Source organism: Oceanicoccus sp., assembly GCF_029238675.1.
In the GTDB taxonomy this organism is placed as follows: domain Bacteria; phylum Pseudomonadota; class Gammaproteobacteria; order Pseudomonadales; family Dasaniaceae; genus Oceanicoccus.
This window is the reverse complement of the sequence record NZ_JAQWFR010000005.1, coordinates 1-57,671: the sequence shown is the minus strand read 5'-3', so window position 1 is coordinate 57,671 and position 57,671 is coordinate 1. Positions and strand designations below refer to the sequence as shown.

At 48.7% G+C, this 57,671-nt stretch carries 54 protein-coding genes and 1 tRNA gene (1 of these 55 running past the window's edge); 39 read left to right on the top strand and 16 right to left on the bottom strand.

Annotated features, from left to right (window positions below):
- A protein-coding gene (locus P8H32_RS02260; protein ID WP_297291822.1) for a hypothetical protein crosses the window boundary here: on the bottom strand, positions 1-292 show its 5' portion. It extends 32 nt beyond the left edge of the window; only the first 292 of its 324 coding nucleotides appear in the window; the start codon lies at positions 290-292; its stop codon lies beyond the left edge, outside the window.
- A gap of 168 nt (positions 293-460) precedes the next feature.
- On the opposite strand from P8H32_RS02260, the gene P8H32_RS02255 reads away from it, so the two are divergent.
- The 9 genes from P8H32_RS02255 to P8H32_RS02215 all read left to right on the top strand — a co-directional run bounded on the left by P8H32_RS02255 (position 461) and on the right by P8H32_RS02215 (position 7,476).
- Positions 461-1,081: an FKBP-type peptidyl-prolyl cis-trans isomerase gene (locus tag P8H32_RS02255; RefSeq protein ID WP_297291821.1), complete on the top strand. Its 621-nt coding sequence runs from the start codon at positions 461-463 to the stop codon at positions 1,079-1,081.
- 138 nt (positions 1,082-1,219) lie between these two features.
- Complete coding sequence (gene rdgC, locus P8H32_RS02250) at positions 1,220-2,143, top strand: recombination-associated protein RdgC (RefSeq protein ID WP_301088367.1); 924 nt, start codon at positions 1,220-1,222, stop codon at positions 2,141-2,143.
- 26 nt (positions 2,144-2,169) lie between these two features.
- Positions 2,170-2,472, top strand: a complete 303-nt coding sequence (locus P8H32_RS02245; RefSeq protein ID WP_297291819.1) for a Dabb family protein — start codon at positions 2,170-2,172, stop codon at positions 2,470-2,472.
- A 20-nt stretch (positions 2,473-2,492) separates the two neighbouring features.
- A complete protein-coding gene (locus P8H32_RS02240) occupies positions 2,493-3,323 on the top strand; it encodes a S1-like domain-containing RNA-binding protein (protein ID WP_301088366.1) in 831 nt (276 codons plus the stop codon).
- A 12-nt stretch (positions 3,324-3,335) separates the two neighbouring features.
- Positions 3,336-4,055: a tRNA (guanosine(18)-2'-O)-methyltransferase TrmH gene (gene trmH, locus P8H32_RS02235; RefSeq protein WP_297291817.1), complete on the top strand. Its 720-nt coding sequence runs from the start codon at positions 3,336-3,338 to the stop codon at positions 4,053-4,055.
- A 1-nt stretch (position 4,056) separates the two neighbouring features.
- Positions 4,057-4,239 (top strand): hypothetical protein, encoded by a 183-nt coding sequence (locus P8H32_RS02230; RefSeq protein ID WP_297291816.1) that lies wholly within the window; start codon positions 4,057-4,059, stop codon positions 4,237-4,239.
- Positions 4,240-4,355: 116 nt separating this feature from the next.
- Positions 4,356-4,973: an adenylyl-sulfate kinase gene (gene cysC / locus P8H32_RS02225; RefSeq protein WP_297291815.1), complete on the top strand. Its 618-nt coding sequence runs from the start codon at positions 4,356-4,358 to the stop codon at positions 4,971-4,973.
- 35 nt (positions 4,974-5,008) lie between these two features.
- Entirely contained in the window at positions 5,009-6,199 is a 1,191-nt protein-coding gene (gene sat, locus P8H32_RS02220; protein ID WP_297291814.1) for a sulfate adenylyltransferase, read from the top strand.
- A 95-nt stretch (positions 6,200-6,294) separates the two neighbouring features.
- Entirely contained in the window at positions 6,295-7,476 is a 1,182-nt protein-coding gene (locus tag P8H32_RS02215; protein WP_301088365.1) for an acetyl-CoA C-acyltransferase, read from the top strand.
- A gap of 9 nt (positions 7,477-7,485) precedes the next feature.
- Here the strand turns inward: P8H32_RS02215 and P8H32_RS02210 are convergent, their stop codons facing one another.
- Genes P8H32_RS02210 through purM form a run of 3 tightly spaced genes read right to left on the bottom strand, consistent with a single transcriptional unit; the run spans position 7,486 to position 9,925 of the window.
- Positions 7,486-8,265 carry a DUF3108 domain-containing protein gene (locus tag P8H32_RS02210; protein ID WP_297291812.1) on the bottom strand — a complete coding sequence of 260 codons (780 nt, stop codon included), beginning with the start codon at positions 8,263-8,265 and terminating at the stop codon, positions 7,486-7,488.
- Complete coding sequence (gene purN, locus P8H32_RS02205) at positions 8,210-8,869, bottom strand: phosphoribosylglycinamide formyltransferase (protein WP_297291811.1); 660 nt, start codon at positions 8,867-8,869, stop codon at positions 8,210-8,212. Before purN ends, P8H32_RS02210 begins: the two co-directional genes overlap by 56 nt.
- A gap of 3 nt (positions 8,870-8,872) precedes the next feature.
- Positions 8,873-9,925 carry a phosphoribosylformylglycinamidine cyclo-ligase gene (gene purM, locus P8H32_RS02200; protein WP_297291810.1) on the bottom strand — a complete coding sequence of 351 codons (1,053 nt, stop codon included), beginning with the start codon at positions 9,923-9,925 and terminating at the stop codon, positions 8,873-8,875.
- A gap of 238 nt (positions 9,926-10,163) precedes the next feature.
- Here purM and P8H32_RS02195 point away from each other — a divergent pair, with 238 nt between their 5' ends.
- Genes P8H32_RS02195 through hda form a run of 3 tightly spaced genes read left to right on the top strand, consistent with a single transcriptional unit; the run spans position 10,164 to position 13,090 of the window.
- Entirely contained in the window at positions 10,164-11,234 is a 1,071-nt protein-coding gene (locus P8H32_RS02195; RefSeq protein ID WP_301088364.1) for a DUF2066 domain-containing protein, read from the top strand.
- Positions 11,235-11,285: 51 nt separating this feature from the next.
- Positions 11,286-12,350 carry an AI-2E family transporter gene (locus tag P8H32_RS02190; RefSeq protein ID WP_297291808.1) on the top strand — a complete coding sequence of 355 codons (1,065 nt, stop codon included), beginning with the start codon at positions 11,286-11,288 and terminating at the stop codon, positions 12,348-12,350.
- A gap of 35 nt (positions 12,351-12,385) precedes the next feature.
- On the top strand, positions 12,386-13,090 hold the full coding sequence (gene hda / locus P8H32_RS02185) for a DnaA regulatory inactivator Hda (protein WP_297291807.1): 705 nt from the start codon (positions 12,386-12,388) through the stop codon (positions 13,088-13,090).
- A gap of 43 nt (positions 13,091-13,133) precedes the next feature.
- On the opposite strand, the gene dapD is transcribed toward hda, so the two are convergent.
- From dapD to map, 6 genes are all read right to left on the bottom strand, one after another.
- Positions 13,134-14,171, bottom strand: a complete 1,038-nt coding sequence (dapD, locus tag P8H32_RS02180) for a 2,3,4,5-tetrahydropyridine-2,6-dicarboxylate N-succinyltransferase (RefSeq protein ID WP_301088363.1) — start codon at positions 14,169-14,171, stop codon at positions 13,134-13,136.
- A 31-nt stretch (positions 14,172-14,202) separates the two neighbouring features.
- Complete coding sequence (locus tag P8H32_RS02175) at positions 14,203-14,628, bottom strand: ArsC family reductase (RefSeq protein WP_366057663.1); 426 nt, start codon at positions 14,626-14,628, stop codon at positions 14,203-14,205.
- 42 nt (positions 14,629-14,670) lie between these two features.
- Positions 14,671-15,324, bottom strand: a complete 654-nt coding sequence (nth, locus tag P8H32_RS02170; RefSeq protein ID WP_297291823.1) for an endonuclease III — start codon at positions 15,322-15,324, stop codon at positions 14,671-14,673.
- Positions 15,325-15,453: 129 nt separating this feature from the next.
- Positions 15,454-16,704 (bottom strand): succinyldiaminopimelate transaminase, encoded by a 1,251-nt coding sequence (gene dapC, locus P8H32_RS02165; RefSeq protein ID WP_297292992.1) that lies wholly within the window; start codon positions 16,702-16,704, stop codon positions 15,454-15,456.
- 26 nt (positions 16,705-16,730) lie between these two features.
- Positions 16,731-19,421, bottom strand: coding sequence for a [protein-PII] uridylyltransferase (locus P8H32_RS02160; RefSeq protein ID WP_297292993.1), 2,691 nt, complete (start codon positions 19,419-19,421; stop codon positions 16,731-16,733).
- Between the two features lie 34 nt (positions 19,422-19,455).
- Positions 19,456-20,238, bottom strand: a complete 783-nt coding sequence (gene map / locus P8H32_RS02155) for a type I methionyl aminopeptidase (RefSeq protein ID WP_297292994.1) — start codon at positions 20,236-20,238, stop codon at positions 19,456-19,458.
- A 570-nt stretch (positions 20,239-20,808) separates the two neighbouring features.
- Between map and rpsB the strand changes: the two genes are divergently transcribed.
- From rpsB to tilS, 18 genes are all read left to right on the top strand, one after another.
- Entirely contained in the window at positions 20,809-21,573 is a 765-nt protein-coding gene (rpsB, locus tag P8H32_RS02150; protein ID WP_297292995.1) for a 30S ribosomal protein S2, read from the top strand.
- A 112-nt stretch (positions 21,574-21,685) separates the two neighbouring features.
- Positions 21,686-22,549: a translation elongation factor Ts gene (gene tsf, locus P8H32_RS02145; protein WP_297292996.1), complete on the top strand. Its 864-nt coding sequence runs from the start codon at positions 21,686-21,688 to the stop codon at positions 22,547-22,549.
- Between the two features lie 91 nt (positions 22,550-22,640).
- A complete protein-coding gene (pyrH, locus tag P8H32_RS02140; RefSeq protein ID WP_297292997.1) occupies positions 22,641-23,369 on the top strand; it encodes a UMP kinase in 729 nt (242 codons plus the stop codon).
- A 57-nt stretch (positions 23,370-23,426) separates the two neighbouring features.
- A complete protein-coding gene (gene frr, locus P8H32_RS02135; protein WP_297292998.1) occupies positions 23,427-23,984 on the top strand; it encodes a ribosome recycling factor in 558 nt (185 codons plus the stop codon).
- Positions 23,985-24,048: 64 nt separating this feature from the next.
- On the top strand, positions 24,049-24,810 hold the full coding sequence (gene uppS, locus P8H32_RS02130) for a polyprenyl diphosphate synthase (RefSeq protein WP_297292999.1): 762 nt from the start codon (positions 24,049-24,051) through the stop codon (positions 24,808-24,810).
- A gap of 2 nt (positions 24,811-24,812) precedes the next feature.
- On the top strand, positions 24,813-25,646 hold the full coding sequence (locus tag P8H32_RS02125) for a phosphatidate cytidylyltransferase (protein WP_301088362.1): 834 nt from the start codon (positions 24,813-24,815) through the stop codon (positions 25,644-25,646).
- Between the two features lie 6 nt (positions 25,647-25,652).
- Entirely contained in the window at positions 25,653-26,858 is a 1,206-nt protein-coding gene (gene ispC / locus P8H32_RS02120) for a 1-deoxy-D-xylulose-5-phosphate reductoisomerase (RefSeq protein WP_297293001.1), read from the top strand.
- A gap of 40 nt (positions 26,859-26,898) precedes the next feature.
- Entirely contained in the window at positions 26,899-28,254 is a 1,356-nt protein-coding gene (gene rseP, locus P8H32_RS02115) for an RIP metalloprotease RseP (RefSeq protein WP_301088361.1), read from the top strand.
- A gap of 258 nt (positions 28,255-28,512) precedes the next feature.
- Complete coding sequence (bamA, locus tag P8H32_RS02110) at positions 28,513-31,182, top strand: outer membrane protein assembly factor BamA (RefSeq protein ID WP_301088360.1); 2,670 nt, start codon at positions 28,513-28,515, stop codon at positions 31,180-31,182.
- An 81-nt stretch (positions 31,183-31,263) separates the two neighbouring features.
- Positions 31,264-31,776 carry an OmpH family outer membrane protein gene (locus P8H32_RS02105; protein WP_301088359.1) on the top strand — a complete coding sequence of 171 codons (513 nt, stop codon included), beginning with the start codon at positions 31,264-31,266 and terminating at the stop codon, positions 31,774-31,776.
- Positions 31,777-31,804: 28 nt separating this feature from the next.
- Positions 31,805-32,839: a UDP-3-O-(3-hydroxymyristoyl)glucosamine N-acyltransferase gene (gene lpxD / locus P8H32_RS02100; RefSeq protein ID WP_301088358.1), complete on the top strand. Its 1,035-nt coding sequence runs from the start codon at positions 31,805-31,807 to the stop codon at positions 32,837-32,839.
- Positions 32,840-32,864: 25 nt separating this feature from the next.
- Positions 32,865-33,302 (top strand): 3-hydroxyacyl-ACP dehydratase FabZ, encoded by a 438-nt coding sequence (fabZ, locus tag P8H32_RS02095; protein WP_297293030.1) that lies wholly within the window; start codon positions 32,865-32,867, stop codon positions 33,300-33,302.
- Between the two features lie 40 nt (positions 33,303-33,342).
- Entirely contained in the window at positions 33,343-34,119 is a 777-nt protein-coding gene (gene lpxA / locus P8H32_RS02090; protein ID WP_297293029.1) for an acyl-ACP--UDP-N-acetylglucosamine O-acyltransferase, read from the top strand.
- A gap of 13 nt (positions 34,120-34,132) precedes the next feature.
- Positions 34,133-35,296, top strand: coding sequence for a lipid-A-disaccharide synthase (lpxB, locus tag P8H32_RS02085; RefSeq protein WP_301088357.1), 1,164 nt, complete (start codon positions 34,133-34,135; stop codon positions 35,294-35,296).
- A 97-nt stretch (positions 35,297-35,393) separates the two neighbouring features.
- Positions 35,394-35,999: a ribonuclease HII gene (rnhB, locus tag P8H32_RS02080; RefSeq protein ID WP_301088356.1), complete on the top strand. Its 606-nt coding sequence runs from the start codon at positions 35,394-35,396 to the stop codon at positions 35,997-35,999.
- A 63-nt stretch (positions 36,000-36,062) separates the two neighbouring features.
- On the top strand, positions 36,063-39,674 hold the full coding sequence (dnaE, locus tag P8H32_RS02075) for a DNA polymerase III subunit alpha (RefSeq protein WP_301088355.1): 3,612 nt from the start codon (positions 36,063-36,065) through the stop codon (positions 39,672-39,674).
- Positions 39,675-39,794: 120 nt separating this feature from the next.
- Positions 39,795-40,745: an acetyl-CoA carboxylase carboxyltransferase subunit alpha gene (locus tag P8H32_RS02070; RefSeq protein WP_301088354.1), complete on the top strand. Its 951-nt coding sequence runs from the start codon at positions 39,795-39,797 to the stop codon at positions 40,743-40,745.
- Between the two features lie 66 nt (positions 40,746-40,811).
- A complete protein-coding gene (gene tilS / locus P8H32_RS02065; RefSeq protein ID WP_301088353.1) occupies positions 40,812-42,128 on the top strand; it encodes a tRNA lysidine(34) synthetase TilS in 1,317 nt (438 codons plus the stop codon).
- On the opposite strand, the gene P8H32_RS02060 is transcribed toward tilS, so the two are convergent.
- Positions 42,125-43,498, bottom strand: coding sequence for a fibronectin type III domain-containing protein (locus P8H32_RS02060; protein WP_301088352.1), 1,374 nt, complete (start codon positions 43,496-43,498; stop codon positions 42,125-42,127). The genes tilS and P8H32_RS02060 overlap by 4 nt on opposite strands.
- A gap of 310 nt (positions 43,499-43,808) precedes the next feature.
- Between P8H32_RS02060 and gltX the strand changes: the two genes are divergently transcribed.
- The 3 genes from gltX to P8H32_RS02045 all read left to right on the top strand — a co-directional run bounded on the left by gltX (position 43,809) and on the right by P8H32_RS02045 (position 47,287).
- Entirely contained in the window at positions 43,809-45,296 is a 1,488-nt protein-coding gene (gene gltX, locus P8H32_RS02055; RefSeq protein WP_297290998.1) for a glutamate--tRNA ligase, read from the top strand.
- 209 nt (positions 45,297-45,505) lie between these two features.
- Positions 45,506-47,125, top strand: a complete 1,620-nt coding sequence (locus tag P8H32_RS02050) for a hypothetical protein (RefSeq protein ID WP_301088351.1) — start codon at positions 45,506-45,508, stop codon at positions 47,123-47,125.
- 86 nt (positions 47,126-47,211) lie between these two features.
- Positions 47,212-47,287 (top strand) — tRNA-Ala (locus P8H32_RS02045).
- Between the two features lie 45 nt (positions 47,288-47,332).
- Here P8H32_RS02045 and P8H32_RS02040 read toward each other — a convergent pair.
- From P8H32_RS02040 to P8H32_RS02025, 4 genes are all read right to left on the bottom strand, one after another.
- Positions 47,333-48,523, bottom strand: a complete 1,191-nt coding sequence (locus tag P8H32_RS02040) for a tyrosine-type recombinase/integrase (protein WP_301088350.1) — start codon at positions 48,521-48,523, stop codon at positions 47,333-47,335.
- A 371-nt stretch (positions 48,524-48,894) separates the two neighbouring features.
- Positions 48,895-49,329 (bottom strand): hypothetical protein, encoded by a 435-nt coding sequence (locus P8H32_RS02035; RefSeq protein WP_301088349.1) that lies wholly within the window; start codon positions 49,327-49,329, stop codon positions 48,895-48,897.
- Positions 49,330-49,333: 4 nt separating this feature from the next.
- Positions 49,334-49,651 (bottom strand): type II toxin-antitoxin system HigB family toxin, encoded by a 318-nt coding sequence (locus P8H32_RS02030; protein ID WP_301088348.1) that lies wholly within the window; start codon positions 49,649-49,651, stop codon positions 49,334-49,336.
- 107 nt (positions 49,652-49,758) lie between these two features.
- Complete coding sequence (locus P8H32_RS02025; RefSeq protein ID WP_301088347.1) at positions 49,759-50,256, bottom strand: hypothetical protein; 498 nt, start codon at positions 50,254-50,256, stop codon at positions 49,759-49,761.
- A 166-nt stretch (positions 50,257-50,422) separates the two neighbouring features.
- Here P8H32_RS02025 and P8H32_RS02020 point away from each other — a divergent pair, with 166 nt between their 5' ends.
- The 3 genes from P8H32_RS02020 (at position 50,423) to P8H32_RS02010 (ending at position 53,932) form a co-directional block, all read left to right on the top strand.
- Complete coding sequence (locus tag P8H32_RS02020; RefSeq protein ID WP_301088346.1) at positions 50,423-50,668, top strand: DNA-binding transcriptional regulator; 246 nt, start codon at positions 50,423-50,425, stop codon at positions 50,666-50,668.
- A 1,111-nt stretch (positions 50,669-51,779) separates the two neighbouring features.
- On the top strand, positions 51,780-52,256 hold the full coding sequence (locus tag P8H32_RS02015; protein WP_301088345.1) for a hypothetical protein: 477 nt from the start codon (positions 51,780-51,782) through the stop codon (positions 52,254-52,256).
- A 275-nt stretch (positions 52,257-52,531) separates the two neighbouring features.
- A complete protein-coding gene (locus P8H32_RS02010; RefSeq protein WP_301088344.1) occupies positions 52,532-53,932 on the top strand; it encodes an L-serine ammonia-lyase in 1,401 nt (466 codons plus the stop codon).
- Positions 53,933-54,313: 381 nt separating this feature from the next.
- Here P8H32_RS02010 and P8H32_RS02005 read toward each other — a convergent pair whose 3' ends face one another.
- Positions 54,314-55,201: a LysR family transcriptional regulator gene (locus tag P8H32_RS02005; RefSeq protein ID WP_301088343.1), complete on the bottom strand. Its 888-nt coding sequence runs from the start codon at positions 55,199-55,201 to the stop codon at positions 54,314-54,316.
- A gap of 155 nt (positions 55,202-55,356) precedes the next feature.
- Between P8H32_RS02005 and P8H32_RS02000 the strand changes: the two genes are divergently transcribed.
- From P8H32_RS02000 to P8H32_RS01990, 3 genes are all read left to right on the top strand, one after another.
- Positions 55,357-56,244 carry a 3-keto-5-aminohexanoate cleavage protein gene (locus P8H32_RS02000; RefSeq protein ID WP_301088342.1) on the top strand — a complete coding sequence of 296 codons (888 nt, stop codon included), beginning with the start codon at positions 55,357-55,359 and terminating at the stop codon, positions 56,242-56,244.
- Positions 56,245-56,270: 26 nt separating this feature from the next.
- Positions 56,271-57,404: a Gfo/Idh/MocA family oxidoreductase gene (locus tag P8H32_RS01995; RefSeq protein ID WP_301088341.1), complete on the top strand. Its 1,134-nt coding sequence runs from the start codon at positions 56,271-56,273 to the stop codon at positions 57,402-57,404.
- Positions 57,397-57,671 (top strand): gamma carbonic anhydrase family protein (locus P8H32_RS01990; RefSeq protein WP_367279137.1); only part of this gene is annotated, 275 nt, incomplete at its 3' end. The genes P8H32_RS01995 and P8H32_RS01990, both read left to right, overlap by 8 nt.

Below are 57,671 nucleotides of genomic sequence, written 5' to 3'. Positions count from 1 at the left end.
CACCAAAATCATCATAAATAATTTTCTTTCGCGGCCGGCGAATACTGGGCTTGGGTTTTTCCAGCTTCTTATTGCGCCGTGCATCAATGGCAGCAATCACCTCAGGTACATAAGTGCGGCCTTGTTTGGGTTGTTGAAAAGCAGTGCCGTCGGGCTTTAATGGCCCGTTGGGATTTTCCCTGCCACTAATTCCCCGTTCAATTTCCGCCACCTCGCCGCCTTTTTTAAGGAAGTCGGCAATTTGTTTTTCCATATCATTACGAATATCGGCTTTAGAGATAATTTTTTTCACGGAGAGGGTCTTTTAAAGGGCATTAGGTCATCATAGCAGACAATGGCCGCTATGCCTCGCCCAGAGTTGATGGCGGCCGATTATGCTGGCTGGTCCACAATTCGGGTTTATCGCCACAGGCTTTATGCTAGAATGCGCGCCTTTTTAATATCCGGTGAAGTGAAACTTATGTCTGAGAAATATACAACAGTAGAACAACGCGTCAGCTACGGTGTGGGCCGCCAAATGGGCGACCAGCTAGCGGGCAACCCTTTTGATGGTATTGAGATGGATGCCGTGGTTGAAGGTGTTAGAGACGCTCTTAACGGTGTGCCCAGTGCTGTTGAGACTGAGTTACTCAGTGCAGCCTATGAAGAAATCAATGCGCGCATGCAAGCTAAGGAGGCTGAACAATCAAAAGAAATGTCCGCCGAAGGGGAAGCCTTTTTAGCCGACAACGCCAAGCGCGATGAAGTGACTGTTACTGAAAGCGGTATGCAGTATGAAGTACTGGTAGCAGGCGATGGCGAAAAGCCGGTTGCAACTTCTACTGTTCGTACTCATTACCACGGTACTTTAGTCGACGGCACTGTTTTTGACAGCTCTGTTGATCGCGGTGAGCCAGCGGAATTCCCTGTTAATGGTGTGATTGCCGGTTGGACTGAAGCCCTGCAAATGATGGGTGTGGGTTCTAAATGGCGTTTATATCTGCCTTATCAGTTGGCTTATGGTGAGCGTGGTGCCGGTGGTGCTATTGGGCCTTATGCGACATTAGTCTTTGACGTCGAATTGATTGATATCGTTAGCTAGACGCCAGCCCCCGTCATTCCCGCGAAGGCGGGAATCCAGCCTGCATGCTTATGCTGTTATTTCCGCGTACGCGGAAATCTACAGCGCTGGGTTCCCGCCTTCGCGGGAATGACGGGTCTTTGTAGGAATTAAATAAAGATGTGGTTTAAAAATTTACAAGTCTACCGCTTCACCAAACCCTTCGAGCTAACTCCCGAAGAGCTAGGTGAACAACTTGAACAATATGCCTTCAAGCCCTGCGGTAGCCAGGACTTATCCCAATATGGTTGGGTGCCCCCTCTAGGGCATCACGGTACTGAATTTGTTCATGCCGCCGGTGGCTATATTATGCTCTGTGCAAAAAAGCAGGACAAAGTACTACCTGCCTCCGTAGTGAATGAGCAAGTGGCTGAAAAAGCCCTGGCCATACAAACTCAGGAAGGCCGTTCAGTAGGTCGTAAAGAACGGATGAACCTCAAAGAAGAAATTACCTTTGAGTTATTGCCAAAAGCCTTTGCCCGCTCTTCATTACAGTTTGCTTATATCGCCCCCAAAGAAGGACTGTTAGTCGTTAACAGCGCCTCCAGCAAAAAGGCCGAAGAACTGATTAGCACCCTGCGGGAAAGTATTGGCAGTGTGCCTGTGATTCCAGTAACGGCGAATAATATTCCCCAGCACGCCATGACCTCCTGGTTGAAAACCGGCCATGCACCGAAAAATTTCGAGTTTGGTCATGAGTGTGAATTAAAAGATCCTACCGATGAAGGCGGTGTGATTCGTTGCAAACACCAGGATCTGACTTCCACCGAAATTAACAATCATATTAAGGCTGGTATGTACGTTAGCAAACTCGGTTTAAGCTTTAGTGGTGGTATTGAGTTTGTAGTGGATGATGCCCTGGCCATAAAGCGTCTGACCTTCGATGATATTATCCAGGAAAAAGCTAACCAGGTAGATGCCCATGATGCGGCGGAACAGTTTGATGTCGACTTCTCCATTATGACACTGGAACTGGCCGCCTTAATCTCAGCGGTGATTGAAATCTTTGGTGGTGAAAACCAGGATGCGGTAAAAGCGGCTTAGCGCTAGAAAGCAACAGAGGACTTATAGTGATAAAACATATACTGCTATTTAAGATTGAAGAGGGCGTAGAGGGTCGCAGCAAAGCCGAAAGCATTGCCCAGGCTAAAGCCCTGATTGAAGGTATGAATGGTAAAATTCCTGGCTTGATCAAAGTAGAAGTGGGGGTGGATTTTTCCGAAAGCCCCGACTCCGCCGATATGGCGCTATACTCAGAGTTTGAATCACGGGAGGCCCTGGAAGTCTATGCCGGCCACCCCGAGCATAAAGCCGTACTGCCTTTTATTAAAAGCATTATCAGCGAACGTCGCTTAATCGATTACGAAGTGTAATCACACACAGGTCAAAACCCATGGTTGCCATCGGACAATTTAATCAACTCGAAATCGTAAAAGATAGCGATGTTGGCGTGTTTCTGGATGGCGGTGATTTTGGGCAAATCCTGTTACCCCAGCGCTTTCTTAAAGACCAGGCCCAGCTGGGTGATAATCTAACGGTTTTTATCTATCTTGATTCGGATGATAGATTAATCGCCACCACCGATACTCCCCATGCCTGCGAAGGTGACTTTGCCTGGCTTAAAGTGGTTGAGATCAACAAAGTAGGGGCCTTTCTCGACTGGGGCTTGCCCAAAGATTTACTACTGCCTTTTGCACAACAGAAATTTCCTCCGGTAGAGGGGAAACGCGTACTGGTTAAAGTCTATCTGGATAACAGCAACCGTTTAGCGGCCTCATCCCGTATTGATAAATACCTGAAGGAAGAAACTACCGGCTATACCGTGGGTCAGGAGGTTGACCTGATGGTTGCCGATAAAACCGAGCTGGGTTTTAAAGCCATTGTTGATAGCGCCTATTGGGGTATGCTCTATAGCAACGAAGTTTTCCAGCCGCTTAACAAAGGCGACCGAATTTCTGGCTATGTAAAACGAGTGCGTGATGATAACCGGCTGGATATTACCCTGACCCAACCGGGCTATGAAAAAATCTCTGGTGTGGCTGGGCAAATTCTTGAAGTACTTAAAGAGCACGACGGCTACTTAATGATTACCGACAAAAGCTCGCCGGAAACTATTCGCTCAGTGTTTAAAATCAGTAAAAAAGTGTATAAAAAAGCGATTGGAGCGCTGTATAAACAACGCCGCATAGCTATCGAGGAGAAAGGCATTCGCCTGTTGGGCTAGTGCTACTGCCCCATGACCCCAGAACGTTTTAACCGCCTATGCGCCACCCTGGATAAACGCCAGCCGGACTTAACCGTATTAACCGATTACGTTCATAAAGGCCGCAACCTCTCAGCCATAGTCCGCACCGCCGACGCCGTGGGAGTAGGGGATGTACACTGCGTGATTGGTGATAAAGACTACCACTCATTTCGCGGTACCGCGCTGGGCAGCCATCGCTATGTCAAAGTCCACCGCTACCGTGAACTGCAAACCCCGGTTGGCGAACTCAAGGCCCGGGGCTTTCAAATTGTGGCGGCGCATTTATCCAGGCAGGCAGTGGATTACCACGAAGTGGACTTTACCAAACCAACGGCCCTGCTGATGGGGGCAGAAAAAGACGGCATCAGTGATGAGGCTAGCGCATTAGCGGATATTCACGTCACTGTCCCCATGGTGGGGATGGTGGAATCCTTTAATGTCTCCGTAGCTGCAGGCATTATCCTTAGCGAAGCTCGCCACCAGCGTCAGTTGGCTGGGCTGTATGACCAGCAACGTATCGACACGGCCGAATACGACCGCTTATTCTTTGAATGGGCCCACCCCAAAATCCGCGACTTTTGCCGTACCCACCGCTTTGAGTACCCGGCCCTAAGGGAAGACGGCGAAATTATTGATGCCTCAGGCTGGTATGCGGATAAGCGGGAAATACTGGCAAAACGGCGACAGCAGAAACTGGAGGGGGACATGTAACATGGGTAATTTATTATTGGTTCTGGGGGTTTTATTTGCCGCCCTGTTTATTGTCGTCAAACTCACAGAGCGCCATGCCAAGCCGGTGGACGAGCAGCAACAGGCAAAAATGTCCCGTATTGCGATGGTCTCCATCATGCTATTACTGGTACTGGGATTGATTCGTTACTACACAGGGGCATGACAGGAGCATATTCACAGCCATTGCTTTGGCTATAAACGGACAAATCATGTACACTCCGCGCTCCCAAAAATCTAACAAGCTGATTAATAAACCCGTAAACCAGGGCCGAGAATAGCATGACTGAACAAAAAGCGACCAATGTCCACTGGCACGAGGGTGACGTCACCCGCGAAGACCGTAACAAAATCCTTAACCAAAAAGGCGCTACCCTCTGGTTTACCGGCCTTTCCGGCAGCGGTAAAAGCACCGTAGCCGTAGCCCTTGAGCAGGCCCTGACCGCCAAAGGCAAACTGACCTACCGACTTGATGGCGACAATATCCGCCTGGGTATCAACAAAAACCTGGGCTTTAGCGCTGAAGATCGCACTGAAAATATTCGCCGCATCGGTGAAATTTCCAAACTGTTTGTGGATGTGGGTGTGATTACCCTGTCCAGCTTTGTCAGCCCCTACCGCGCTGACCGCGACTTAGTCCGAGAACTCCACGAAGCTGCTGGTATGCAGTTTATCGAAGTCTTTGTGGACGTCCCATTAGATGTGGCCGAAAGCCGTGACCCCAAGGGCTTGTATAAGAAAGCCCGCGCCGGTGAGATTCCAAACTTTACCGGTATCTCTGACCCCTACGAAGAGCCTCTAAACGCAGAAGTGGTGCTCAACAGTCATGAAATGTCTTTGGAAGAGGAAGTGAGCGTACTGCTTGCTCTGCTGGAAGAACGCGGCCTCTTATCCGCCTAATTTAAAAGCGAAAGTAAAAGCAAAAGGAAAGATCAATGATTAAACCCCATGGTGCAGACGAGCTAAAACCATTATTCGTCTACGATACTGAACAACACCACGCCCTGAATGCCGAAGCAGCAACCCTGCCTTCACTGCTGGTCAGTTCTGCCGCCGCCGCCAATGCTGTAATGCTGGGCGCTGGCTACTTCACTCCGTTAACCGGTTATATGAACCTGGCCGATTCTTTGGCCGTGGCAGAAAATCTGCACACCACCGACGGTTTATTCTGGCCTGTGCCCATTGTTAACCTTAATAACGATATCAGCTCTATTGGTGATGCCAAGCGGATTGCGCTGCGTGACCCTAATGTTGAAGGCAACCCTGTGTTGGCCATTATGGATATCGATGCGATTGAAACGGTTAGCGATGAGCAAATTGATTTTATGGCTGAGAATATTTTCGGCACCCTGGACCCTGAGCACCCAGGTGTAGCTGCCTTTAAAGGGCAGGGCAATAACCTGCTATCTGGCGCTATCCAGGTACTAAACTTCAGCTACTTCCAAACCGATTTCCCGGATACCTTCCGCACCGCGGTAGAAATTCGCAACGAAATGACCGAGCGCGGTTGGAAAAAAGCTGTAGCCTTCCAAACCCGTAACCCCATGCACCGCGCCCACGAAGAACTCTGCCGCATGGCGCAGGAAGACTTGGGCAGCGACGGTATCCTGATTCATATGCTGTTGGGTAAATTGAAGCCGGGTGATATTCCAGCTGATGTGCGCGATAACTGTATCCGTAAAATGGTAGAGGTTTACTTCCCGGCCAATACGGTGATGATCACCGGTTACGGCTTTGATATGTTGTACGCCGGCCCACGTGAAGCGGTACTGCACGCCGTATTCCGCCAGAACTGTGGTTGTACCCACTTTATTGTCGGCCGTGACCACGCCGGTGTTGGCGACTACTACGGCGGCTTTGATGCGCAAACCATCTTTGATGAAAAAGTCCCTGAAGGTGCTCTGGAGATTGAAATCTACCGCGCTGACCATACGGCTTACTCCAAGAAACTGGACAAAGTTATTATGATGAAAGACGCTCCTGATCACGGCAAGGATGATTTTATCCTGCTGTCAGGTACCAAGGTCCGTGAAATGCTGGGCAACGGTATTGCACCACCGCCTGAGTTTTCTCGACCTGAGTGCGCTCAAATCCTAATGGATTACTATCAGGGTTTAGATAGTTAAACCCAAGCCCTGATTTATAAAAAGCCGCTACTTAGCGGCTTTTTTTATGTCTATAGTCAGTAGGTTTTTACCCGCGACTATTATCAGGTATATCTATGAACGAAGCTGTTATTGTTTCCACCGCCCGCACTCCCATTGCTAAAGCCTATAGGGGAGCCTTTAATAATATCAATGGCCCAAGCCTGGGTGCGATTCCCGTTAAAGCTGCCCTTGAGCGTGCAGGTATTGAGTTCGCCGAAGTGGATGACTGTGTATTCGGTTGTGCGCTGCAGCAGGGCACAACCGGTATGAATGTCGCTCGGCAAATAGCACTGCGGGCAGGTTTGCCCGTCACTGTGCCAGCCATGTCTATTGAGCGTCAGTGCTCCTCCGGTTTAATGGCTATTGCCACCGCCGCCAAACAGATTATTCTTGATGGTCAGTCCATTGCGGTGGCGGGGGGTATAGAAAGTATTTCACTAGTGCAGAATGAGCATATGAATAACTTTCGTGCTGAAGACCCGGACCTATTGGAGATAGCCCCCGATATTTACAGGCCGATGCTGGAAACCGCAGAAGTGGTAGCCAGGCGTTATAACATTAGCCGTGAAGCACAGGATGAATATGCACTGTTAAGCCAGCAGCGTACGGCGGCTGCACAAGCCGCAGGGGCTTTTGATCAAGAGATTGTTTCGGTTAATGCGATAAAATCTGTTATTGATCAAGAAACTAAAGAGCTTAGCTACGAGGAAGTATTGCTAAGCAAAGATGAAGGCAACCGCCCGCAAACCCAGTTGGACAATCTGGCCAGCCTGAATGCTGTGATTGACGGTGGTTCGATAACGGCAGGTAATGCTTCGCAGTTATCGGACGGTGCCTCGGCTTGTGTGCTGATGAGTAGCCAATTAGCTGAACAAAGGGGTTTGCAGCCGTTAGGGGTTTATCGAGGTATGGCCGTCGCCGGTTGTGAGCCGGATGAAATGGGTATTGGTCCGATATGGGCTATACCCAAATTGCTAAAGCACCACGGTTTAAGCATTGATGATATCGGTCTGTGGGAATTAAACGAAGCCTTTGCTGTGCAGGTGCTTTATTGTCGTGATCACCTGGGTATTCCTATTGAGCGACTCAATGTCAATGGCGGTGCGATTTCGATTGGCCACCCTTATGGAATGAGTGGTGCTCGCATGGTGGGGCATGCATTGATTGAAGGCCGCCGCCGCGGGGTAAAGTATGTGGTGATTACTATGTGTGTTGGTGGTGGTATGGGCGCGGCGGGTTTGTTTGAGGTATGTTAACGATAGTGTTTATTCGGTTTTGATGCCCTCTATACTTTTTATCATCTGCCCATCCAGCTCGGCAGTTTTTAAATCAATTTGATATTCTTCTTTACCCTCTTTAATCCTGACGATGCGCAGTAAAAAATAATCCCAGTCTTTGGCTAGCCATATTAGGATGTATTTATTTTTGTTGGGGCGGCGCTGTTCTAACTTAACCGCAGTAAAGGTACCCAGTGGTGTAGTAATAGTTTCTTCACCCAGTTTTTTGACCTGGTAGGTTTTGAGTTTGCTGCGATCAATCAGGTGATAGGTTTTTTGCTTGAAGTGTGCATCGTTTAATAAATCCAAACGCAGTTGCGACTGAAAGCTTAAATGATCAAAGGTGTTTTCTATCAATGGCAGGGCTTCTTTGCCATGTAGCTGATCAAGCACGGTTTGGTTTTCTGTATCAAATACCAGTTCGCTATTTCGTTGACTGATTAGCCCGTTGCTGGAGTGGTAGCTAAGAGGTATTAGTTGATTGCCTTTTATGACAAAGGTCGCTTTTTTTTCAATACTGGTTAATAGCATAGAGGCATAGCTGCGCAGCTGCCATTGCTGGTTGTCGGTTTTGTTGAGGGTTTGCTCCACTTCCGCCGCCACGCCTTTTACTTTACTGCTGTAGATGGCTTTGTAGGGCTTTATAGAATGGGTGGGGTTCGCATTGGCCAGGGCAGGGGGTCCCAGTAGCAATGCAGCTAGCAGGATACGTCTAATCGTTATATTGATAGCCGCCAGCGGAGAGTGGGGTGTTATCCAGTATGGCATTATTAGACTCCAGTGTTAGTCTACCTTCAGCAAACCACTGCGCTGCCTGCGGGTAGATAATATGTTCTTTAGTGAGTACACGTTTAGCCAGTGTCTCAGCGGTGTCACCGGTTTCTATATTAACGGCCGCCTGAATAATGGCAGGGCCTCCGTCCAGCTCTTCAGTCACAAAGTGTACGGTGGCTCCGGTTTGCGGGTCACCGGCGTCAATAGCGCGCTGGTGGGTGTGCAGGCCTGGGTACTTGGGCAACAATGAAGGATGAATGTTCAATAAGCGGCCGTGATAATTTTGCACAAAGCCCGGTGTAAGTATGCGCATAAAGCCGGCGAGGATAACCAGGTCGGGGGAGTAGCTGTCGATGCGCTCCATTAGTTTGGCATCAAAGGCTTCGCGGCTTTCAAACTCGGTGTGGTCAATAGCTTCAGTGGCTATACCAGCATTGGCTGCACGCTCAAGGCCATAGGCCTTGGGACGGTTGCTAAATACCGCAGCGATATCAGCAGACAGGCTGCCGTTGTTGATGCCATCAATAAACGATTGCAGGTTGGAGCCGCTGCCAGAAACCAGGATAACCAGTTTGCAAGGGGAGGTAGAGGCACTCATCAATTATAGCCCTTGCAATTCTACCTGTTCTTCGCCTTCTGCCGCAGCGGCAATCTGGCCAATCACCCAAGGGGTTTCGCCCTGTTCTTTTAATACCGCCAGTGCTTGCTCGGCTTCACTGCCAGGTACCGCTAACACCATTCCTACGCCGCAGTTAAAGGTGCGGTACATTTCAACGGCATCAACATTGCCTTGCTCTTGCAGCCAGTTAAATACTTCGGGCATTTGCCAGCTGTTTAGATCGATCACCGCTTTGGCATTGTCAGGCAATACGCGGGGGATGTTTTCCAGTAAACCACCGCCGGTAATATGGGAGAGTGCGTTAACAGAGCAGCTTTTCATTAATGCCAGGATCGCCTTAACGTAAATCTGGGTGGGGGCCATTAAAGCTTCTGCCAGGGTTTTATCACCAGCGCTTTGGCTAAGGTCAGCACCGCTGACTTCGATAATTTTACGGATTAAGGAATAGCCATTGGAGTGAGGGCCGGATGAGGCCAGGCCAATCAGTGTGTCGCCGGTGCTGACTTTGCTGCCATCAATAATCTCGGACTTTTCTGCTACGCCGACACAGAAGCCTGCCAGGTCGTAGTCTTCGCCTTCGTACATACCGGGCATTTCAGCGGTTTCGCCGCCAACCAATGAACAGCCGGATAATTCACAACCCTTGCCAATTCCTTCAACCACGGCCGCGGCAGTATCAACATTCAGTTTACCGGTGGCGTAGTAGTCGAGGAAAAACAGCGGTTCTGCACCGGCTACAATCAGGTCATTAACACACATGGCCACCAGGTCGATACCGATGGTGTTATGGATACCCAGATCCATGGCCAGTCGCAATTTAGTACCTACACCGTCGGTGCCGGAGACCAGTACTGGCTGCTTATAGCCTTCAGGGATTTCACACAGGGCGCCAAAGCCTCCCAGACCGGCCATCACCTCGGGGCGACGGGTGCGCCTGGCGACGTGTTTGATACGGTCAACCAGGGCGTTACCAGCATCGATATCTACGCCGGCATCTTTATAGCTCAGGGATTGTTTGGGAGTTTGTTCGCTCATGGATTGGCTGGGCTCTTGTTTTGGTCTTAAGGGTTCAGTGTTAGAGGGTCTGTTTACAGGCGCGCTATTTTAGCTTGAATGCCGCTGGAGTACGACTATAAATTCGGTTCTTTGCCGTAATCGTGATCAAAGCTGTACTGACTGATTGAGATTGCTACAATGCGCTCCATAAATCACCGGTTTGGGATAAGCTATTTTGTTTTTTCGACATTTGATCATTTGCAAGCTTGCTATAGCATTGAGCCTGTTTTTTCCGCTGCTGACTGCTGCTGAGCAGGTAGATGGCCTCTATGATATCGCGGTACCGGTAGCGTCCCAGTCCAGCCAGGAACTGCGACGGGCCACCCGTGAGGGCTTGAGTACGGTGTTTGTCCGTGTTTCCGGCGATGCCGGGTTGGCGCAGCAGTCGGCCATCAAAGCAGCCCTTAAAAAAGCCACTCAATATACCAGGCAGTTCCGCTATGAAACCCGCCCCGGGTTAGTTTGGCAGGCTGATAAGACCGAGGATAAGCCTGACCAGCCCACTGAACAGCTGTACGCGGTAATTGAATTTGAACCCAAGCTGGTAGATGCCACCCTGCGCGCAGCCGGTTTACCCCTATGGTCCAGTAATCGCCCCACGGTATTACTATGGCTGGTGGTAGCCGAGGGCAATAAACGCCGCTTTGCCAATGCCGAGACCGATGCCGATATTATTCAGGCCATCACTATCAATGCGCAGCGCCGGGGTTTGGCGATTAAATTACCGACACTGGATCTGGAAGATATGGTGGCGGTTTCCACCAGCCAACTCTGGCAATTGAATCACCCAAAGGCCAATGCCGCCGCTGAACGCTATCAGGCGGATACAGTATTGTTTGGCCGTGTTAGCTTGCTAACCAATGGCGAGTGGCTGGGGAGTTGGCAGTATAACTATGCGGAGCAGCGACAGAGTTTTGATGCCGAAGCCATGGCAGCTAACGATTATATAGCGGTAGCTATTGATCAGGTGGCGCAGTTGTTGGCTCAGCAATACGCTATCGCGCCAGTTAATATCGCCGACAATGGCGTACTACTAAGGCTCAGCGGTATTGATGATTTTATTAATTATGCCCGGGCGATTAACTATCTGGAATCGGTTGCGGCGGTTCGCCATGCTAATGTATTAAGTGTCGAGGGGGATGAGATTATTGTTCGCCTGGTAGCCGATGGCTTGCTGACACAGTTAGAGCAATCTTTTGCCCTGGATAAAAAAATTCAGCCCCAGATATCGGGTAGCTATCAGGGTGATTATGATATTGTGCTGGACTATTTTTGGCCTTCCTCTTAAGTCTTGACCTTAAATCTTGCACCTTAAATTTTTCAATAAGGGAATAAATTGATGACAGATATACAACGGGTATGGGCGCTGCTGGCACTGGCTTTGGCAGTGCTGTTTGTTGGGTTGTTAGAGCCGATATTGATGCCCTTTCTGGTGGGTACTTTGCTGGCCTATCTTGGCGACCCCTTAGCAGATCGGTTAGAGGCGCGTGGACTTGGGCGTACCCTGGCGGTGTCGTTGGTGTTTGTGGGGCTAAGCTCGGTATTGATTGTGCTGGTGCTGCTAACGATTCCACTATTGGGTCGGCAGCTGGATTTATTGGCAACCAAAATACCCCAGTGGCTGCATGCTATTCAGGATGTGCTTATTCCCTGGCTACAGCAAACCCTGAATTTACCCAAAGACAGTTTGCCCATTACCCAGTTTAAAACCGTGCTGACTGAAAACTGGATGTCCGCGGGAGGCTTGCTTGGGACGCTATGGTCAAAGGTGGCCGGTTCAAGCCTGGCGATGATGACATGGCTAGCCAACCTGGTATTGATTCCGGTAGTGACTTTTTATTTGCTGCGGGACTGGGATATTGTGATGGCCCATCTGCGGGATTTATTACCTCGCTCTGTTGAGCCTACAGTGGTGCAACTGGCCACCGAGTGTGATGAGATCCTGGGCGCTTTTATCCGTGGCCAGCTATTGGTGATGTTGGCATTGGGGATTATTTACAGTATTGGCTTAAAGTTTGTGGGTTTGGATTTGGCCTTTATTTTAGGCTTAATCGCGGGCCTTGCCAGCATAGTGCCCTATATGGGTTTTATTGTTGGCATCACTGTTGCCGGCATTGCGGCCTGGTTTCAGTTTTATGAATTGCCGATGTTACTGGCGGTGGGTGTGGTATTTGCCATTGGGCAAATATTAGAAGGTATGGTGCTTACTCCGTTATTGGTGGGCGATAGAATTGGTTTGCATCCGGTAGCGGTTATTTTTGCGATTATGGCCGGCGGCCAGCTTGCCGGTTTTACCGGTGTGTTATTGGCTTTACCTGTTGCTGCGGTGGTGATGGTGTTGTTGCGCCATGCCCATACCAGCTATAAAGACAGCAAGCTTTATACAGCAGACAACGCCCCCTAAAGAAAATGCCCTGACAGGAATTAGATGTACGGTTTATGAGTTTTACTTTTGAGCAATTACCGCTGGCTGTCCAGCTGCGCGATGATACGACCTTTGATAATTTCTATGGGGGTGATAATGCTTTGCTGGTTGAGACGCTACGCGTTCAGTTAGCGGGGCAGGGCGAGCGTTATATTTATCTCTATGGTGCCAGGGGCGCAGGTGCCAGTCATTTATTGCAGGCGGCTTGCCATCAGGCGGATGAAGCGGGTTTGGCGTCAGTCTATTTGCCCCTACAGGAATTGCGGGATTACCCACCGGAAGAATTGTTTGAAGGTCTGGAGCAGTTATCACTGGTCTGCCTGGATGATATCGATGCGGTGATGGGGGACAGTGCCTGGGAGCAAGCCTTATTTCATTTGTTTAATCGTTTACAGGAGCAACAGGTCGCTTTGGTGATTAGTGCCAATGCTGCCGTGCGGGAGCTAAATACAGCCCTGGCAGATTTGGCGTCGCGCTTGAGTTGGGGGGCTGTTTTTCAGTTAAAACCACTGACTGATGAGCAGCGAATTGCGGCTATTCAGTTACGTGCCGAAGGACGGGGTCTTGAATTGAATGATGAGGTGATGCAGTTTATCTATCACCGTTGCCAGCGCGACATGGAGGCCCTGTTAGACGTACTGGATATTCTGGACCATGCTTCTTTAAAAGAGCAGCGTCGCTTAACAGTGCCTTTTGTTAAAGCGACTATGGGCTGGTAGAAGAAAAGCACAGAGGCCTTGCTTAGAGGCCTGGCTTAAAGGTTTAGTTATTGGCGTGTAGTTCCTGGTTTAATTCAACCGCCGTTTTATTGGTTAAACATTCGACTGCACCCGTTGCAGAGTTTCTACGGAATAATAAATCTGATTTTCCCGCCAGGTCTCTCGCCTTAGCCGTTTCAACCACATTGTTCTGGTCATCCAGCATGGTGACTTTGGTACCCGCAGTAATATAAAGGCCAGACTCAACAGTACAGCGGTCACCTAATGGAATACCAATACCCGCGTTGGCACCTAACAGGCATTCTTTGCCGACAGAAATGACAATGTTGCCGCCTCCAGATAGTGTACCCATGGTAGAGCTACCGCCACCAAGGTCAGAACCTGAACCTACAAATACGCCAGCAGAAATACGACCTTCGATCATGCCCGGGCCATCAGTACCCGCATTAAAGTTAACAAACCCTTCATGCATAATGGTGGTGCCTTCACCAATATAAGCACCCAGTCTTACTCTGGCGGTGTGGGCAATGCGCACACCAGCGGGTACTACATAGTTGGTCATTTTAGGAAATTTATCGACACAGTCGACGCTGAGTAATTCGCCGTTCAGGCGTGCCTGTAATTGTGCTTCAGGCAATTCATCCAGATCAATGGCGCCTTTGTTTGTCCAGGCTACATTGGGCAGTGCACCGAATAAACCGTTCAGGTTAATACCGTGTGGTTTGACTAAGCGGTGTGAAAGCAGTTGCAGCTTTAAGTAACCTTCTGGCACGGATGCAGGATTGTCATCAGTGGCCAGGATGGTGGCTACCAAAGGTCGGCTGCTGGTTTTCAAGGCATTAACGATAGCTGCCTGGTCTGCTTCGCCGGCAGCGGTTAAAGCTGCTTCCAGTGTGCCCAGTTGACCTTTGTCGAGACTGATGGCCTGGTTGCCGCCCTGATAATTAACGCTGGCGCCAACGGCTTCGGCCAATGCAGCGCTGGGGTTGAGTAGTGGTTGGGCATAATAGACTTCTAGCCATTCGCCTTTGGCGTTTTGGGTGCCTACGCCCAGTCCAATACTAAAAAGTTGTTCGCTCATGTTTCACCTATAACGATTAAATGATTAAAAATTAGAAAATATCCTGGTAAGTGCTGGCGTTGAAGCCCACAGAAAATTCGCCGTCCCTGTCCAGCAGGGGGCGTTTAACCAGTGTTGGGTTTTCCATAATAGCTGCAATGGCTGAGCTTTCGTTCATGCTATTGCGCTGTTCTTCGCTCAGCTGTTTCCAGCTGGTGCTGCGTTTATTGACCACGGTGTCCCAGCCCAATTGTTCAATCCACGCTTTTACCTGCCGCTGGGTGATGGGGGTTTCACGAAAGTCATGGAATTGATAGTCCGCACCTTGTTGGTCCAGCCATTTGCGGGCTTTCTTCACAGTGTCGCAGTTTTTAATGCCGTAGAGGGTGGTCACGGGTTGGGCCCTGTTTTTCGGTTGCTGAAGGCGGGCAAGAATAGCAAGATTTTTACCGTAGGAGAAGCTGGTACGGTTAGTCATACAAGTGCATACACCTATTAGATAGAAGCGGATAATTGCAACTTAAGGCTTTTTGGTTTTCTTGGGGTTTTTTCGGTTGGGGTAGCATTGAGTGCAGATTTCACAGACGGTGCCATCGCAGCCTCGGGCGCTGCAGTATTCCCGGCCATAATAAATAATTTGCAGATGCAAAGCGTTCCACTTTTTCTCTGGGAATAAACGTTTTAGATCCTTCTCTGTTTGGGTAACATTTTTGCCGCTGGTCAGGCCCCAACGTTGTGCCAGACGGTGGATATGGGTATCCACCGGAAAGGCCGGCACGCCAAAGGCCTGCGACATCACTACGCTGGCTGTCTTGTGGCCGACCCCCGGTAATTCTTCTAAAGCGTCCATATCGGCGGGTACTTCGCCGTCATAGTGTTCCACCAGCATTTCAGACAGCACTTTAATAGCTTTGGATTTTTTCGGCGAGAGGCCGCAGGGGCGGATAATGGCTTTGATGTCGTCGACTTTTTTCTTAGCCATATCAAAGGGATTGTCCGCCAGTTTAAACAGGGCGGGGGTGACTTGGTTTACCCGTTCATCGGTGCATTGGGCGGAGAGCAGTACAGCGACCAGCAGGGTATAGGGATCTTTGTGGTCGAGGGGGATAGGTTGAGTTGGGTAAAGGGATTGCAATTTGTTTTGAATATATTCAACCCGTTCTTTCTTCAGCATATTATTCCAGAGCCTGTCCTTTATATTGCGAATATTACCGTCATTCCCGCGAAGGCGGGAATCCAGACTGCATGCTTATGCTGTTACTTCCGCCCCCGACTAAAGCATTCGAGGGCAGGCTGCAGAAATCTACAGCGCTGGATTCCCGCCTTCGCGGGAATGACGGTTGTTTGTGGGAATGACGGTGTTTAGGAATTCCCGGATGCGCTTTGCTGCGGTGATGCACTCTTCCAGCGGCGCAACCAATGCCATTCTGATACGATTTTCCCCGGGGTTTAAGCCGTCAACAGTTCTGCCTATATAGCGGCCTGGTAAGACAGTAATATTCTGCTGGGCGAATAGTTGTTGGGCGAAGTCTACATCACTGATAGGCGTTTTGGCCCAAAGATAAAAACCGGCATCCGGTTTGGACACTTCTAACTTATCACCGAGAATATCCAGCACGGCATCAAACTTGGCGCGGTATTTGTCGCGATTGCTTTTGACATGGTCTTCGTCAGACCAGGCTGCAATACTGGCCAGCTGGTGTTGAATCGGCATGGCGCAACCGTGGTAGGTGCGGTAGAGCAAAAAAGGTTTTAGCAGGTCGGCATCACCGGCAATAAAACCAGAGCGTAGTCCGGGTAAGTTCGAGCGTTTTGACAAGCTGTGGAATACCACACAGCGACGGTAGTCATCCCTGCCTATTTCACGGCATGCCTGCAATAAACCGGTAGGTGGTTGTTGTTCATCAAAATACAGTTCTGAATAGCATTCATCACTGGCGATAATAAAATCGTATTGATCGGCCAGTGCGATCAGTTTGTGCAAGGTTTTGCTATCAAATACCGCGCCGGTAGGGTTGCCCGGTGAGCAGAGAAATAATAATTGGCAGCGCTGCCAGATATCTTCGCTGACCGCGTCAAAGTCGGGAATAAAATGGTTGTCTTCCAGACAGGGTAGAAAGTGTGGCTCTGCTCCCGCTAAAAAGGCAGCGCCTTCATAAATTTGGTAAAACGGGTTGGGGGTGATAATCAGTGGCTTGTCACCGGTAGTTTTATTAATCGCGGCCTGGGCAAATGAAAAGATGGCCTCGCGGGTACCATTGACCGGAATAACATGGCGCTGGGGGTCGATACTGTTAGCGGTTAGCTTAAAGCGATGAGTTAGCCATTGGCCAATACGGGCGCTTAATTCCGGTAGACCTTTGGTAGAGGGGTAGTTGGCCAGTTTGTCCATATTGTCATTCAGGCTTTGTTTAACAAAGGCCGGTGGTTCGTGTTTGGGTTCGCCGATAGATAGCGCAATATGGGGCAGGTTTTCTGGCGGGCTTACCGCTGCTTTTAAAGCATTCAGTTTTTCAAACGGGTAAGGCTGTAATTGATTTAAATCAGGGTTCATTGGCTGTCGTTTTCGTTAATAATTATTTAAGCGGCGGCTTTTTTATCCAGCTCTTTGCAAATAGCTATCTGGATAGCTTCGCGCAAGTCAGGGTCTTCAATAGGCTGTTGGTTTTGATCGGTAATATAAAATACATCTTCGACCCGTTCGCCCAGGGTGGCAATTTTAGCGTTTTGTAACTGGATATTGTAATCGAAAAATATTTTACCAATACGCGCCAATAAGCCGGGACGGTCCGGTGTCATCACTTCCAATATGCTATAGGTACCCGAGGGGTCCGTGGTTAATGTGGTTTGCGTTGGCACTGAAAATAAACGCATTTGCCGTGGCGTGCGGCGTTGCATAAAGTCGATATAGTCGGTGGTTTGTTTTATATGTTCGATCAGAAAGTCTTTGATTTTCTCGGTTCTTTCCGGGTTATCGCCAATCGGTTGGCCGTTATTATCCAGCACATAAAAGGTATCCAGAGTGACGCCGGTGCCTGAATTATAGATGCGGGCATCCTGGATGTTTAAATCCAGTTGCTCAAGGCCTGAGGCCACCAGGGCAAAGAGAGTATCTTTATGACGGGCGTGAATAAAAATTTGTGTCGCCCCTTCAAAGTCCAGGTCACTGGTTTCCTTCAGTAGTACACAGGGAGTATCCGCATCACTGTGTTGGCTAATAGCTTGGGTATGCCAAACTATATCGTCAACTTTTTCCCGTAAAAAATAGTCTTCTCCAGTTTTGGCCCATACCTCATGGATTTCATCTTCAGTAAAACCCAGGTCTTCCAATTGGTCGATGGCCGCTGTTTGTGTTTCGCGAATCCAGTCGGCTTTGTCGATGGGATTTTCCAGTCCGCGGCGCAAAGCACGTTTAGTTTCGGCATACAGTTGACGCAATAAAGAGGCGCGCCAGCTATTCCAGAGGTCGGGGTTGGTGGCGTTGATATCGGCCACCGTCAGGGTGTAGATATAGTCAAGGTGTGTTTGGTCGCCAACCACTTGCGCAAACTCAATGATGACATCCGGGTCGGTAATATCTTTTCTTTGGGCCACGGATGACATTAGCAAATGGTGTTCTACCAGCCAGCAAACCAGGTTGGCATCATGTTTACCTAAATTATGGCGTTCACAAAAATGACGTGCATCTATAATGCCCAGGGTGGAGTGGTCGCCACCACGGCCTTTGGCGATATCGTGGTATAGGCCGGCTATATAGAGTAATTCTATTTTAGGCAGGCGCTTAACAACACGGGCGGCTACCGGGTATTTCTTTTTTGATTCTTCATAGTGGAAGCGGCGCATATTTTTTACCACCTCCATAATATGGGCATCCACTGAGTAAATATGAAACAGGTCGTGCTGCATCTGGCCAATGATTTTGCCAAATTCCGGCAGGTATTTTCCCAGTACCCCGAAGCGCAACATACGGCGTAATTGCAGTGCAACTTTGTGTGGAGAGCGTAACACTTCTATAAAGGCGCGAGTGTTTACCGGGTCGCTGCGAAAATCGTCATCAATCAGGTGGCGGTTTAGTCGGATCAGGCGAATGGTGGAGGCGCGGGCACCATCAATGCTGGGGTTTTGCGCCATTAGTACAAAAATTTCCAGTAAAGCAGAAGGCGTTTGTTCAAATACTTTATCATTCGTCACTTCGATATGGCCGTTGCGGACATGAAAGCGTGAATTGATTTCTTCGATGGTTTCCGCTTCAGACGCTCTTAAAATAGTCTCATCAAAATGCTGCATTAAGACATCATTAAGCTCACCGAGGGATAGCGCCCAGCGATAGTAGTACTGCATAAATTGCTCTACTGCCATTTTGGCGTTGTCATCATCGTAGCCAAACATTTTTGCCAGCGTGCGTTGATGATCGAACAGTAGTCGGTCTTCCTCACGGCCAGCTACCATATGCAGGGCGTATCTCACCCGCCACATAAAATCCATACCGCGATTAAGGATGGTAATTTCTTCTTCGGTTAAAAAACCTTTGCCAATCAGTTCTTCAACGCTGCGGGTAGAAAAATGGCGTTGGGCAATCCAGCTGATCATTTGGATATCGCGCAGGCCGCCGGGTGAGTTTTTTACATTGGCTTCCAGTACATACTCACTATTACCGTGTTTTTGGTGGCGAGCAATTTGTTCATCCCACTTGGCGCGGAAAAATTGCTGGCTGCTCCACATTTTATCGCTGCCGGTGCCGTCCATCATGGCCTGGTGCAGTGGGTCTGCGCCGCATAGCACCCTGGATGCCATCAGGTTGGTAACGATGGTGATATCTTTTTCCGCTTCCTGGATACATTGGTCGATAGTGCGAACGCTGTGGCCGATATCGAGGCTGATATCCCAGAGTAGGGTTATAAAGTCGCTGATAGGTTGTTGTAAGCGCTCTACTGCAGCCTCGTCGGATAATAAAATTAGCAGGTCAATATCTGAGTGGGGGTGCAGTTCTCCGCGGCCATAGCCGCCAACAGCAATCAGGCAGATGTCGTTGTTGTCGCCCCAGTCAAAACGTTGCCAGCTGGATTGAAGTATTTGGTCAATAAAGTTTGAGCGAGACCAAACCAGGTCGCGAATATAGGCACCTTGCTGGTACTGCTGGTGCAGGTAGTCGGTGGTGCGTTCGATGTTTTTTTTCAGCAGGGGGATGGGGGACTTGGCACTTTTTAATGCCTGGGTAAAAAGCTCTGGGTCAAAAACCGTCGCTGGAATAGAGAAGGGCTGCTCGTTCATGTGCAGTGTCTGCCTTAAATGTTCTTTAGTGATGTTAGCCTTTGTAATAAGGCTCGTCTTTACGGGCGGTCAGTACATCGACACCATCTGCTGTGATAAGAAGCGTATGTTCCCATTGGGCTGATGGGCGGCTGTCTTTGGTGGTGACGGTCCAACCATCTTTTTTGCTGAGTTTTACGTGGCGTTTACCCGCATTCAGCATAGGCTCAATGGTAAAGGTCATGCCTTCTTTCAATACCAGACCAGCGCCTTTGTTGCCGTAATGCAGCACTTGGGGGTCTTCGTGGAAAACTTCGCCAATGCCGTGGCCGCAATATTCCCTGACTATGGAATAGTAGTTGGCTTCAGCGTGTTTTTGAATTACATGGCCGATATCCCCGAGGGTGGTGCCGGGGCGAACTATATCAATGGCCTTGTAGAGGCATTCCTGGGTGATGGAGACCAGACGCTCGTTGTGTTTTAGAGGCTTGCCAATATGGAACATCTGGCTGGTATCGCCGTGGAAGCCATCTTTAATCACGGTAATATCTATATTGATAATATCGCCGTTTTTAAGGATTTTTTTCTCTGAAGGAATGCCGTGGCATACCACTTCGTTAACTGAGGTGCAGATGGATTTGGGGAAACCATGGTAGTTAAGCGGTGCCGGGATGGCTTTCTGGGTATTGACGATATAGTCGTGGCAGATCCTATCCAGCTCTTCAGTGCTGATACCGGCTTGGACAGAAGGGGCGATCATTTCCAATACTTCGGCGGCTAAACGGCCCGCTACCCGCATTTTCTCGATCTGATCGGCAGTTTTAATAGCGACGCTCATGATGTTTTTTGGTTTAACTCTTTGAAATTATAGGAAAATAATATTTTTTGGCGGTAGGTTGTGCCGCGAGTTTGCTATTGTAAACCATGCGTGTCGGCAATAGCTAAAGTTATCTTTGTTGGTTGGGGGGGATTATAGTTGTTGTTTGATCGGGTTAGTAGATGGTGTGGGAAAGACCTGCCCACCTCAGCTCTTACATCTCGTTTACGCTTTTTTTCCTATACGAACCGTCATTCCCGCGTAGGCGGGAATCCAGCCTGCATGTTCCACTGGATTCCCGCCTTCGCGGGAATGACGGTGGGGGGTACGGCCTTCTTTAGTATGTGCCCCCAATTTCAGCCAAATTCACACAAAACCCCCCCTTTAACTTTAAGTCAGCATGGTCTTATGGTATAAAGCGCGCACTCAAATTTGGGGCCAGCCAGATCGGCCTTGAAATTGGGTAAAAACTATTAACTAAATCCGCACATATACCGTCACATTGGTCAGGGTGCCCTCAACGGATATTTGAATCCGAGCCGGGGTTGATTGATGGGGTATATGGAGGCCTAACCCGTAAAAGGTATCTATATGAGTACTCAAGTAAGCATGCGTGACATGTTGCAAGCTGGCGTCCACTTTGGTCACCAGACTCGCTACTGGAATCCAAAAATGGGCGAATATATTTTCGGCGCCCGTAACAAGATCCATATCATCAATCTGGAGCACACTGTTCCAGCCTTCAACGAAGCTTTAGCGTTTATGCAGAAGCTGTCTGTTGGTAAAAACAAGATTTTATTCGTGGGTACCAAGCGTGCCGCCGGTAAAATCATGCAAGAGCAGGCCATCCGTGCCAGCCAGCCATACGTTAGCCACCGCTGGTTAGGCGGCATGTTAACCAACTACAAAACTATCCGCGGTTCTATCAAGCGTCTTCGCGACCTTGAAACTCAGCAGTCAGACGGTACTTTCGACAAATTGACCAAGAAAGAAGCCCTGATGCGTACCCGTGCGATGGAAAAATTAGAGCGTTCTATCGGTGGTATCAAGGATATGGGTGGTTTACCTGACGCCTTGTTTGTTATCGATGTTGACCAGGAGCGTATTGCTATCCAGGAAGCTAACAACCTGGGTATACCGGTTATCGGTATTGTGGATACTAACAGCAACCCTGATGGTGTTGATTATGTTATCCCTGGTAATGATGATGCGATCCGCGCTATCAAGCTTTATGCAACAGCCGTTGCCGATGCCATTTTAGCGGGAAAAGCTGCTGACGGCTCTGCACCAAAAAACGAGTTTGTTGAAGAAGCTCCAGCTGCTGAAGCAGCACCAGAAGCTCCAGTCGCTGAGTAAGTTCAGCAGCCTTTGAGCTTTAAAGGGGGCTGAGCCCCCTTTTTTGAAACCTTTTTTTAGTTTTCTGCGCCTTGCCCTTAAGGTTTAGCGCATGTGTTAGAGGAATAAGACGATGGCAGCTATTTCTGCAAAAATGGTTAAAGAACTACGCGACCGCACCGGTCTTGGCATGATGGAGTGCAAAAAAGCACTGACTGAAGCCGGCGGTGATATTGATGCGGCAATTGAAGAGATGCGTAAAAACAGTGGTATGAAGGCCGCCAAAAAAGCTGGCCGTACTGCTGCTGAAGGTGTTGTGGCGGTTAAAGTAGCTGACGATGGCAGCTATGGTTTGGTGATTGAGGTGAACAGCGAAACTGACTTTGCCGCCCGTGATGAAGGTTTATTAGCTTTTGTTGGTCAGGTGACTGACAAAGCGTTTGCCGACAAGCAGACCGATATCGAAGCGTTGATGGACGGTGACTTAAGCACTGCCCGTGAAGCCCTGGTACAGAAAATCGGCGAGAACATTTCTGTGCGTCGCAGCGAAGTTCTGGAATCTGACGGCGTTGTAGGCAGCTACACTCACTCAAACAACCGTATCGCGGTATTGGTATCCCTGAAAGGTGGTGATGCTGAGTTGGCTAAAGATATCGCTATGCACGTAGCGGCGGTTAACCCTCAGGTTGTTCGCGCTGAAGATATGCCTGCTGAAGCGGTTGAGAAAGAAAAAGACATCATCAAGGCCCAGCCTGATATGGAAGGCAAGCCAGAAAATATCGTTGAGAAAATGATGGTTGGCCGTATCCAGAAGTTCTTGAAAGAGAACAGCCTGCTGGACCAGCCCTTTGTTAAAAACCCTGAAGTGACCGTTGGCCAGTTGGCTAAAGATGGCGGCGCAGAAGTGGTTACCTTTGTTCGCTATGAAGTGGGCGAAGGTATCGAAAAAGATGAGACGGATTTCGCAGCTGAGGTTGCCGCTCAATTGAACGGCTAAGCGAAGTTGTTAAAAAGGGGCCTTAGGGCCCCTTTTTTCTGTCTGACTGTTATACAATCGCAACCCATAACCTATTGCTCAAGGAGTTTTTATGCCCGGCACCGACAAAAAATATAAGCGTATTTTATTAAAGCTTAGTGGTGAGGCCTTAATGGGCGATGAGGGTTTTGGTATTGACCCCAAAGTACTTGACCGCATGGCGTTGGAAATTGGCCAGCTAGTGGGTATTGGTATTCAGGTAGGTTTGGTGATTGGTGGCGGTAACCTATTCCGCGGTGCGTCGCTACAACAAGCCGGTTTGGACCGTGTTACCGGCGACCATATGGGGATGCTGGCCACTGTGATGAATGGTTTGGCCATGCGTGATGCCCTGGAGCGAGCCAATATACCTTCCCGTGTTATGTCCTCCATCCCGATGAGTGGTGTGGTCGATCACTATGATCGCCGTAAAGCGATGCGTTTCCTTGAGCGAAGTGAGGTAGTTATTTTTTCAGCGGGCACCGGTAATCCATTCTTTACTACCGATTCAGCAGCCTGCCTTCGAGGTATTGAAGTGGATGCAGAAATCGTACTGAAGGCTACCAAGGTTGATGGTGTGTATACTGCTGACCCAGTGAAGGATCCTACAGCCACTAAATATGATGAGTTGAGTTATGATGAAGTACTCGATAAGAAGCTTGAGGTGATGGATCTAACGGCGATTGTTTTATGTCGCGATCACAATATGCCGCTGCGTATTTTTGAAATGGAAAAGCAGGGCGCTTTGTTGAATATCGTCAATGGCGGTGATGAAGGCACGCTGGTTTTTGAGCAGCAATAAACGCGATATTAGATAAACATTCTATTAATAAACACATAGCGAGTTGGGAGACGGCCCGTGATTGAAGATTTAAAAAAAGATGCTGAAGAGCGTATGGAAAAAACCCTGGTCGCTCTGGGTACTAGCTTAAATAAAATTAGAACCGGGCGTGCGCATCCCAGTATTTTGGATGGTATTCGTGTGTCTTACTACGGTTCTGAAACGCCCCTTAGCCAAGTGGCGGCAATCAATGTAGAAGATGCGCGCACGCTGTCTGTAGTTCCCTGGGAAAAAAATATCGTTCCCGATGTTGAAAAGGCTATTATGAAGTCTGACCTGGGTTTGAACCCTTCTACAGCGGGCGCTGTGATTCGCATTCCCATGCCGATGCTGACAGAAGAGACGCGTAAAGGTTTTACCAAGCGTGCCAAACAGGAAGCTGAACAATCCCGGGTTTCTGTACGTAATATCCGTCGCGATATTTTGGCGGACTTAAAAGATTTACAAAAAGAAAAAGAAATTTCTGAAGATGAAGAGCGTAAAGCGCAGGATGATGTGCAGAAAATTACCGATCGCTTTATTGCAGAGATAGACAAAACCCTGGCCGTTAAAGAAGCCGACTTAATGGAAATATAAACGGCTTGCGGTCTATATTTTATCGCCATCGATACAGTACTGTTGAAAGGGTTTATTAAGCACTATGTCTGACTCATCTGGCCCGTATTCCTACAGGGAAGTCCCACGGCATCTTGCCATCATTATGGATGGTAACGGTCGCTGGGCAAAGCGTCAGGGCAAGTCAACCCCTATGGGTCATAAGGCCGGTGTGGAAACCGTGCGCACGGTTTTGCGCACAGCTAAAGATAATGGCGTAGAAATAGTTACCCTGTTCGCCTTTAGTAGTGAAAACTGGCAACGTCCCAGCCTGGAAGTCAAAGCCTTGATGACTTTGTTTTCCAGCTATCTTAAAGGCGAAATCAAACAGCTAAACCAAGATGGTGTGCGGGTGCGTTTTATTGGTGACCGCCAGCGTTTTAGCGATGGCCTGATTAAACAGATGGAATATGCCGAGCAACTAACGGCAGAAAACACCGATACGACCTTGGTAATAGCCGTTGATTACGGTGGCAAGTGGGATATTGCCAATGCCGCTCGTCAGCTGGCAGAACAGGTTAAAGCGGGCACCCTTGAACCAGAACAAGTGGACGAGACCTTGCTGGACCAATATATTTCCCTGGCAGACCTTCCTAAACCCGACCTGTGCATTCGTACTGCGGGTGAGCAGCGCATTAGCAATTTTTTATTATGGCAGTTGGCTTATTCCGAGTTCTTTTTTACCGAGACCCTATGGCCCGACTTTGGTGAAGCCGATATGCATGCGGCGTTAACCAGCTATAACCAGCGTGATCGCCGTTACGGTGGTCGTGATGACGATGATCAATCGCTCAGAGAGGTGAACTAATCGTGTTAAAGCAACGGGTAATCACAGCCGTTTTTATGATCACACTGATAGGCGTCGGGATATTTTTATTACCTCCCCTTGGCCTGGCTGGTTTAATTGGCTTGCTGGTTGTTATTGCCGCCTGGGAGTGGAGTGCTTTAGCGGGTTTACGTTTATGGCTTGCCAGGCTTCTATATACCGCGTCGGTACTTATCTTGTTGGTGGCAGCTTCATGGCACACACAAATTCTAACTGCCAAACCTCAATGGGAGCATATTCGCGACCTGCTTGGCCTGGGCTGCCTCTGGTGGGCGATTGCCCTGTTATGGGTGCGCAGCTACCCCGGTAGTGCAGTGATTTGGCGTTCAACGCCAATGCGTATGCTGATGGGTTATCTAACTCTGGTGCCAGCCTGGTTGGCGCTGGTTTATTTGCGTATTCACGACCACGGTATCGCTTTGTTATTCCTGCTGATTGCGATGGTGGCCGCCGCTGATATTGGGGCTTACTTCACCGGCTTAAGATGGGGTAAGGCTAAGCTGGCTCCCAGTGTCAGCCCTGGCAAATCCTGGGTGGGTTTCTGGGGCGGTCTTACTGCCAGTACCTGTTTGGTGGCTTTGTTATGGTTGTTATTTGACGCTGCTGAGCATAATTTGCTGGCCGTTTTGGTGGTGGCTGTAGTTACCTCACTGGCTTCGGTACTAGGTGATTTGTTAGAAAGTATGATTAAGCGCCAGCAGGGTGTTAAAGATAGTGGCCATATCCTGCCGGGGCATGGTGGCATGATGGACCGCCTGGATAGTATGACCGCAGCATCGCCGGTATTTGCATTAAGTTTATTGTTGGCAGGTTGGTAAGACGGTATGAGTGGTGAGTCGTTACAATTGATTACTGTCTTGGGTTCTACCGGTTCGATAGGTGTCAGTACCCTGGATGTGGTGGCCCGCCACCCTGACCGTTACCGTGTTTATGCCCTGACGGCTAACAGTCGTGTTGATTTAATCCTTCCCCAGATCAAAGCCCACCAACCCCGCTATGCAGTGATGCGTGATGAGCAATCCGCTGAGCAGTTGTCAGCACAACTTAAGGCCGGGGGCCTTACCGATACCGAAGTGCTGGCGGGTGAGCAGGGTTTGCTGGATGTGGCTGGCGCAGAGGCAGTGGATAGTGTGATGGCTGCTATTGTTGGTGGTGCCGGTTTGGCGCCAACCATGGCTGCGGTGGAAGCGGGTAAAAAAGTTCTGCTGGCCAATAAAGAGTCGCTGGTGATGGCTGGCGATTTAATGATGCAGGCGGTTAAGCACAGTGGCGCTACCTTGCTGCCGATTGATAGCGAACACAATGCTATCTTCCAGTGTATGCCAGCTCGATACCAGTCTGGTGAGGGTCTTGGCCTGGCCGCGGAAGGTGTGCGGAAAATTCTGTTGACCGGTTCCGGTGGTCCCTTTCGCCAGACGCCACTGGATCAATTATCGGCGATGACAGCGGATCAAGCCTGCGCCCATCCTAACTGGGATATGGGACGCAAGATTTCTGTCGATTCAGCCAGCATGATGAATAAGGGTCTGGAGCTAATAGAGGCCTGCTGGTTATTTGATACTGGCCCTGAACATATTGATATTGTGGTCCACCCACAGAGCGTGATCCATTCCATGGTGGAATACGATGATGGCTCGGTGTTGGCCCAATTGGGTAACCCCGATATGCGCACACCCATTGCCCATGCTTTGGCTTTTCCTGAGCGTATTGCCTCTGGTGTGCCCAGCCTGGATATTATTGCCACGGCGCAGCTGGATTTTGAAGCCCCGGACTACCAGCGTTTCCCCTGCTTACGGCTAGCCACAGAGGCGGTCAAAACCGGTGCTACCGCTATGGTGGTACTCAATGCGGCCAATGAAATAGCTGTCCAGGCCTTTCTGGATGGGCGGGTTTGCTTTACCGATATCCCTGTTATTATTGAACACGTATTAACTACTATGCCCTTGGTTGAACCCTCGACACTGGCGGTTGTCCAAGAGCAGGATCTTGTGGCTCGCCAGATGGCGAATGAACATATTGATAGAACATGATTGATAGAAGGTAAAAGGGCCCACAAGGCCAGTTGAAGCTATGGAATTATTACAAACAATACTGATTACTGTTGCAACCCTCGCCATCCTGGTAACCATCCATGAGTATGGTCATTTTTGGGTAGCTCGCCGCTGTGGCATTAAGGTTATCCGTTTTTCAGTGGGCTTTGGCAAGGCCTTATATCGCTGGCATGACAAGCAGGGCACCGAGTTTGTGATTGCCGCCATCCCCCTGGGTGGTTATGTCAAAATGGTGGATGAACGTGAAGGTGATGTGGCGCCGGAAGATTTACCTTACGCCTTTAACCGCAAGCCCGTTGGGCAGCGTCTTGCCACCGTGGCGGCGGGGCCTTTAGCCAACTTTATTCTGGCTATTTTTGTCTATTGGTGTGTTTTTGTGGGGGGTGTTACTGGCGTTATCCCTGTGGTTGGCAGTATTGAGCCTGGCTCTATTGCCGAGCAAGCTAGCCTCGAACCTGGCCAGCAGATTGTAGCAGTGGATGGTGAAGCGACCCCGACTATGGAGGCTTTGCATCTGCGCCTATTGCAGCGTATCGGTGAAAGTGGCCCGATTACCTTTTCCGCTAAGTATCCCGAGTCTGATTTAACCTATGAGTCTACTGCCCAGCTCGATGAATGGTTGGCGGGTGATGACGCTGTAGACCTAATTGGTGGTCTCGGCATCGAATTATATCGTCCCCCTGTACTAGCTATTGTTGACCAGGTAATTGCTGATAGTCCCGCTGAAACAGCAGGCCTACAAGCCGGTGATAAAGTTCTGGCCGTAGACGCAACAGCTATTGCTGATTGGTCCGAGTGGGTTGACTATGTTCGTGCTCGTCCGGGGCAGACAATGAGTATTGAATATGAGCGAGAAGGGGCGTTATTTTCTACCCTGTTGACCCCTGCCACAAAATACGATGAAAACAACGAAGCTTACGGGCAGGTTGGTGTCAGTGTGCAGTGGCCCAAATGGCCGGAAGAGATGAAGCGCAGCTTTAGTTACGGCGTGTTAGGTGCGGTTGGCCAGGCCCTCGATCGTACTTGGTCAATGAGTGTTTTTACGCTGGAATCCATTAAAAAGATGCTAATGGGACTTATCTCCCCGAAAAACTTGAGTGGGCCGATAACGATTGCTAAAGTGGCCTCCGCCTCAGCTAATTCGGGCCTTGAAGCCTATTTAGGCTTTCTGGCGCTGTTAAGTATCAGTTTGGGGGTGCTTAATTTACTGCCCATTCCGGTATTGGATGGTGGTCATATTTTGTACTTTTTGGTTGAGATGATCACGGGCAAAGAAGTCTCCCTGCGGATCCAGATGTTGGGTTACCAGTTGGGCCTGTTTATTATTGTGGGTGTGATGATTTTAGCGATTTATAACGATATCTCACGACTATAAATCGGCTCATAAATTAAGTGATAAAAATAGCCTATTGAAACGTCTTTGAGGCTCACACTTAGCCGTAATGTCGTTTATAATGGCGCGTTTGAAAAATGACATAAGAGCCTTCGTTCTTAATGTGTACGAGCGATAGAGGCCGTTACGGGAAATAAAATTGAGTATGCCGTTTGCCTTTATCGCACCGATACTGCGGTGCGGACAATGAGCATTTAGCCTGAATTGGGCCTATAAAAATATTTTGGTGTAAAACCTTAGATGAAACGTTATTTCCTGTTGTTGTTGTTTGTTGCCTTAAGTGCTGTTTCTGCACGAGCTAACGAATCTTTTGTTGTATCAGATATACGGGTTGAAGGTCTTCAGAGGATCTCTGCCGGTAGTATCTTTGCCTCCCTGCCCATCAATGTGGGCGACACTATTGATGCTGGCACAATTCGCAACAGCATTCGTACCCTTTTCCGTACCGGTAATTTCGACAATATCTATATTGCCCGTGATGGCAGCATTCTGGTGGTGACGGTAGAAGAGCGTCCCTCCATTAGCGAGATCAATATCGAGGGTAACAAGGCTATTGATACTGAATCCCTGTTAGAGGGACTAAAAGGCGCAGGTCTTTCAGAGGGCAAAGTCTTTAAGCGTTCCACCCTTGAAGGTATGAAAATGGAACTGACCCGGCAATATGTATCGCAGGGTCGTTACGATGCCGGTATTGAAACCGATGTAACCTCGCTACCTCGTAACCGTGTGGGAGTGAATATCGATATTGATGAAGGCACTACCGCCTCGATCCAGCATATTAATATCGTTGGTAACGCTGTGTATAGCGATGAAGACCTGATGGATTTATTTGAACTTAGATCCACTGGCTGGTTATCCTGGATTACCAGTAATGATAAATACGCTAAAGAAAAACTCTCTGGTGATTTAAATACCCTGAGGTCTTACTACCTCGACCGAGGCTATATTAAATTCAGCATCGACTCCTCACAGGTGTCGGTAACGCCTGACCGTGAAGCGGTGTATATCACCGTCAATATTATCGAAGGTGACAAGTATGAAGTCGGCGATGTCGATTTGTCCGGTGATATCGTCCTCCCCGAAGCGCAATTGACACCTTATATCCTGATCAAGAACGGCCAGACCTTTTCCCAGTCGGCCGTGACCAGCACAGAAGAATGGCTAACCAAGCGTTTGGGTAATGAGGGTTATAACTTCGCCAAAGTTGAAGGCATCCCCGATATCAACGACGAAGATAAAACGGTGGCGATTAAATTCTTTATCGACCCGGGTAAGCGCACCTACGTTAACCGCATTAATTTTGAAGGTAATACCCGTACCGCCGATGAAGTATTGCGCCGTGAAATGCGCCAGATGGAAAGTGCGCCAGCTTCTTCTGCCAGTATTGAGCAATCACGTATTCGTTTGGAGCGTTTGGGTTACTTTAAACAAGCTTCGATTGATACTCAGGAAGTTCCCGGCAGTGATGATTTAATCAATCTGCTGTACAGCGTTGAAGAACAATCCTCGGGTAGCATCGGCGCCAGTGTCGGTTTCTCGCAGGATAGTGGTATTTTGTTAGGGGCTAATATTCAACAGGACAACTTTCTGGGTACCGGTAAGCAGATTGGTATCGGCTTAAACAAAAGTGATTACTTAACCAATATCCGTTTTAGTTTTGTTAACCCCTATTACACCAAAGATGGTGTTAGCCGTGGTTTCTCGGTGTTCTATCGTGAAGCGGACCTCGATAAGATTAACGTTTCCCGTTATACCACTAATACTTTCGGTAGTAGCTTAAACTTTGGTTACCCGATTAAAGAAACCGAGCGTTTAGGTTTTAGTTTGGGTTATAGTAATACTGAAATCAAAGCGGGCTTTGGTGCAGTACAGGAAATTATTGCCAGCCCACGTTTGCTTGATGTAGTGAATGTTGCTGATGAAGATTGGTATAGAGATTATTACGAGTTTGAAGCCGACTCTAACGTTGAAGAAGTGCCCATTCGTTTTATTGACGATAATGGCAATGTTATCGATGGTTTTGAAAGTATCTTGTCGCCGCCATCCGTGACCGGTTTTTTGGATGAGAGTGGCGATACCTTTGACAACTTTACCATCACCACCAGTTGGACCCAGTCGACCCTTAACCGTGGTCGTATGGCAACACGGGGTGCATCGCAAAGTTTATCCCTTGAGTTGACTGTTCCCGGTAGTGACCTGGAATACTATAAGTTGGTCTATAACGGCCAGATATTCTTCCCCATTAGCCGCAGCTGGACTTTACGTTTACGTACTGAGTTAGGTTATGGTGATGGTATTGGTGATGATGAACTCCCTTTCTTTAACCACTTCTATTCCGGTGGTTTTGGTTCGGTGCGAGGCTTTAAGAGTAATACCCTGGGGCCACGGAGCACGCCAGCACAAATCTACCAAACGGATAGAGCAAGAGTGGCTATTCAAGAAGGTGATGATGGATGTGAAACGGTTACTAGTGGTATCTGTGACCAGAGTGGTATAAATGTAGGTGACCTGGTTCTGGATAATAAGCTGTCTTATGTGGTGGTTGACGATGCCAATGGCGACCAGAAAATATTTACTAACCCCTATGAAAACGACCCAGATCCCTTCGGTGGCAATGTCTTGATTGAAGGTGGCGTGGAATTATTATTCCCATTGCCCTTTATCAAAGACCAGCGCTCGGTCCGTACCGCTTTCTTTGTTGATTTTGGTAATGTATTCAGTACGCAATGTGGTGAATCACAAGCCAATTGTTATAAAGCGGACCTGGATGAATTGCGTTATTCCTTTGGTGTTGGTTTAAGTTGGATTACTGGTTTTGGTCCATTAACCTTTAGTTATGCCAAGCCCTTTAACGACACTGAAGATGATGAAACCGAAGCCTTCCAATTCTCTTTGGGCAGAAGTTTTTAAGCAGTAATTTTAACCGTTAAGCCGAGAGTATCCGGCTTGATAACTATTTAGATTTAATAATTGATGAGATGGAGATTTATTGTGAACAAACTGATTAAGCTAGCTCTACTTGCTGTTGCGTTATGTGCCTCTGTTGCCGCCAATGCCGAAGGCAAGATTGCGGTATTAAATGCACAGCAGGCTATTATTAACACCGAAGTTGCCCAGGCGCGTTTAAAGGCTTTGCGTGAAGAGTCCAGCTATGCAGAAAACCGTAAGCAGTTGGAGAACCTGGGTAAGAGCTATCAGGATACTGTAGCCCAGTTGCAAAAAGATGCCGCTGTAATGAGTACAGAGCAAAAGCAGGCAGAAGCTAAAAAGATTCAGGAAAAGCGTACCGATATCGAGTTTGTACAAAGAAAATTACAAACAGCTGAGCAGCAACTATTACAGGCCGTTGCCCAGGAAATGGCCCCTAAACTACAAAAAGCCGTTAGCGAATTAATTGAAGCCGAAGGTATTGGCTTATTGCTGAATCAACAGGCTGCAATGCATGTAGACAGCAGCTTTAACATTACCGCGAAAGTAACCGACAAACTTAACCAAGCTAAGTAATTACTTAGTTTCGGTTTGGCACTGAATAATGGCTGATCATCAATATACCTTGGCTGCATTGGCCGAGCTATTAGCGGTGAAATGTGTAGGCGATGCGGAAGTGGTTATTTCCGGGTTGGCTACACTGGCCAATGCCGGCCAGGGCCAGCTGAGCTTTCTTGCTAACCCCAAATACCAAAAAGCCCTTGCGGCCACTCAGGCCGAAGCCGTTATTGTCGCTCCGGATATGGTCGGTATTGGCCCAGCCAATTGCCTGGTTTCTGATAACCCCTACCTGATTTACGCCAAAGCTTCCCAGCTATTTGCTGAACCTTCATTGCAGGATGCAGGTATTCATCCTTCTGCTGTGATTAGTGCTACTGCCAGTATTGATCCATCCGCCAGTGTTGGCGCAAATGTCACTATTGCTGATCATGTGGTTGTTGGTGCCGGTACGGTTGTTAATGCTGGCTGTACCATCGGCAAAAATACCAGGCTGGGTGAGGGCTGTTTACTCCATGCTAATGTCAGCCTTTATCATGATGTTAGCATCGGCGACCGCGTTATTATCCATAGTAGTACTGTTATTGGCAGCGATGGCTTTGGCTTTGCTCCCTCGCCAGACCGGGAAAAAGGCGGCTGGGTTAAAATCGCCCAGTTGGGTGGTGTGGTTGTGGGTGATGATGTTGAGATCGGGGCCGGTTGTACGATAGACCGAGGTGCCCTGGATGATACCCGTATTGGTGATCGCGTTATTCTCGATAATCAGGTACAAATAGCCCATAACGTTGAGTTGGGCGAAAATACTGGTATTGCAGGCTGTACAGCGATTGCAGGCAGTACCAAAATTGGCAAAAATTGCACCATAGCAGGGGGTGTGGGGATTGTTGGCCACCTAACCATTGCTGATAATGTGCATATCACTTCCTTTACGCTGGTGACCAAATCCATTGCTAAAGCGGGTGCTTATTCTTCGGGCACGCCTATGCAAGATAGTCGTACTTGGCGAAGAAACGCTGTTAGGTTTTCGCAATTAGATCAAATGTCGAAGCGTTTAACAGACGTAGAAAAAAAATTAGATTAAAGTTAGCGTAACAGGGTTAACATCCATGATGGATATAAAAGAAATACAAGAATATTTACCTCATCGCTATCCGTTTCTGTTAGTAGATAAGGTGGTCGAGTTAAACCTTGGTGAGTCTATTACTGCTATAAAAAATGTCTCTATTAACGAGCCATTTTTTCAGGGGCATTTTCCGCAAATATCGGTGATGCCCGGCGTATTAATTGTTGAAGCCCTGGCTCAGGCTGCAGGTATTTTAGGTTTTAAAACCTCGGACAAAACACCGGCCGATGGTTCAATTTATTTATTTGTTGGCGCGGATAATGTGCGTTTTAAACGCCAGGTAGTGCCGGGTGACCAGTTAGTATTAAAAGTGGAATACGTCTCTGATCGTCGCGGTATCTGGAAGTTTAAGTGCAGCGCTTATGTGAAAGATGATCTTGCCGCCACTGCTGATATTATTTGTGCTGACAGGCCGTTTTAATATCGTAATACAACAACAAATATTACAAAAATAGGAAGGTTTGTTCTTGATAGATCCTCGAGCGATTATAGATCCCAGTGCCATCATAGCCGACGATGTAGAAGTCGGGCCGTGGACGATTATTGGACCCGATGTAGAAATTGGCTCCGGTACCGTGGTGGCTTCCCATGTAGTGGTCAAAGGCCCGACTAAAATCGGCGCTAATAATAAAATATATCAGTTTTCTTCTGTGGGCGAAGATACCCCGGATATGAAGTACCAGGGTGAGCCTACCCGTTTGGTGATTGGCGACAATAATATTATCCGTGAAGGTGTGACGATTCACCGGGGCACAGTTCAGGACCGCGGTGAAACCCTTATTGGTAATGATAATTTAATTATGGCCTATGCCCATATTGGCCATGACTCCGTGGTGGGCAACCATACCATTTTTGTTAACAATGCCGCTATTGCTGGTCATGTGACGGTTGGCGATTGGGCAATTCTGGCGGGTTACACCCTGGTTCATCAATTTTGTTCGATTGGCGCCCACAGTTTTACCGGTTATGGCAGCCATTTGAGCAAGGATGTACCGGCCTATGTGACGGTAAACGGCCAACCTGCTGAAGCTAAGACGGTTAATGTTGAAGGCTTACGCCGTCGAGGTTTTAGTAGTGAGACGATTACCGCTATCCGGCGCGCCTATAAGGTTGTTTATCGCCAGGGTCTGACTACAGAAGAAGCTTTGGTGAAGTTGCGTGAGATGCAACAGGAGCATCCTGAAATTGGGTTGTTAGTTGAGTCTTTGGAGGCTTCCAGACGCGGAATAGTGCGTTAAACGAGACGGTTTTATGTCCACATTGCGTATTGGTATTGTAGCGGGGGAGGCCTCGGGAGATATTCTAGGCTCCAGCCTGATGCAGGCTATCAAACGCAAACACCCTCAGGTGATTTTTGAAGGAGTAGGCGGCCCGCTAATGATAGCGGAGGGCTTTAATAGCCATATCCCTATGGACCGTTTATCGGTGATGGGCTTTGTTGAACCCCTGAAACGGCTTCCTGAATTGTTGCGCATTCGACGCGATTTAAAAGCACACTTTATTAACTCCCCTCCCGATCTTTTTATTGGCATTGATTCGCCAGACTTTACCTTGAATATTGAATTGGCACTGCGTAATGAGGGCGTTTTAACCGCACATTATGTGAGTCCCTCGGTATGGGCCTGGCGTCAGGGACGGGTGAAAAAAATTGCTAAAGCGGTTGACCGAATGCTGACTTTATTGCCCTTTGAGGCTGAGTTTTATCATCAGCACAATGTTCCGGTCACCTTTGTTGGCCACCCTTTGGCAGATAAGTTTGCTATTGAATTAGATGAGCTTGCCATGCAAAAACAAGCCGCCCGCAGCACCTTGTCTTTAGATAGTGATGCGACCATGGTGGCTTTATTACCCGGCAGTCGTGGCGGTGAAGTGAAGATGTTAGGCCAGTCGTTTATCGAAACGGCCCGCTGGTGTTTGCATCAGCGCCCAGACCTTAAGTTTGTGATTCCCGCGGCCAATGCCCAGCGTCGAGAGCAGTTAGAGGCTCTGCTACAGGAGCATGGCAAAGGCCTGCCAATTACTTTGCTTGATGGTCAATCGCAAACGGTAATGGCGGCGGCGGATGTTGTGCTAATGGCCTCAGGCACTACAACGCTGGAAGCTCTGTTATTGAAAAAACCGATGGTGGTTGCTTATCGCCTGGCGGCGTTTACTTATTTTATTGTTTCGCGCCTGGTTAAATCCCCGTTTTTTTCCCTGCCCAATTTATTAGCCGGTGAAAAGATGGTGCCTGAGGTTTTACAAAACGATGTCAGGCCTGAAATGTTAGGGCCTTTGGTATTGGAAAGGCTGCACGAAGATGCGCAGGCGCAGATTGTTGAGCGGTTTACGGATATTCATAAAGCATTAAAACTGAACGCCAGTGAGCGTGCGGCGGATGTGTTGTTAACCATGATAGAAAATAACCAGCACTAGCCCCCCCTCTCTCTGTCGTTCCCGCCTTCGCGGGAATGACGGGGTAGGTGGGAATGACGGGGTAGGTGGGAACGACGTGAGTATGAAAGGATTAATAATGGAACCATTTGTATCAAGCTATAAAGGTCACCTATTCGCTGGCGTAGACGAAGTAGGTCGCGGCCCTCTAGCCGGTGATGTGGTCGCCGCCGCTGTAATCCTCGACCCTAACAACCCCATTGAGGGTCTGGATGATTCTAAAAAACTCACCGAGAAAAAGCGCGAAGCCTTATTCCCATTGATTCAGGAACGGGCATTAAGCTGGTGTATATCCCGTGCCTCAGTGCAAGAAATAGACGATATCAATATATTACATGCCAGCTTATTGGCGATGGAGCGAGCCGTTGAGGGTTTGGGCCAGCAGCCGGAGCATGTCCTGGTAGATGGTAATAAAATTCCTAAGTGGACTTACCCCGCAGAGGCAGTAGTGAAGGGAGACAGCCGGGTGCAAGCGATAGCCGCGGCATCGATTTTGGCAAAAGTAGTGCGCGACCGTGAGATGGTCGCTTTTGACCAACAATACCCAGAATATGGCTTTGCTGGCCATAAGGGTTACCCCACCAAAGTGCATATGGCCGCGCTGGAAAAACACGGCCCAACCCCCATTCACCGCACCAGCTTTGGACCGGTAAAAAAGCAGATTGAGCAAATGGCCTTACTGTGACGATTCCGTTACACTCGATGCCTATAAAACCTCTAATTATCACCGACCAACCGTAGTCCTTTTATGAGCGCCTCCTTCGTCCATCTCCGCCTTCACAGTGAATTTTCATTGATTGATGGCCTGGTTCGTATCAAGCCTTTGGTGAAGCAGGTGGCGGAGTTAGGGATGCCTGCGGTGGCGTTGACCGACCACACCAACTTCTATGCCCTGATCAAATTTTATAAGGCCGCTATTGGTGCTGGTATAAAACCCATCTATGGCAGTGACTTTCATCTGGTGGACGATAATGATGAAACCCAGATCAGCAGTCTGTGTTTATTGGCGCAAAATAATCAAGGCTATCGCAACCTTACCGAATTAATATCCAGGGCTTATCAGCAAGGCCAGCGTTTGGGCGTGCCCTATATTAAGCGCTCCTGGCTGGCAGAATATGCTGACGGATTGATTGCCTTGTCAGGCGGTCGCAAGGGGGAAATAGGGCAGGCCTTACTCGCCTCCAGACACGATGAAGCCAGGCAGCGACTGGGCGAACTCATGGCTTTGTTTCCCAATCGTTTTTATCTTGAGCTACAGCGTACTGGTCGCCAATATGAAGAGGACTATCTGCATGCGGCGGTTGAGTTGGCCGCTGAGCTGGATTGCCCCGTGGTTGCTACCAATGAAGTTTGCTTCTTAAATAGCAGTGACTTTGAGGCCCATGAAACCCGAGTATGTATTCACGACGGCAGGGCTTTGGATGATCCGCGGCGCAACCGTGGTTATAGTGAAGAGCAATACCTTCGCTCCCCGGAAGAAATGCAGGAGCTATTTAGTGATATTCCTGAAGCCCTGGCCAATACCGTTGAAATTGCCAAGCGCTGCAATGTTGAAATTTCCCTGGGTACTTATTATTTACCAGAGTACCCCATTCCCGACAATTTTGAGAATGATCCCTTTTTCAAAATTGAATCCTACCAAGGGCTTAAGCAACAAACCGAGAAGTCCTTAAAAGCCAAATGGGAGGGCAAGGAAAATACACCCGAGTATGCCAAGGAATTAATTACCGGCATATTTTTTAGAAAAATTTCCATTGAAGGTTTAAACGAACGACTGGATTTTTTATTTGCTGAAAAGGCCAAAGAAAAAGCTCCTGAGTATCGAGAGCGTCTGGATTTTGAACTCGATATTATTTTGGAGATGGGTTTTCCGGGTTACTTCCTGATCGTAATGGACTTTATCCAGTGGTCCAAAGACCATGACATTCCTGTAGGCCCAGGCCGTGGTTCCGGTGCGGGTTCACTGGTAGCCTATGCCCAGAAAATCACCGACCTTGATCCCCTTGAATACGACTTGCTGTTTGAGCGTTTCCTAAACCCTGAACGGGTTTCCATGCCGGATTTTGATGTCGATTTCTGTATGGATAATCGCGACCAGGTGATTAGCTATGTAGCCGATAACTACGGCCGTGATGCAGTAAGCCAGATTATTACCTTCGGTACCATGGCTGCAAAAGCGGTAGTGCGCGATGTGGCCAGAGCTCAGGGTAAATCCTATGGCCTGGCCGATAAACTCTCAAAAATGATTCCGTTTGAAGTAGGTATGACCCTGCAAAAAGGTTTCGAACAGGAAGAAGTGCTCAGGGATTTTCTGCGCGATGATGAGCAGGCGCAAGAAATCTGGGATATGGCGCTTCAGCTTGAGGGCGTCACCCGGAATGTCGGTAAGCACGCCGGTGGTGTGGTAATCGCCCCGTCCAAATTAACAGACTTTGCACCACTGTATTGCGATGAAAGTGGTAGCGGCCTGGTAACCCAATTCGATAAAAACGATGTTGAAGAAGCGGGTTTGGTTAAATTCGATTTCCTGGGCTTGCGTACCCTGACCATTATCGACTGGGCGTTGAAAATGATTAACCGCCCGCAACAAGATGGCAGCTGCGCCAATATAGAAATTGAGCGTATCCCCCTGGATGACCCTGCTTCCTACCAGCTACTAAAGCGTGCAGAAACCACCGCGATTTTCCAGCTGGAATCCCGGGGTATGAAAGATCTGATCAAACGCCTGCAACCGGATAATCTGGAAGATATGATTGCACTGGTAGCGCTGTTCCGTCCCGGTCCACTGGATTCCGGGATGGTTGATGACTTCGTTAACCGTAAGCACGGTCGAGCCGAGGTAGCCTACCCCGATGCCCAGTACCAACACGAATGGTTAAAGCCTATTCTTGAACCGACTTACGGCGTTATTGTTTACCAGGAACAGGTTATGCAAATCGCCCAGGAACTGGCGGGCTATAGTCTGGGGGGGGCGGATATGTTGCGTCGTGCCATGGGTAAGAAAAAACCCGAAGAAATGGCCAAACAACGCAAGACCTTTGAAGAGGGCGCGAAAAATAAAGGGGTGGATCCCACTCTGGCGATTAAGATTTTTGATCTGGTAGAAAAGTTTGCCGGTTATGGTTTTAACAAATCTCACTCCGCCGCCTATGCATTAGTTTCCTACCAGACCGCCTGGCTAAAAACCCATTACCCCGCTGAGTTTATGGCGGCCACCATGAGCTCGGAATTACAGAACACCGATAAAATTGTCATCTTTATTGAAGAATGCCGCGCAATGGAACTGGATTACCGCCTGCCCGATGTCAATGAAGGCGAGTATATGTTTACGGTTAACAAAGAAGGCGCCATTGTTTACGGTTTGGGAGCGATTAAAGGCTTGGGTGAAGGGCCTATCGAAAATATTATTGCCGCTCGCGATGAAGGCGGTGCCTTTAAAAACTTATTTGATTTTTGTGAGCGTACCGACCCACGTAAAGTGAATAAGCGTGCCATTGAAGCATTAATCCGCTCGGGTTCCTTCGATACTTTGGGCGTAGAAAGGGCCGTATTATTGTCCTCCATGCCCGAAGCAGTTAAAGCCGCGGAGCAAAGCGCCGGTAATCGTGATGCCGGTATGATGGATTTATTTGGCGATGTAGTTCAGGCCGATGACAGCGGCGATGTCTATGCGGATCATCATAAAGTCAGGCCGCTAACACCTAAAGAAAAACTCGGCGGTGAGAAAGATACACTGGGTCTTTATGTCACCGGTCACCCGATTGATGAATATGAAAAAGAACTGCGTCAGTTTGTTCGCAACCGCATTGTTGATTTAAAAGCCGATTTTAATCATCAAACCATGGCCGGTCTGGTGGTAGATCTACGCACTATGAAAAACAAGCGCGGCGATACCATGGCGTTTTTAACCCTGGATGATCGTTCCGCCCGAATTGAAATCAGTTTATTTTCCGAAGCCTTTGAAGAGGCAAGAGAGAAAATCAGCAAGGGCGCGATTCTGGTGGTAGAGGGCAAAGTCGCCTTTGATGATTATTCTGGACAGCTGAAAGTCCGTGGCAGCAGCGTAAGAACTCTGTTAGAGGCTCGCCAGTCTAATGTCAAAGCCCTTGAGTTGACCCTGTGCACCGCCGACTTTAACGGAATTAATGGCAAAAATGGCTTTAGCAGTGAGTTTAAGCGCTTATTGGAACCCAGTCGCTTAAATGGACGCTGCCCGGTATTGATCGACTACCAGCGCGATGGTGCCAAAGGCCAGGTTCGCTTGGGCAGTGAATGGCAGATTCAGCCCAGTGATGAGCTTATTCAACGTTTAAAAGACCGGTTTGGTGACAACAGCGTCCGCCTCGATTTTGGCGAGTAAAATGCGCTTTAGCGACTCAGAGGGTCGACTATAAGGCCAGAATCGCGTATCGTTGCGCGCAGCCATCTATCCGTTTTAACAGACGTATAACAGACACTATATTGATACTATATTGATACTATGAACCCCAATTACCTCGATTTTGAACAACCCATCGCTGAGCTAGAAGTAAAGATTGAAGAACTGCAGTTGGTGGGTTCCGATAATGACATCAATATCGGCGAAGAGATCAATAAGCTGCGTGAAAAAAGCACCAAGCTTACCGAGAAAATCTATTCTGACCTAAGCCCATGGGAGACCGTCAAAGTAGCGCGTCACCCCATGCGTCCCTACACCCTGGACTATATCTCCCGTGTATTTACCGATTTTGAAGAACTGCACGGTGACCGTCACTTTGCCGATGACTCCGCTATTGTTGGCGGTTTGGCCCGCTTGAATGGTGAGCCCGTGATGGTTATCGGTCAGGAAAAAGGTCGCGGTGTACAGGAAAAGGTCAAGCGCAACTTTGGTATGCCCAAGCCTGAAGGCTACCGCAAAGCCCTGCGTTTAATGGAAATGGCTGAGCGTTTTAAATTACCCATCGTTACCCTGATCGATACACCGGGGGCCTATCCGGGTATTGATTCAGAAGAGCGTGGTATCTCCGAAGCCATCGCCCAGAACCTGGCGGTTATGTCCCGGCTTAAAACCCCAATTATCTGTGTGGTGATTGGTGAAGGTAGCTCTGGCGGTGCTTTAGGTATCGGTGTTGGCGACCATTTGGCCATGCTGCAATACGCCACCTACTTTGTTATTTCCCCTGAAGGCTGCGCCAATATTATTTGGAAGACTTCAGAAAAGGCACCTGATGCAGCAGAAGCTATGGGCCTGACCTCAACGGTACTGGAAGGTCTTGGTATTGTTGATTCGACCATTAAAGAGCCTTTAGGTGGTGCCCATCGGGATATCGATGTGATGGCCAACCGCATTAAAGAACATTTGGTTGAGCAGCTAGCCGAACTCAAAGCATTACCTGAAGATCAGCTATTAGATAAACGCTACCAGCGCTTAATGTCCTACGGCAATGAGTAAAAGGTAGGGTGGATTGTAATCCACCTTCAACAGCGGTGGATTACAATCCACCCTACGAAGAAGAGTATGTCTTTTTCATCCATTGAGCTTGTTAAACAGCTTACCCCTTTTCTGGATGCCCCTCGCTGGCTGGTAGCCTATAGCGGCGGTGTTGACTCCCACGTGCTGTTGCACAGCCTGCTGCAATATCCCAATCATCCTCCCATTGAAGCCGTCCATATTAATCATCAGTTACAGGATGAGGCAGGGCAGTGGCAACAACACTGCCAGCAACAGGCTGATCAGTTAAATATCCCCTTGCATACAATCACCGTGGCTGTGGATACAACAGGCAGCCTCGAAGAGCAGGCCCGTAAAGCGCGCTATCAGGCGTTTGAAGCACTACTTGAGCCTGGTGATGTTTTGCTGATGGGACATCATCGGGATGACCAGGTTGAAACCCTGATGCTGCGCCTGTTGCGAGGCAGTGGTTCCCGCGGGCTTGCCGCTATGCCTTTCAGCCGCCCGCTGGGGCAGGGGTTGTTGGCGCGGCCTTTACTTGAGCTTCCCCGCAGTGCGATTGAGCAGTACGCCAAAGAGCACGCAATACAATGGGTTGAAGACCCCAGTAATCAAAGCACTGACTTTGACCGGAATTTTCTGCGCAGCGACTTATTACCAACTATAGCATCACGCTGGCCAGCATATCGACAAACACTGGCACGAGCAGCATCCCTTAGCGAGGAGTCCGCTGAGTTAAACGATGAGCTGGCGCTAATGGATTTTGAACAAGCTTCAGTCTCGCCCCTGCAACCCCAACTCCCTATCGCTTTACTCCAGTCCCTAAGCTTGCTGCGCCAAAAAAACCTGCTGCGTTTCTGGTTTCGGGTCAATGACTTTAGTCTGCCCAGTACCAGGCAGCTACAAATGGTGCTGGCCCAGGCTTTAACAGCCGAGCAACAGGCCCAACCCTTAATCAGTTGGGGGGATGTAGAGGTGAGGCGATTTAAGGGTGCATTATATGTAATGCACCCACTGACCGAGTTTGATGGCCAACAGACTTTTTGCTGGGATATGCAGGCACCGCTGCAAATAGCAGAGGACAGCTGCTTATCACTTGAGCTGCTTTATGGTGAGGGCATAAATCCGGATTTAGTAAACAGCAAAGACATTACTGTCAGATTTCGTCAGGGTGGTGAACGCTGCCAGCCCCAGGGGCGTGGCCACTCCCAGAGCTTAAAAAAACTGTTTCAGGAATATGAACTGGCGCCATGGTTAAGGGACAGGGCGCCTGTACTGTATTGCGATGATGTAATGATAGCGGTTGCTGGCTTGTGGGTTTGTGAGGGCTGGGGCGTTGGCCCTGGTGAACAGGGCCTTGCAATAGAATGGCTTACGGATTAGTCAACGACAAAACTAATCGGCGTTGACATATCGCTTTCCAGCCCGTCAGTGTCAATAGTGGCAATAGCGAAATTGTAGGTGCCGCTAGCCGATAGGGTAATCGACTGGCTGGTGGTGCCGGGGTTACTGATACTCACCACTTCTCCGTCTTCTTCCGCCCCTTCCAGATAATAATAAATTGCATAGCCGGCCAGTTCAGCAACGGTTAAAGGATCACCGTTTAAACGAGTGGTTGGAGCTGACCATGATAGAGTTACCGTGAGGTTCGCTGGCTCATGATTGCTTGAGGATACAACCTCCACATCTACCTGGGGCGCACTTTCATTGCTAGACGTTGGTACTTCAGGGCTCAGGCTAACCGTACCTGCTGTGGGTTGGCTTAATGCAGTCGGTGTTACATTATCACGTGCCACTTGCTTTGCTTCATCGACAATAATTTCATACAGTTCTGAAACCAACATTTGTGTACCGGGAATGGTCAGGGTATTGGGGTCAGTACTTAGAATCTGTTGAACCCTGGTGGTACCCAGTGCTGCCAGTTGAGTGATTGGCTCACCGTCATTTTCACCATCCAGTGTGCCATCCAGCATATCCTCGGCAAAAACCTGTACCAAAGCTTCGGCCTCAATGGTTGTTCCTTCAGTTGCTGATTCATCCTGCACTTTTTCAGCAAGCGCGGCAAACACCTCAATCGTGGTGCGGTAGGCTAAAGACTTTGCCTGGGCAGTGTTGGTTGAGAGGATGGGGGAGCTGGTAAAAATATTGACATCATCATCGAGAATGCCCAAACCGAAAGCCGCTTTAGTCTCCAGCGCGGCATCGTTAACCGCGGAGGCAAAATCAGTCACTGAAATAGCGCTGCTGGAGGCCAGACCGGCAATGGCATAATCAATGGCAAGGGTGGTTAAAGGGGTGGCGTAAACCGGCGTGTTATTACGCAACTGGTCGCTTGTTATTAAGGTGCGCAAAGTTGGAATTACAGGGGTGGCACCGTTAAGTTCTTTACCTAGCGTATATTCGATAATAAAAAATGATTCACTTAAAAACCGGTTCTCAATATCCATCACCAGCTGTGCATTACTATCGGTAAAACCTTCGGCAAGTAGCTGCCCTTTAAAATCGTTAGTGTTGGTATCAATACCATAGAGTGAAGCAATAGCATTGGCTAAGGGCCCCTTTACCGCCATGCTATTGACTTGGGTAACCGTGAAGGTTGTTTCTGTATCGATGGTTTGTGTGTTCTGATTGGGGCTTTGCGAGGTATTGTTGCTCTCAGTGCTCTCAGTACTCTCAGAGCCGCCACCACCACCACAGGCGGTGATGAATAGGGTGAGAAGTGCGATTGATAATAGCTGTTTGGCCAGGTGCATGGTTTTTCCCCGAATGTCTACGAACTGCCAATTTACGTCGTATCTCGAATCATATTTTTAATAATATGCCTGAATCTTAAAGCCAATGTATAGGTAATCAAGCGCTTTCGGGTTTGAAGTCGCTCCCCATGCTGTGTATGTGACTGTGTTCACTGCGGTTGTGTTAGCTGGTGTTGATTATGGCTTCTTATATTTATAGAGTTATCGCTTATTTCCCAGCCCTAACTCTCTGGCAGGGGGTGAGAAATATTCCATCAGCCCGTATAATCGTGCGCCTTAAGCCAACCGTAACAAAGAGAAATTCTCCGCCATGACTGTACGAACCCGTATTGCCCCCTCACCAACGGGTGATCCCCATGTAGGAACAGCCTATATAGCCCTGTTTAACCTGTGCTTTGCCCGCAAGCATGGCGGTAAATTTGTACTGCGCATTGAAGATACTGACCAGACTCGCTCAACCCCTGAATCGGAACAGGCGATCTTTGATTCGCTGCGTTGGATGGGGCTGGAATGGGACGAGGGCCCGGATGTGGGGGGTGAATTTGGCCCCTACCGCCAAAGTGAGCGCAAGGGTATGTATGCCCAATATGCTGAAGATTTGATAACAAAAGGCCATGCCTTCCGCTGTTACCGCACCTCGGAAGAGCTGGATGAACTCCGTGCTGGCCTAAAAGAGCAGGGTTTCAATCGCGCCCTGAAGCCTTACGACCTCGAATTGCCAAAAGACGAAGTGGCAAAGCGCCAAGCTGCTAACGCCCCCTACGTTATTCGTATGAATGTACCCATGGAAGGTAAAGTTGAAGTCGAGGATATGCTACGCGGCACGATGGAGCTGGACTGGACTTTAGTTGATGCCCAGATCTTGCTGAAATCCGACGGTATGCCCACCTACCACCTGGCTAATGTGGTGGACGATCATCTGATGGAAATCACCCATGTACTGCGCGGTGAAGAATGGATTAACTCAGCCCCCAAACATAAATTGCTCTACGAATACTTCGGCTGGGATATGCCAGAGCTCTGCCATTTACCGTTGCTGCGCAACCCGGATAAGTCCAAGCTTAGCAAGCGTAAAAACCCCACCAGCATTTTGTATTACCAGCGCATGGGTTATTTACCAGAAGCCCTGGTCAACTATTTGGGCCGTATGGGTTGGTCCATGCCCGATGAAAGCGAAAAGTTCACACTGCAACAAATGCTGGAGCACTTTGATATCCAGCGTGTCAGTCTTGGCGGTCCCATTTTTGATGTGGAAAAACTCAGCTGGCTCAATGGCCTCTGGATTCGTGAAGACCTTAGCCAGCAAGAGCTTGCCCAACGCCTGCATGATTGGGCTTTAAATAAAGACTATTTATTAAAAATCCTGCCCCATGCCCAACAGCGGATGGAGACCCTCAGTGATTTTGCCCCACTGGCAGCCTTTTTTGCCTCGGGTATGTTGCCCATTAAGGCAGATAGCTTCGCGGGCCTGAAATTGCAGGATGATGAACTGCTTAAAGTGCTGCAATTTGCCCTGTGGAAACTGGAAGCCCTAAGGAGTTGGGAGCGGGACGATATCTTTGCAGCCATGAAAGCGCTGGCAGATAGTCTTGATATCAAAGTTAAAGACTTTTTTGCGCCGCTATTTATTGCTATTGCAGGTACCACATCTTCCGTATCGGTAATCGACTCAATGACCATTCTTGGGCCGGATATGTCCCGCGCCCGTGTTCGGTTTGCCATTGACCAGTTGGGTGGTGTCGGCAAGAAAAAGCTTAAGAAACTGGAAAAGGCGTATGCTGCAATACCTTACAGCTAAGATATGGTGATAGTAGTACCAAATTCAGGACATTTTTATACGCCGAAACTGTTGGCTTAAGCTATGCTTTGCATACAGGGATCATAAATGAGTCATAGCAGCCCCGCCTAAACACTTGATCATAGGACAGTTCAGTGCTTTTTAGACAGCCAACACCCAGCAGCAGAACGCAGCCTTGCGTTGCGCGAATAATCTCTAAGTTAACTTTGGTGGCAGGCCTTCTGGCAGCCAGCCACAGCCATGCCCTGGGTCTGGGCGAGTTGAGTTCGACCTCCTTTCTGGGGCAGCCGCTGGAAGCCAGCATCGACGTGCTGCTAGATGGCGAAGACTACGGCCCCGAAGATATACGTGTACGCCAACTCAATAACGTAGAAGCCAGCAATCTGGGTATTGACCTGGCTGGCTACCAGTCCTATTACCGACTGACGCCAACGCTGGATAACGGCCGCTTGAAAGTCAAACTAATTAGCCGGCAACCGGTCAATGAACCTTTCTTAAATATGCTGGTAGAGCTTAAGTGGCCTAAAGGCACAGTGTATAGAGAGTACACCGTGTTTTTAGATCCTATTACACTACAGCAGTCTTCCGGCCAGCCTTTTGGCCCTGAGCCTGCTAAGCCTGTGGCTATCAAAACCAGCCCGAGCAAGCCCGCCGCAAAAACCATCGACATACAGCCTGGTGCGGCAACCTATCGGGTACGCAGTGGCGATAGCCTGTCCAAAATTGCCAGTCGCCTGGTGGGCGGTACCCAAACATCGCGCCGGGATGTGATGCAGTGGTTACTGGAAAATAACCCCCGTGCTTTTATTAATGGTGAAATGAACCGCCTATTGGCAGGGGTTACCTTAAAGCTGCCAACCGCTAAGCCTGCAACAGCACCAGCCAGTGCTGAGACTACCGAGCGCTTATCCATTATTACTCCTATGGCGGCCCAAGCTGGCACAGCCAAAGGCAAAGACGCCGACACCGACAACCTCAAAGCCCTGGAAACGCAAATGGCGGTAACCAATGAGGTGGTTGACCGGCTGACACGTGAAAACGAAGCAATGCGCTTAAGGCTAATAGCGATTGAGAAGTCGGGGTATGTCGAGTCCTTAGAGCGTTTGGTGATGCTAAAAGAAGAAGAGATCACGACCTTACAGGCGCAACTGGCGACTAAAAACCAGCCTATTACCGAGCCAGCGGCTAAACCACCAGTAACACCCCCCGAACCACAAGCTCCCGCTGTTGAGAAAACTGAACCTTCCAGCGATGATGCCAATACCATTCAGCAGTTATGGATGGCGATCATGTTATTGCTGGCTGCCATGGCCGGTATGTTGTTTTTCCTACTGCGCTGGCGCGCTCAACCCGCATCGGCATCATCAACAAAGGCCGCCGATATCCAGCAAGAAAGCGAGTTGCTTCAAGAGCTGGACGATATTATTGATTCCCAGAGCGCCTTTGATATTACCGCCAATACCGCCGCGTCTTACAAGGATGATGACAAAGACGTCTTTGAGACTATTAACCAGCCTCTGGTCAATCGCTTTAACCGTCGCCCTGATGATATCGTTAAGCAGAGCATTCAGGCCAAGACCCAAACTTACAGTCCACCAGCACTGCAAGAACACGACAAGAACTACCACGACGAAGTTGATGAACTAATCTCTGATGCCATTGAGGCAGCCAACCGCGGCGCCTTTGATGTAGCAGAAGCCTTACTAGTGGCGGAACGCACCCATCAGGCCCGAGACCCCAGTGGCGACCGGGGCGATATCGACTCACGCATTGAATTGGCATTGGAGTTTGTCGAGCAGCTTCGCCAGGGCCAGCATAGCGCTGGTTAAGCATTAAGCTGTTGAATTACTAAACTTTTTCCTATCTGTTATTGACAATAAGAGTGTCCCTACTTATGATGCTGCCTCCCAAATTCGGGGCTATAGCTCAGCTGGGAGAGCGCAACACTGGCAGTGTTGAGGTCAGCGGTTCGATCCCGCTTAGCTCCACCATATTCAGAACCCTCGTAGGCTAATAACCACGGGGGTTTTGTCTTTTTAGAGCCTTATTTTCCTCTCTACTTTCAAGCCCTCAATATTATCGACTGTGGGAGAATTGTGGGAATTGCCCAATTGCGCGTTTCTCACCCTCGCCAAAGTCAATAATGGTTTGACCATTTCCTCACAAGCTTTATTCGATGCAGCCATTAAATTGCTAATCTCCGCCTGCGAATAGTGTGTGGTCATACTGCCATTTGAGTGGCCTAATAAATCCTTCCTATCTTCATGTGAAACGCCTGCGGCACGTAATCTAGTAGCATAGGTATGCCGCAAATTATGTACCCCTTGGCGGATCATTTTCTCTTGGGGTAAGCCACTGGCTACCCACGCTTTTCTCCAAGCCATCGTTCGCAAATTCCGTAGGCGCTTACCTTTGTAACTGAAAACATAGTCGTCGTGTTGGTGGCGAACTTGATTCAATACGGTTTGCGCTGCGTCATTGGGGACTAAGATGCGATCCTGTTTGTTCTTGGTTAACTGCTTCGGTAAAAGAAACAGTGACCGGCCTTCAAACACAATCTCCCAGTCCCACCGTAATTGGCATACCTCCTGCTCCCTTGCGCCGCAGTTGACGTCAAACAAACAAGCTTGGCTTAAGTAGTCGGGCAGTCGCTGAAATAACGCTTTCTGCTCTTCCCAACTCAGCACATAAGACTGGCGAGGTTCGTAGCTTGGCAAAGTAATCAACGGGGCTGTTTCCAACCATGTTAAACCGTGCTCATCGCGCCAACTTCTCGCGGCAAGGTTTAAAATCCGTCTCACTATGGCCAACCTGCGGTTGATCGTACCCTGACTCAACCCTTTGTCTAACTGGTACTTAACAAAAGGTCTTAATGAGCTATCGTGAACCCGCTGTAAAGACAGGTCTTTGATAAAGGGCATTACCGTCGTCAGATTCTCAGCATCCACATGCAAGCTTCGCTTGTGGGTGTTTTCCTCAAGGTATTTAACGGCTGCCTCTTGGAATGTGCGTTCAAGCCGCATACCGTAAATGGTTGCGTTGCGGATATCCGATATCCGTTTAGCTAAGTAGCGTTCCGCTTCTTCGAGATCGCTTGTGCCCGTGCTTTCTCGAAGCGGCGAGTCCAATCCTTTGAGTCGCTTATCGATCCACCAGATATTACCTCGCTGGGTAAGTCCAGGTGATCGACGCCTTGCTCTGTGCTTTTTTGTTGATGATTTGTCCATAAGGGTTTCCTCTTTGGAGGACACCCAACAGCCTGCTTAGTGTAAGTCGCATAAGCATCTAATTCCAGTCGATCAAAACCGATTCCGCGTTTTCCAACAGGTATTATGGTGAGGTAGGGGCGTACAGTGGCATTAAAGGTATGCCTATCCATACCAAGATATGTTGGGGCATCACGAAGGCGGTAAATGCGTTGCAGCATGTTGGGTCACTCTAAAAATCTTGAGGATCATTTTCATCAAGACTTATAAAAAGTGTGACCTTAAATTGATTGTGCGGGTGCTGTCAGGTATTAACCGTACAGAGTGAAAAGATAACTTTATGGCGTAGTTATTTGTAGAGGCAAGTGGGGATTGCAGACTATCGTGTTGATTCACCCACCCAAGAACATAGCAGGCCGAATACCAAACCGTTGCCCTAGTTGTTCCATGGATTGTCGTTGTAAAACTCGCTTTCCGTTAAGTACTTTTGACACCATAGTCTTGTCACCAATTTCAGGAAAATCACTGCCGGTGAGATTGTATTGCCTCATTAGGGTTTTCAATAGGGCAATATCCGTTGGCATCGACATGGCTTCATCAACGAATGCCGTTAACTCACTGTTTTGAGATTCATAGGTTTCAATAGATTGGCTCAACAACTCAATCAGAGGGTTCAGCGGATCGTTAGGTGTATCCTCAGCAGATTCCAGCGTAGCTTCCAAAGCTTCTAAGGCGGCCTCATAATCTGCCTCAGTAGACAGGTTTACATAAGCGTGCGCGGTTTGCATAAATGCTTCATAAGCATCAGTTAGTGCTAACTGTGTCATCACATCACCTCTTTTTACTTTCTCTACGGTACTTCTCGGTTAGCTTGTCGTAATCAGCGTGGTTCACAATGTGTTTAATATAAATACGCCCATTCACAAACTGGATAAAGGCCATCACCCGCAGGTTATTCCCCCCTACATCCAGCACCCACCAACGGTCGTTGTATTTGAAATTATCGAGCGACGGAAAAACGGCTCTTAATTCCTTTGGCGTTTTGAACTGGGTACTGCTCAGTACTCGGTACATCTCCATTAACGCCAATCGGTCGTTGGGGTATTTCTTGGCCGCATCGTTAAACGGCTTTTTGGATAAAACGTGCATAAGTTGCCTGTGTGTCAACACTAAGTCAAGGTTGACTCCTTGTCAACCTCTTGTCTGCGTTACTTTGCCTAAGTTTGTTCGCCTTGTCTATTCACTGCTTTATCTTTCTATGGGGCAACTGATTGAGGTCGGGTGTCGGGGGTGCTGTCTCCCAGTTTTTCAATCAGGCCAACAAAGGTCTCAATGTCTACAGGATTAACCCCCATACATGCAGCCATAGTGTTATAAATACCTGTTCTCTCCTGCATCGTTGGTTCTTGCAGAGCTTTAAAAAACACCGTCTTCTGTAGCGTTCTATCGACTCGACAAGACTCTCGATCACGCCATGCATCATCTAGATTTTCGCAAACATAACGCAAAGTATCCTGCAGCATGATAATCAGGCAATAAAAAGCGCCAGCAGCATTGGGAGAGAGCGCACCACGGTTACTGTTTTCTTCAAATTCCAAGTTATGAAATAGCGCCAACAGATTGATAGCATTCTCAAGTACATCCAGACAATCCGAATAGGAGTGGGAAGAAGGGGTATGAACCAGTGGATGGCTCAATAATGCATAATGGGGAGACACCAAGGGTGCCGATTGTGTAGAATCTTGATCAGTCATAAGAACCTCTTGTCAGGTTGTTGTGATTAGCTCGTCCGAGGTGCTAGTAACATCCCGGGCGGGCGCTTTCTTAAACCCTTTTCGGGTTTGGTAGCTTGTAGCGTTCTGGTACTACCTCTATACTTTAGCCTAAGGTTATATTAAGTTCAATAGGAATGATAAAGGTTTGACTAAAATATTGATTTCGCCTGAGACTTGCAGGGCAGCAAGAGCTCTTTTAAATATCTCGCAATCCGATCTTGCTAAAACGGCCAATCTATCAAAACAAACATTGGTCGATTTTGAGCGCGGTGCGAGAACTCCGTATCCCAATAATTTGTTGGCATTGCAATCAGCTTTAGAAAATCTAGGCGTTGAATTTATTGCGGCTGATGCAAAGAGCGGCTCTGGTGTAAGATTTCTCAAGCCTTAGGCGCGTATCGTTTCACCTTCTTAGCCGTTACTTAATTTAAACCCACCCCCTCTTTCGTTGTAGAGCTTAGCTCTACAACGAAAGAGGGGAGCCATGGAAAAGTCGGTTAAGTGTGTGAACTTTCTTTCAGCGAGGTCTATACCTGTTGCCACTGGTAACGATGCTCCCCCCAAAAAAACTCGCTAGCAACGAGTCTTCTTAAAAAGCTATCTTTTTTGTGTGTATGGTTTTTCGCTGCTTGCAAGTTACCCTCTATGTTGTAATGCCTCCGAATGATCTGCAACGACTACAGACTTAGTCGTAAACGAGTACTTAGTTACCGTTACATGGGCGATAGCTCATCCTTTTTAATAATGAACAGCTACTGTTATCAGCGGCCAAGTTCATATCATCAGTCCATTGGCACTTGCTGTCATTGGCCTATTCACACCACCTTGCCTCTCAGATTGTTTGAGCCTGTCAGGTGGTTATAACGTTCTTTCCCTATTGAACGATTCTTTGTCGTAGTCGGCAAAGTATTCGTATTCAATAAGCGGTATAGAAGTGTAGCCGTTACACCCTTAACGGCACCCGTTGATGGCTAGCAATAGCACTCAACAACTTGACCCATGAAAGTGGGGCAGAACAGACGCAATGAAATTCACCCTAAGGGGCATGCGTCAGCAACTACCGTTGTGGAGTAATTCCATTATGGTTGGCCAGGCTACTAATGGCCAACATTCATTTAACGTTAATCACTCACGCCTAAGGAGGTGAAACCCCAAAGAAAGAAGATCAGAAGGTAAGGAGCAGGTGTCTCTGCTTTAGCGAAGCTACACAGAGACGCCTGTCGGCGACACGGAAAAAACTAATCCAATCAATGTTTTGTGATCGGGTTGGTCGCCAAAAACTGCTACAAACTGCCTGTACAGTTCGAAAGAAGAATCGTTTTATGTTGTTTTCTTTTGAGCACACTTAACCCGCAAGTACTATTTATAGCTTGTTTTGAAGTGAGTTGTACTGACAGTGATTTGCTCTTGCTTCCCTCGGGAAGTCGTCTGATGAAACGCATTCATCAAGCGCGGTCGACGCTCTATTCGATTGTAATACTAACCACAATCAGGGTTACACCATGAGCAAAGTCGGTGGCGGAAGAAATTTTGGATACGGTAAAAAAATAACTTGGGCTGCCAAGAACGCGCTCAATGATCGTTATGGTGACGGCCACTATGGCACAAAGGCGTCCCATGAATGGCGCTGGAAAGTCTTTGCCGATTTTTTGAAATCCGAGTGCAACATAAAAGATGCACGGGATATCAAAAAGGATACGGTAGCCAAATACGGTGATCATTTACGACAGCAGACTCTATCAAAAAGGATGGCAGTAGCCTACGCACAAAATTTATTATCAACGGTGAATATCATCCTTTCTACCATGAGAAAGGATACTCAATTAAGGGCATCACCATCCCTTTTTGTTGGTGAGCGATCCGCCAGTGATCACTGGTGTCCAGACACCGCGCAAGACTCTGCGCTTTGCTGTAGAAAAAACCATCACCACCAATATCGTGGCGACAGGCGGCAATGCCTTGTTGCTGAATTTGGATGAGGGTGGATTAGCTCATTGATCACCCCCTGTCGCTAAAAAGAGGCAATAGTAGGGTCGTGCCTTTATAATAAAACCTTCACAGCGGGGTGGGGATTATTGGTTATAGAGTGTCTTACTATAGGTTGTGTAATGATATTTTTATAGGCGTCCAACAATGACTCATCTCGCAGAACTTGATGCAAGTATCTATGCCGCTTTATTGAAGGAAGCGCAACGTCAGGAAGAGCCTGTTGTTCAGTAATCATGGGTCGAGGTAGTTGGCTGGAGTTCAGACAATGGCACTAAGTGTTTTTGATTTATTTAAAATAGGTATTGGGCCTTCCAGTTCACATACCGTGGGCCCCATGCGGGCTGCCAGGCAGTTTGCTTTAGGGTTGAAATCAGAGGGCCTACTCGACAGTGTTACTCGTATAAAAGCCGAGATGTACGGCTCTTTAGGTGCTACCGGCAAAGGTCATGGCACGCCAAAAGCGGTGCTACTGGGGTTGGAAGGTGGTGAGCCCGAAACGGTAAATATAGAAACCATTGCACAGCGAGTTAGCGCCATCAAAGAGCAAGGCCGGTTGACCTTACTCGGTGAAAGAGCCATCAGCTACACACATGGCGAAGACTTCTGGCTACACAAGCGTGAAGCTTTGCCTTTTCACTCAAATGGTATGCGCTATAGCGCTTTTGATGCACAAGGCGAGATTATAAGCTCACGATTATTTTATTCAGTGGGTGGTGGTTTTGTTGTGGATGAAACTGCGGCCTCGGCTGAGTGCATCGTAGAAGATAGCCGAAGCTTGCCTTATCACTTTACCACCGGCGCCGAGATGCTAGCCCTGTGCAAAACGCATGGCTTAAGTATTTCCGCACTGATGCGTGAAAACGAAAAAGCTTGGCGCGACGATACAGAAACCACCGCAGGCTTACTCAAATTATGGCGAGTCATGCAAGCTTGCGTTGAAGCCGGTATCCATAACGAAGGCGAATTACCGGGCGGCTTAAAAGTCAGTCGACGCGCCAAAAAACTCTATAGCCAGTTACTGGCGAAACCAGAAGCCTCATTGTCTGATCCACTATCCGTACTGGATTGGGTCACCCTATATGCCTTAGCCGTCAATGAAGAAAATGCCGCAGGGGGGCGTATAGTCACCGCACCCACCAACGGTGCCGCTGGCATCATCCCTGCGGTACTGCACTACTACATGCGCTTTTCCCCTAACGCCGGTGACAACGATGTAACCCGCTTCTTACTCACCGCAGGGGCTATCGGCATATTGTATAAAGAGAATGCCTCCATCAGTGGCGCTGAAGTCGGTTGTCAGGGTGAGGTAGGGTCAGCTTGTTCCATGGCAGCGGCAGGCTTGACTGAACTACTGGGCGGAACACCGGAACAAGTAGAAAACGCCGCAGAAATTGCCATGGAGCATAACCTCGGTCTGACCTGCGACCCCATCGGCGGCCTAGTGCAAGTGCCCTGCATCGAGCGTAACGCCATGGCCTCAGTCAAAGCTATTCATGCAGCGCGTGTCGCCATGCGAGGTGACGGCTCCCATTTTGTTTCCTTGGATAAAGTGATCAAAACCATGCGAGAGACTGGGCGAGATATGCATGATAAATACAAAGAGACTGCCCGTGGTGGCCTAGCATTAAATGTTATCGAAGTTCCCGTCAATATTGTGGAGTGCTAGCCGTCTTTCACCGTTTGGATGCATCGACGGCTTCTTTTAGGCGGCTTAGCTGAAACCGAGTAGAAATAATCACTGAAAAAAACAGTCCAGAGGTGGGGTTTTTGGCGGGTGAAGTGTCTTATTTAAATGCATACCGTTTATACACAGATAAGGGGTAGCTAAAACAGCGTTCAAGTAAGGTGCAATATGAGTGTATATCGATACCGAAGGAGTCGGGTGAGTCAAAGGCGAAATAGGCAGGCAACTTGGTTCGTCAATCAGTTATCGGAAGGCAGGCAAGATAATTCGGCAGCGATGAGTAAAACAGTAAGCAACCAAGGTAAACCTAAGAAAGCATTTGCCAGCAATACCTTAACGGGTTGAGAAAAAGGGAGGGGCGCCTCAAACGGTCCTGCCCTCAAGTATGTGCAAAAAGTTTTTTAAACTTGGGTTGGCGTTGTCTTCTTTCCACACCACCGCTCTTTCCAAAACAGCCGCCTTGTCATCAATAGCAATTAACGCAATACCTTCACGGTTAACAATTGAGCCTTCGCTGGCCAGTAAAACACCGTAGCCCTTACGCACCATATCCAGTGAGATAGCCGTGCTTAACGATTGCACATTAGACCTAATATTCACCCCAGCCGTAGTTAACAGTTCAGCCAGTTTATGATCGAATGCCGTAGGGATGTCATTGGCCGAGTAAAGGTGATGCTCATTGGCAATCTCCTTCAGTTTGACTTTTTTACGCCGAGACAAAGGGTGGTTTTCAGGCACCGTCAGCACAACAGGGGAGGGCGACAAGGTCTTTACCGAGCACTCGGCTAGAGCAGCATGGGTAGGTTTAAGCACAAAAATGCAATCCAGTTCACCATTGATAAGCCGCTCCGTCATCGATAGCGAGGTATCTTGATAATACCTTAACACCGCCCCCGGGTACTGATGGTGAAACCCATACAATAAATCCGCCAGAGAGCCAGACGTAAAATCGTCGGTATGGGCAATGCTAAGCAGGCCGGTTTCACCGAGGCTGGCTCGCAATGTATCGCGTTTGGCCTGCTCAAGTTGTTTTAAAATACGCGGCGCCTTGGCGTAAAGCGCCTCACCAGCCGGTGTTAGTTTTACCAGCCGTTTTCGCCCTCGCTCAAACAGTGGTGTGCCTATTTCGGCTTCTAACAATTTGATAGATTGGCTTAAGGGCGGCTGAGTGATGTTCAGGCGTTCTGCCGCTTTGCGAAAATGTAACTCGCTGGCCAGAGTGACGAAATAGCGAAGTTGTCTCAGTTCCATAGCGCCGCCTCAATCAATTTTTTGATTCAAAAAAGCAATCATACGCAATAAATATAACATTAGATAGAATTAATATTTCTTGATAAATTGATCCCAATACACGCTTAAAACAGCAGCTTGCAAACCAGTACTTACCCAGCCGAAGGGATCTTTTTATGACTCGCAAAGTAATTTTAACCTGTGCCGTGGTGGGCGAGAATCAATACAACCAAGCCCACCCCAACTTTCCTGTAACTCCCCAGCAAATTGCTGACGCAGCCCTTGAGGCAGAACAGGCCGGCGCCTCTTCTGTGCATTTGCATGTGCGTGACCCCGAAACGGGGGCGGGCAGCCGTGACCCTGATTTATTTTTAGACATGGCAACCCGTGTACGTGAAAACGGCGTGAAGGCGGTGATGAATATTACCTGCGGTGGCGGGGCCATGTTTTACCCCGACCCAGAGGACGAAAGTCGCGGTGGCCCCCATACCGATGTGGTCTCGGCCGAAGAGCGCTACAAGCATATTGAAATGTGTCTGCCAGAGGTTTGCTCATTAGATGTGACCACCCAAAACCAGCAAGATGGCGACAAATCCTATGTGTACCTAAACACGGAGTATACGCTGCGCAAAATGGCCAAACGCTTTCAAGAGCTAGGTGTTAAACCTGAAATAGAAGTCTTCGCCCCCGGTGATATTTTATTGGCCAATAAAATGCTCGAAGAAGGTTTATTCGACGCGCCCCCTTCTTACCAAATTGTGATGGGCACGCGTTGGGGCTTACCGGCCACCCCTGAAACCCTGATCTATATGAAAAGCCTGCTCCCCCAAAATGCTGTTTGGGCCGCCTTTGGTATTGCGCGCATGCAAATGCCCATTGTCGCCCAAGCCACATTGCTTGGCGGTAATGTCAGAGTAGGGCTAGAAGATAATTTGTATTTAAGTCGTGGCGTGTTTGCCAGCAATGGCGACTTAGTCGCTCGCGCCAAAACCATTATTGAATGTTTAGGTTATGAAGTGGCAACACCCGATGAAGCCCGTGAAATGTTAAACCTAAAATCATAAATAGACGCATCATAAGGGGAGAGCCAATGGCTAAGCCAACAACCATAAAAGTGGGCATGATAGGCCTAGGCGGTGTCGCTCAAGCGCATTTACAAGCGTTTGAATTATTAGCCGCCGAAGGCAATAGCTGTGTGTCATTAGTCGCCGTGTGTGATGTACGGCAAGAGGCGGCCGATACCGTGGCAGAACGTTTTACCGTTGCCGCTTTTGCCGACTATCACGCCTTGCTTGAACAAAGCGACATCGATGTAGCGATGGTATTAACCCCCGCCTCAACACACCGTGCTATCGTTGAAGCTGCCGCTGCAAAAGGCATTGATGTGTTTTGCGAAAAACCCATCGCCGTCACTGCAGAAGATGCCGAGGCCATGGTCGATGCCTGTGCCAATGCCAACGAGGGCAGGGGTGTACGCTTATTTTATGGCTCCTGCTATCGCTACCTCCCCGCCATTATCAAAGCCAAAGCAGTAATCGCCGAAGGTGCCATTGGTGATGTGCAATTGATGACCGAGCAAGCCATTGGTGGCCATGGTATAGACGGTTATACCGAGCTAGCCCCCATTCATTACCCCTTGGGAGGTCCCGGTGGCCCCGGTATGGGTTTGGTCGATCACGGCGTACACCTTATAGATATATTCCCTTGGTTAACCGACAGCACCATTGTTGCAGCCCATGGTCGCGGTTCCGTCTCAGGCCAAGCGGCCGGCAGTGAGTATATGGTGATGCAACTGGCCAATGGCGCAGTAGGGCACCTGCTGTATAACGCAGCAACCTATACGGCGGGCTTGCCCAGCGAAGGTATGTTCAGTGGCGGCCAAGCGTGGCTAACCGATGCCACCGTAGCCGATGCCGGTGGCTGGGAAAACGACCCCGGTTCTATCTCAATTTACGGCAGCCATGGTGCGCTGCGAATATTTCATTACACCAATGCTCTATTTATCAACAACGGCGATGGCCCACAAAAAGTGTCACTAGAGGGGCGTGCAGCGTTTGGTCACTTTGCTTCTCAACTAGAAGATATTGCTGAAACCATTGTTCACAACAAACAGCCTTCAATCAACGGTGCTGCTGGCGTCACGGCATTAAAAGCCTTATTACAAGTGTATCGCTCACCCTCATTACTCACCAACCATACCCTTTTGGAGGTTATCCATGCCTAATGCCCAAGGCCATATTCTGGCGTATAGCACTATCCAGCCGCAATTACACGACAGTGTTTTTGTTGCACCGACGGCTGCCGTCATCGGCGACGTGACCATTGATGAAAACTCCAGCGTTTGGTTTGGTGCCGTATTGCGTGGTGATGAAGTCTCCATCCGTATTGGCACTCGCAGCAACATTCAAGACGGTGTAGTGATTCACGGCGACCATGGTCAAAACGTAGTGATTGGTAATGATGTCACCATTGGTCACGGTGCCATTATTCA

Excerpts from the sequence above, each read along its gene's own strand:
- fabZ (WP_297293030.1), top strand. The coding sequence starts at position 32,865 with ATGATGGATATAAAAGAAATACAAGAATATTTACCTCATCGCTATCCG.
- sat (WP_297291814.1), top strand. The coding sequence starts at position 5,009 with ATGATTAAACCCCATGGTGCAGACGAGCTAAAACCATTATTCGTCTAC.
- rnhB (WP_301088356.1), top strand. The coding sequence starts at position 35,394 with ATGGAACCATTTGTATCAAGCTATAAAGGTCACCTATTCGCTGGCGTA.
- ispC (WP_297293001.1), top strand. The coding sequence starts at position 25,653 with ATGAGTGGTGAGTCGTTACAATTGATTACTGTCTTGGGTTCTACCGGT.
- P8H32_RS01995 (WP_301088341.1), top strand. The coding sequence starts at position 56,271 with ATGGCTAAGCCAACAACCATAAAAGTGGGCATGATAGGCCTAGGCGGT.
- P8H32_RS02160 (WP_297292993.1), bottom strand. The coding sequence starts at position 19,421 with ATGAACGAGCAGCCCTTCTCTATTCCAGCGACGGTTTTTGACCCAGAG.
- P8H32_RS02190 (WP_297291808.1), top strand. The coding sequence starts at position 11,286 with ATGACAGATATACAACGGGTATGGGCGCTGCTGGCACTGGCTTTGGCA.
- gltX (WP_297290998.1), top strand. The coding sequence starts at position 43,809 with ATGACTGTACGAACCCGTATTGCCCCCTCACCAACGGGTGATCCCCAT.
- lpxD (WP_301088358.1), top strand. The coding sequence starts at position 31,805 with ATGGCTGATCATCAATATACCTTGGCTGCATTGGCCGAGCTATTAGCG.
- lpxB (WP_301088357.1), top strand. The coding sequence starts at position 34,133 with ATGTCCACATTGCGTATTGGTATTGTAGCGGGGGAGGCCTCGGGAGAT.
- cysC (WP_297291815.1), top strand. The coding sequence starts at position 4,356 with ATGACTGAACAAAAAGCGACCAATGTCCACTGGCACGAGGGTGACGTC.
- P8H32_RS02000 (WP_301088342.1), top strand. The coding sequence starts at position 55,357 with ATGACTCGCAAAGTAATTTTAACCTGTGCCGTGGTGGGCGAGAATCAA.
- P8H32_RS02255 (WP_297291821.1), top strand. The coding sequence starts at position 461 with ATGTCTGAGAAATATACAACAGTAGAACAACGCGTCAGCTACGGTGTG.
- dnaE (WP_301088355.1), top strand. The coding sequence starts at position 36,063 with ATGAGCGCCTCCTTCGTCCATCTCCGCCTTCACAGTGAATTTTCATTG.
- hda (WP_297291807.1), top strand. The coding sequence starts at position 12,386 with ATGAGTTTTACTTTTGAGCAATTACCGCTGGCTGTCCAGCTGCGCGAT.
- P8H32_RS02240 (WP_301088366.1), top strand. The coding sequence starts at position 2,493 with ATGGTTGCCATCGGACAATTTAATCAACTCGAAATCGTAAAAGATAGC.
- map (WP_297292994.1), bottom strand. The coding sequence starts at position 20,238 with ATGAGCGTCGCTATTAAAACTGCCGATCAGATCGAGAAAATGCGGGTA.
- P8H32_RS02015 (WP_301088345.1), top strand. The coding sequence starts at position 51,780 with ATGAGCAAAGTCGGTGGCGGAAGAAATTTTGGATACGGTAAAAAAATA.
- P8H32_RS02060 (WP_301088352.1), bottom strand. The coding sequence starts at position 43,498 with ATGCACCTGGCCAAACAGCTATTATCAATCGCACTTCTCACCCTATTC.
- purM (WP_297291810.1), bottom strand. The coding sequence starts at position 9,925 with ATGAGCGAACAAACTCCCAAACAATCCCTGAGCTATAAAGATGCCGGC.
- P8H32_RS02070 (WP_301088354.1), top strand. The coding sequence starts at position 39,795 with ATGAACCCCAATTACCTCGATTTTGAACAACCCATCGCTGAGCTAGAA.
- P8H32_RS02035 (WP_301088349.1), bottom strand. The coding sequence starts at position 49,329 with ATGACACAGTTAGCACTAACTGATGCTTATGAAGCATTTATGCAAACC.
- tsf (WP_297292996.1), top strand. The coding sequence starts at position 21,686 with ATGGCAGCTATTTCTGCAAAAATGGTTAAAGAACTACGCGACCGCACC.
- pyrH (WP_297292997.1), top strand. The coding sequence starts at position 22,641 with ATGCCCGGCACCGACAAAAAATATAAGCGTATTTTATTAAAGCTTAGT.
- rpsB (WP_297292995.1), top strand. The coding sequence starts at position 20,809 with ATGAGTACTCAAGTAAGCATGCGTGACATGTTGCAAGCTGGCGTCCAC.
- bamA (WP_301088360.1), top strand. The coding sequence starts at position 28,513 with ATGAAACGTTATTTCCTGTTGTTGTTGTTTGTTGCCTTAAGTGCTGTT.
- rdgC (WP_301088367.1), top strand. The coding sequence starts at position 1,220 with ATGTGGTTTAAAAATTTACAAGTCTACCGCTTCACCAAACCCTTCGAG.
- P8H32_RS02215 (WP_301088365.1), top strand. The coding sequence starts at position 6,295 with ATGAACGAAGCTGTTATTGTTTCCACCGCCCGCACTCCCATTGCTAAA.
- purN (WP_297291811.1), bottom strand. The coding sequence starts at position 8,869 with ATGAGTGCCTCTACCTCCCCTTGCAAACTGGTTATCCTGGTTTCTGGC.
- P8H32_RS02030 (WP_301088348.1), bottom strand. The coding sequence starts at position 49,651 with ATGCACGTTTTATCCAAAAAGCCGTTTAACGATGCGGCCAAGAAATAC.
- P8H32_RS02040 (WP_301088350.1), bottom strand. The coding sequence starts at position 48,523 with ATGGACAAATCATCAACAAAAAAGCACAGAGCAAGGCGTCGATCACCT.
- uppS (WP_297292999.1), top strand. The coding sequence starts at position 24,049 with ATGTCTGACTCATCTGGCCCGTATTCCTACAGGGAAGTCCCACGGCAT.
- rseP (WP_301088361.1), top strand. The coding sequence starts at position 26,899 with ATGGAATTATTACAAACAATACTGATTACTGTTGCAACCCTCGCCATC.
- tilS (WP_301088353.1), top strand. The coding sequence starts at position 40,812 with ATGTCTTTTTCATCCATTGAGCTTGTTAAACAGCTTACCCCTTTTCTG.
- P8H32_RS02175 (WP_366057663.1), bottom strand. The coding sequence starts at position 14,628 with ATGACTAACCGTACCAGCTTCTCCTACGGTAAAAATCTTGCTATTCTT.
- nth (WP_297291823.1), bottom strand. The coding sequence starts at position 15,324 with ATGCTGAAGAAAGAACGGGTTGAATATATTCAAAACAAATTGCAATCC.
- trmH (WP_297291817.1), top strand. The coding sequence starts at position 3,336 with ATGACCCCAGAACGTTTTAACCGCCTATGCGCCACCCTGGATAAACGC.
- P8H32_RS02210 (WP_297291812.1), bottom strand. The coding sequence starts at position 8,265 with ATGCCATACTGGATAACACCCCACTCTCCGCTGGCGGCTATCAATATA.
- P8H32_RS02230 (WP_297291816.1), top strand. The coding sequence starts at position 4,057 with ATGGGTAATTTATTATTGGTTCTGGGGGTTTTATTTGCCGCCCTGTTT.
- dapC (WP_297292992.1), bottom strand. The coding sequence starts at position 16,704 with ATGAACCCTGATTTAAATCAATTACAGCCTTACCCGTTTGAAAAACTG.
- dapD (WP_301088363.1), bottom strand. The coding sequence starts at position 14,171 with ATGAGCGAACAACTTTTTAGTATTGGACTGGGCGTAGGCACCCAAAAC.
- P8H32_RS02010 (WP_301088344.1), top strand. The coding sequence starts at position 52,532 with ATGGCACTAAGTGTTTTTGATTTATTTAAAATAGGTATTGGGCCTTCC.
- P8H32_RS02025 (WP_301088347.1), bottom strand. The coding sequence starts at position 50,256 with ATGACTGATCAAGATTCTACACAATCGGCACCCTTGGTGTCTCCCCAT.
- P8H32_RS02005 (WP_301088343.1), bottom strand. The coding sequence starts at position 55,201 with ATGGAACTGAGACAACTTCGCTATTTCGTCACTCTGGCCAGCGAGTTA.